At 55.2% G+C, this 57671-nt stretch carries 49 protein-coding genes (2 of these 49 only partly in view); 36 read left to right on the top strand and 13 right to left on the bottom strand.

The features are described 5' to 3' along the window. From glyS to BM395_RS13235, 4 genes are all read left to right on the top strand, one after another. A protein-coding gene (gene glyS, locus BM395_RS13250; RefSeq protein WP_090512537.1) for a glycine--tRNA ligase subunit beta crosses the window boundary here: on the top strand, nucleotides 1–965 show its end. 1090 nt of this gene lie to the left of the window's left edge; 965 of the gene's 2055 nt are visible here — the last part of the coding sequence; the start codon falls outside the window, past its left edge; it ends in the stop codon at nucleotides 963–965. Nucleotides 966–1030: 65 nt separating this feature from the next. After that, the gene (gene gmhB, locus BM395_RS13245; RefSeq protein ID WP_090512535.1) at nucleotides 1031–1564 is read left to right on the top strand and encodes a D-glycero-beta-D-manno-heptose 1,7-bisphosphate 7-phosphatase; all 534 of its coding nucleotides are present in this window, start codon (nucleotides 1031–1033) and stop codon (nucleotides 1562–1564) included. Between the two features lie 32 nt (nucleotides 1565–1596). Beyond that, nucleotides 1597–2373, top strand: coding sequence for a lysophospholipid acyltransferase family protein (locus BM395_RS13240; protein WP_090512532.1), 777 nt, complete (start codon nucleotides 1597–1599; stop codon nucleotides 2371–2373). A 1387-nt stretch (nucleotides 2374–3760) separates the two neighbouring features. Beyond that, on the top strand, nucleotides 3761–5884 hold the full coding sequence (locus tag BM395_RS13235; protein WP_090512531.1) for a TonB-dependent siderophore receptor: 2124 nt from the start codon (nucleotides 3761–3763) through the stop codon (nucleotides 5882–5884). 698 nt (nucleotides 5885–6582) lie between these two features. Here the strand turns inward: BM395_RS13235 and gyrB are convergent. The 4 genes from gyrB to dnaA form a co-directional block, all read right to left on the bottom strand. After that, nucleotides 6583–9000, bottom strand: coding sequence for a DNA topoisomerase (ATP-hydrolyzing) subunit B (gene gyrB / locus BM395_RS13230; RefSeq protein WP_069900054.1), 2418 nt, complete (start codon nucleotides 8998–9000; stop codon nucleotides 6583–6585). Nucleotides 9001–9004: 4 nt separating this feature from the next. Next, nucleotides 9005–10108, bottom strand: a complete 1104-nt coding sequence (gene recF, locus BM395_RS13225) for a DNA replication/repair protein RecF (RefSeq protein ID WP_090512528.1) — start codon at nucleotides 10106–10108, stop codon at nucleotides 9005–9007. 7 nt (nucleotides 10109–10115) lie between these two features. Beyond that, entirely contained in the window at nucleotides 10116–11219 is a 1104-nt protein-coding gene (gene dnaN / locus BM395_RS13220; RefSeq protein ID WP_069900052.1) for a DNA polymerase III subunit beta, read from the bottom strand. Between the two features lie 102 nt (nucleotides 11220–11321). Then, nucleotides 11322–12824 (bottom strand): chromosomal replication initiator protein DnaA, encoded by a 1503-nt coding sequence (gene dnaA, locus BM395_RS13215; protein ID WP_090512526.1) that lies wholly within the window; start codon nucleotides 12822–12824, stop codon nucleotides 11322–11324. 537 nt (nucleotides 12825–13361) lie between these two features. On the opposite strand from dnaA, the gene rpmH reads away from it, so the two are divergent. The 5 genes from rpmH (at nucleotide 13362) to mnmE (ending at nucleotide 17347) form a co-directional block, all read left to right on the top strand. Next, on the top strand, nucleotides 13362–13496 hold the full coding sequence (gene rpmH / locus BM395_RS13210) for a 50S ribosomal protein L34 (protein ID WP_003213577.1): 135 nt from the start codon (nucleotides 13362–13364) through the stop codon (nucleotides 13494–13496). 15 nt (nucleotides 13497–13511) lie between these two features. Then, entirely contained in the window at nucleotides 13512–13913 is a 402-nt protein-coding gene (gene rnpA / locus BM395_RS13205) for a ribonuclease P protein component (protein WP_212633025.1), read from the top strand. Beyond that, complete coding sequence (gene yidD / locus BM395_RS13200) at nucleotides 13906–14151, top strand: membrane protein insertion efficiency factor YidD (RefSeq protein ID WP_069900050.1); 246 nt, start codon at nucleotides 13906–13908, stop codon at nucleotides 14149–14151. Before rnpA ends, yidD begins: the two co-directional genes overlap by 8 nt. Before the next feature lie 2 nt (nucleotides 14152–14153). Further along, nucleotides 14154–15902, top strand: a complete 1749-nt coding sequence (gene yidC / locus BM395_RS13195; protein WP_090512521.1) for a membrane protein insertase YidC — start codon at nucleotides 14154–14156, stop codon at nucleotides 15900–15902. A 77-nt stretch (nucleotides 15903–15979) separates the two neighbouring features. After that, a complete protein-coding gene (gene mnmE / locus BM395_RS13190) occupies nucleotides 15980–17347 on the top strand; it encodes a tRNA uridine-5-carboxymethylaminomethyl(34) synthesis GTPase MnmE (RefSeq protein ID WP_090512518.1) in 1368 nt (455 codons plus the stop codon). A 2-nt stretch (nucleotides 17348–17349) separates the two neighbouring features. Here the strand turns inward: mnmE and BM395_RS13185 are convergent, their stop codons facing one another. Then, nucleotides 17350–18246, bottom strand: a complete 897-nt coding sequence (locus tag BM395_RS13185) for a LysR family transcriptional regulator (protein WP_090512515.1) — start codon at nucleotides 18244–18246, stop codon at nucleotides 17350–17352. Between the two features lie 101 nt (nucleotides 18247–18347). Between BM395_RS13185 and BM395_RS13180 the strand changes: the two genes are divergently transcribed. From BM395_RS13180 to glmS, 17 genes are all read left to right on the top strand, one after another. Further along, nucleotides 18348–19346, top strand: coding sequence for a YeiH family protein (locus BM395_RS13180; protein ID WP_090512513.1), 999 nt, complete (start codon nucleotides 18348–18350; stop codon nucleotides 19344–19346). A gap of 552 nt (nucleotides 19347–19898) precedes the next feature. Further along, nucleotides 19899–21791, top strand: coding sequence for a tRNA uridine-5-carboxymethylaminomethyl(34) synthesis enzyme MnmG (gene mnmG / locus BM395_RS13175; RefSeq protein WP_090512718.1), 1893 nt, complete (start codon nucleotides 19899–19901; stop codon nucleotides 21789–21791). After that, entirely contained in the window at nucleotides 21791–22450 is a 660-nt protein-coding gene (gene rsmG / locus BM395_RS13170; protein WP_090512508.1) for a 16S rRNA (guanine(527)-N(7))-methyltransferase RsmG, read from the top strand. The genes mnmG and rsmG overlap by 1 nt, the downstream gene beginning before the upstream one ends. Nucleotides 22451–22463: 13 nt before the next feature. After that, nucleotides 22464–23255, top strand: a complete 792-nt coding sequence (locus tag BM395_RS13165; RefSeq protein WP_069900044.1) for a ParA family protein — start codon at nucleotides 22464–22466, stop codon at nucleotides 23253–23255. 18 nt (nucleotides 23256–23273) lie between these two features. Continuing rightward, nucleotides 23274–24146, top strand: coding sequence for a ParB/RepB/Spo0J family partition protein (locus BM395_RS13160; RefSeq protein ID WP_090512506.1), 873 nt, complete (start codon nucleotides 23274–23276; stop codon nucleotides 24144–24146). 160 nt (nucleotides 24147–24306) lie between these two features. Next, nucleotides 24307–24714, top strand: a complete 408-nt coding sequence (locus BM395_RS13155; RefSeq protein ID WP_069900042.1) for a F0F1 ATP synthase subunit I — start codon at nucleotides 24307–24309, stop codon at nucleotides 24712–24714. 16 nt (nucleotides 24715–24730) lie between these two features. Continuing rightward, nucleotides 24731–25600 carry a F0F1 ATP synthase subunit A gene (gene atpB, locus BM395_RS13150; protein WP_090512503.1) on the top strand — a complete coding sequence of 290 codons (870 nt, stop codon included), beginning with the start codon at nucleotides 24731–24733 and terminating at the stop codon, nucleotides 25598–25600. A 134-nt stretch (nucleotides 25601–25734) separates the two neighbouring features. After that, a complete protein-coding gene (gene atpE / locus BM395_RS13145) occupies nucleotides 25735–25992 on the top strand; it encodes a F0F1 ATP synthase subunit C (protein WP_003097235.1) in 258 nt (85 codons plus the stop codon). A gap of 58 nt (nucleotides 25993–26050) precedes the next feature. Continuing rightward, nucleotides 26051–26521: a F0F1 ATP synthase subunit B gene (locus BM395_RS13140; RefSeq protein ID WP_090512500.1), complete on the top strand. Its 471-nt coding sequence runs from the start codon at nucleotides 26051–26053 to the stop codon at nucleotides 26519–26521. Nucleotides 26522–26535: 14 nt separating this feature from the next. After that, nucleotides 26536–27072 carry a F0F1 ATP synthase subunit delta gene (locus BM395_RS13135; protein ID WP_069900039.1) on the top strand — a complete coding sequence of 179 codons (537 nt, stop codon included), beginning with the start codon at nucleotides 26536–26538 and terminating at the stop codon, nucleotides 27070–27072. Between the two features lie 21 nt (nucleotides 27073–27093). Continuing rightward, on the top strand, nucleotides 27094–28638 hold the full coding sequence (gene atpA / locus BM395_RS13130; RefSeq protein WP_069900038.1) for a F0F1 ATP synthase subunit alpha: 1545 nt from the start codon (nucleotides 27094–27096) through the stop codon (nucleotides 28636–28638). A gap of 50 nt (nucleotides 28639–28688) precedes the next feature. Continuing rightward, on the top strand, nucleotides 28689–29549 hold the full coding sequence (atpG, locus tag BM395_RS13125) for a F0F1 ATP synthase subunit gamma (RefSeq protein WP_069900037.1): 861 nt from the start codon (nucleotides 28689–28691) through the stop codon (nucleotides 29547–29549). 30 nt (nucleotides 29550–29579) lie between these two features. Next, complete coding sequence (atpD, locus tag BM395_RS13120) at nucleotides 29580–30956, top strand: F0F1 ATP synthase subunit beta (RefSeq protein ID WP_069900036.1); 1377 nt, start codon at nucleotides 29580–29582, stop codon at nucleotides 30954–30956. A gap of 78 nt (nucleotides 30957–31034) precedes the next feature. Beyond that, nucleotides 31035–31460 (top strand): F0F1 ATP synthase subunit epsilon, encoded by a 426-nt coding sequence (locus BM395_RS13115; RefSeq protein ID WP_069900035.1) that lies wholly within the window; start codon nucleotides 31035–31037, stop codon nucleotides 31458–31460. Nucleotides 31461–31594: 134 nt separating this feature from the next. Next, nucleotides 31595–32956 (top strand): bifunctional UDP-N-acetylglucosamine diphosphorylase/glucosamine-1-phosphate N-acetyltransferase GlmU, encoded by a 1362-nt coding sequence (glmU, locus tag BM395_RS13110; RefSeq protein ID WP_090512498.1) that lies wholly within the window; start codon nucleotides 31595–31597, stop codon nucleotides 32954–32956. Nucleotides 32957–33201: 245 nt separating this feature from the next. Next, nucleotides 33202–33972 carry a DeoR/GlpR family DNA-binding transcription regulator gene (locus BM395_RS13105; protein ID WP_090512496.1) on the top strand — a complete coding sequence of 257 codons (771 nt, stop codon included), beginning with the start codon at nucleotides 33202–33204 and terminating at the stop codon, nucleotides 33970–33972. A gap of 11 nt (nucleotides 33973–33983) precedes the next feature. After that, a complete protein-coding gene (gene glmS / locus BM395_RS13100; protein WP_090512494.1) occupies nucleotides 33984–35834 on the top strand; it encodes a glutamine--fructose-6-phosphate transaminase (isomerizing) in 1851 nt (616 codons plus the stop codon). Nucleotides 35835–35994: 160 nt separating this feature from the next. On the opposite strand, the gene BM395_RS13095 is transcribed toward glmS, so the two are convergent. Beyond that, a complete protein-coding gene (locus BM395_RS13095; RefSeq protein WP_069900025.1) occupies nucleotides 35995–36276 on the bottom strand; it encodes a hypothetical protein in 282 nt (93 codons plus the stop codon). Between the two features lie 23 nt (nucleotides 36277–36299). Next, nucleotides 36300–36992 carry a hypothetical protein gene (locus tag BM395_RS13090; protein ID WP_212633024.1) on the bottom strand — a complete coding sequence of 231 codons (693 nt, stop codon included), beginning with the start codon at nucleotides 36990–36992 and terminating at the stop codon, nucleotides 36300–36302. 781 nt (nucleotides 36993–37773) lie between these two features. Here BM395_RS13090 and BM395_RS13085 point away from each other — a divergent pair. Then, nucleotides 37774–40485, top strand: coding sequence for a cation-transporting P-type ATPase (locus BM395_RS13085; RefSeq protein ID WP_090512488.1), 2712 nt, complete (start codon nucleotides 37774–37776; stop codon nucleotides 40483–40485). A 516-nt stretch (nucleotides 40486–41001) separates the two neighbouring features. Further along, on the top strand, nucleotides 41002–42330 hold the full coding sequence (locus BM395_RS13080; RefSeq protein ID WP_090512487.1) for a sigma-54 dependent transcriptional regulator: 1329 nt from the start codon (nucleotides 41002–41004) through the stop codon (nucleotides 42328–42330). Nucleotides 42331–42380: 50 nt separating this feature from the next. On the opposite strand, the gene BM395_RS13075 is transcribed toward BM395_RS13080, so the two are convergent. The 6 genes from BM395_RS13075 to BM395_RS13050 form a co-directional block, all read right to left on the bottom strand. Beyond that, a complete protein-coding gene (locus tag BM395_RS13075) occupies nucleotides 42381–43646 on the bottom strand; it encodes a transporter (RefSeq protein WP_069900020.1) in 1266 nt (421 codons plus the stop codon). Between the two features lie 48 nt (nucleotides 43647–43694). After that, nucleotides 43695–44435 carry a hypothetical protein gene (locus tag BM395_RS13070; protein WP_090512484.1) on the bottom strand — a complete coding sequence of 247 codons (741 nt, stop codon included), beginning with the start codon at nucleotides 44433–44435 and terminating at the stop codon, nucleotides 43695–43697. 31 nt (nucleotides 44436–44466) lie between these two features. Beyond that, complete coding sequence (locus BM395_RS13065; protein WP_069900018.1) at nucleotides 44467–45147, bottom strand: C39 family peptidase; 681 nt, start codon at nucleotides 45145–45147, stop codon at nucleotides 44467–44469. Between the two features lie 115 nt (nucleotides 45148–45262). After that, nucleotides 45263–46252, bottom strand: a complete 990-nt coding sequence (locus BM395_RS13060) for a hypothetical protein (protein WP_090512482.1) — start codon at nucleotides 46250–46252, stop codon at nucleotides 45263–45265. A 54-nt stretch (nucleotides 46253–46306) separates the two neighbouring features. Then, the gene (locus BM395_RS13055; RefSeq protein ID WP_090512479.1) at nucleotides 46307–46879 is read right to left on the bottom strand and encodes an adhesin; all 573 of its coding nucleotides are present in this window, start codon (nucleotides 46877–46879) and stop codon (nucleotides 46307–46309) included. 1 nt (nucleotide 46880) lies between these two features. Beyond that, nucleotides 46881–47360 (bottom strand): hypothetical protein, encoded by a 480-nt coding sequence (locus BM395_RS13050; protein ID WP_090512478.1) that lies wholly within the window; start codon nucleotides 47358–47360, stop codon nucleotides 46881–46883. Nucleotides 47361–47912: 552 nt separating this feature from the next. Here BM395_RS13050 and bufA2 point away from each other — a divergent pair. From bufA2 to BM395_RS13010, 8 genes are all read left to right on the top strand, one after another. After that, nucleotides 47913–48173, top strand: coding sequence for a BufA2 family periplasmic bufferin-type metallophore (gene bufA2 / locus BM395_RS13045; protein WP_069900014.1), 261 nt, complete (start codon nucleotides 47913–47915; stop codon nucleotides 48171–48173). Nucleotides 48174–48302: 129 nt separating this feature from the next. Next, on the top strand, nucleotides 48303–49148 hold the full coding sequence (gene bufB, locus BM395_RS13040; RefSeq protein WP_090512475.1) for an MNIO family bufferin maturase: 846 nt from the start codon (nucleotides 48303–48305) through the stop codon (nucleotides 49146–49148). Further along, nucleotides 49139–49918 (top strand): HvfC/BufC N-terminal domain-containing protein, encoded by a 780-nt coding sequence (locus BM395_RS13035; protein ID WP_090512472.1) that lies wholly within the window; start codon nucleotides 49139–49141, stop codon nucleotides 49916–49918. The genes bufB and BM395_RS13035 overlap by 10 nt, the downstream gene beginning before the upstream one ends. Nucleotides 49919–50005: 87 nt before the next feature. After that, nucleotides 50006–51190 (top strand): C17 cyclopropane fatty acid synthase CfaB, encoded by a 1185-nt coding sequence (gene cfaB / locus BM395_RS13030; protein ID WP_090512469.1) that lies wholly within the window; start codon nucleotides 50006–50008, stop codon nucleotides 51188–51190. A 103-nt stretch (nucleotides 51191–51293) separates the two neighbouring features. After that, nucleotides 51294–53042 carry a sensor histidine kinase gene (locus BM395_RS13025; protein ID WP_090512715.1) on the top strand — a complete coding sequence of 583 codons (1749 nt, stop codon included), beginning with the start codon at nucleotides 51294–51296 and terminating at the stop codon, nucleotides 53040–53042. Between the two features lie 93 nt (nucleotides 53043–53135). Next, complete coding sequence (locus BM395_RS13020; RefSeq protein WP_069900010.1) at nucleotides 53136–54479, top strand: sigma-54-dependent transcriptional regulator; 1344 nt, start codon at nucleotides 53136–53138, stop codon at nucleotides 54477–54479. 269 nt (nucleotides 54480–54748) lie between these two features. Next, complete coding sequence (locus BM395_RS13015) at nucleotides 54749–55702, top strand: TAXI family TRAP transporter solute-binding subunit (RefSeq protein WP_069900009.1); 954 nt, start codon at nucleotides 54749–54751, stop codon at nucleotides 55700–55702. A gap of 235 nt (nucleotides 55703–55937) precedes the next feature. Further along, nucleotides 55938–57671: the 5' portion of a TRAP transporter permease gene (locus BM395_RS13010; protein WP_069900008.1), read on the top strand. 294 nt of this gene lie beyond the right edge of the window; 1734 of the gene's 2028 nt are visible here — the first part of the coding sequence; its start codon is at nucleotides 55938–55940; the stop codon falls past the right edge of the window.

Raw genomic sequence — 57671 nt, 5'->3', positions numbered from 1 at the left:
CGGTTCTGGCTGGCTACATTGCCGAGCGTATCGGCAGTAACGCGGCGTGGGCGGCACGTGCCGGCCTGCTCTCGAAGTGCGATTTGGCCAGCGAGATGGTCGGCGAATTCCCGGAAATGCAGGGCATCGCCGGTTACTACTACGCCAAGCACGACGGCGAGCCGGGCGATGTGGCCGTTGCGCTAAACGAGCAATACATGCCTCGCGGTGCGGGCGCAGAGCTGCCGGCCACCCTCACGGGTGCAGCCGTTGCGCTGGCAGACAAGCTCGACACACTGGTCGGTATCTTCGGTATCGGCATGCTGCCAACCGGCAGCAAAGACCCGTATGCACTGCGTCGTGCGGCGCTTGGCGTGCTGCGTATCCTGATCGAGAAGGACCTGGAGCTGAATCTGGTCGAGGCGATTGCGTTCTCGATCAAGCAGTTCGGCGGCAAGATCAAGGCAGACGGTCTGGCTGCTCAGGCTCAGGACTTCATCTTCGACCGCCTGCGTGCGCGCTACGAAGACGAAGGCGTGGAAGTGGCGGTTTATCAAGCGGTACGTGCGGTCAATCCGGTGTCTCCGCTGGACTTCGACCAACGCGTACAAGCGGTGCAGTCGTTCCGCAAGTTGCCGGAGGCCGAAGCACTGGCTGCCGCCAACAAGCGTGTATCGAACATTTTGAGCAAAGCCGACGGCCAGATTGCCCCAAGCATTGCCGCTCATTACTTCGACACGCCGAGCGAGTTCACCCTCAACGCGGCTATCCAGCAAGCCGAACAGGCAGTTCTGCCACTGGCGAAAAACCGTCAGTACAGCGAAGCACTGGCCAAGCTGGCAAGCCTGCGCGGTCCTGTGGATAACTTCTTCGAGACTGTTCTGGTCAACGCCGAAGATCCAAGCGTACGTGCCAACCGCTATGCATTGCTGGCCAAGTTGCGCGGCTTGTTCCTTGGTGTCGCGGATATCTCCGTCCTGGGCTAAGCCTTAATTGCGTCCGTCATCGCTGTTTCCGGCGATGGCGGACACAATGCAGTGTGAGCACGCGCATGAAACTACTGATTCTCGATCGTGACGGCGTCATCAATCATGACTCCGACGACTATATAAAATGCCTTGAAGAGTGGATCCCAATCGAAAGCTCGATTGAGGCCATTGCTCGTCTATCCAAAGCTGGCTGGACCGTGGCTGTCGCTACCAACCAGTCAGGTATTGCCCGTGGCTATTATGGCCTCGATGCGCTCGAAGCCATGCATGGCCGGCTGAATGAGCTGGTGGCAGAGCAGGGCGGCGAAGTTGGGCTTATTGTTTACTGCCCGCATGGCCCGAACGACGGTTGCGATTGCCGCAAACCCAAGCCGGGCATGCTCCAACAGATTGCAGAACACTACGACACCCGCCTCGAAGGCATCTGGTTTGTAGGGGATAGCAGTGGTGACCTGGAAGCGGCAAAGGCCGTCGACTGTCAGCCAGTGTTGGTAAAAACCGGCAAAGGTCTACGCACGCTGGCAAAAGGATTGCCAGCAGGAACCTTGATCTTCGATGACCTGGCAGCAGTTGCTGCCCAGCTCCTCAACTCATAAAGCAGGCTCTGCCTGCGACGGTAAAAGCTCTTATGTCGATACTGCGGGCCATACAAATATTTCTGTTCTACTTCCTTCTGGCTACCACCTCGTTCATATGGTGCACCATCAGCGTTTTCGTCGCGCCGTTCCTGCCGTTCCGTCAGCGCTATCGTTTCGTTAACCAAGCCTGGTGCACAGTAGCTGTGTGGCTCGCCAAAGTCGTAGTTGGCATCAACTATGAAGTCAAAGGCATGGAAAATATTCCGGACAAGCCCTGCGTAATCCTCTCCCGCCACCAGAGCACATGGGAAACCTTCTTCCTCTCGGCCCTGTTCGAACCCCTCAGCCAGGTACTTAAACGCGAACTGTTGTACGTACCGTTTTTCGGCTGGGCCATGGCCATGCTCAAGCCCATCGCCATCGACCGCAGCAACCCTAAAGCTGCACTCAAGCAACTCGCCAAACAAGGCCACGAGCGCTTGGAGCAGGGCTGCTGGGTTCTGGTTTTCCCTGAAGGCACACGGATTCCATCCGGGCAGATCGGCAAATTCTCACGCGGCGGCGCCTCATTGGCGGTAAACGCCAACCTGCCGGTTCTGCCAATCGCGCATGACGCCGGCAAGTACTGGCCAAAACAAGGCTGGGATAAAAATCCCGGCACCGTACAAGTGGTAATTGGCCCGCTAATGCATGCCGAAGGCACCGGCCCTCGCGCCATCGCCGAGCTCAACGACCGGGCATTCGCCTGGGTGTGTCAGGCGCAAAAAGACATCGGTTGCCTGCCGGCAGACGCCACGGCCACAACAGCAGCCCCAGAAAAAGGCTAAGCGCCGTTCCAATACTCAGCGCAGAGCAACTCTGCGCTGAGCGCAAAACCCCCTCACACTCAAAACGCCAAAGCCTGGGCAGAGCATCGCCAAACCCAGACCAGCAAACACTGCCTGCATACTTCTTATCTGGCTATCAGCGGGCGCCGATACGCCGCGCTTGGGCGTGGAGTCGTGTGGCGCGGCTGTTACCTCGCCATACACCACTATTGTGACCGATCTGTTACCTCGGCCAATTCAGGCGTAACCGATTCGGGTGGGAAGGGAACACTATTGCAAAATATTCGTTCAACCAAACCAGGCCTGATCACGTAAACCCCTGTTTTTAAAGGGATTACAAAAACTGGCACGGCAAATGCTTTGTTAGTGGTACAACAACAATAAGATCAGCAACAAAAAACCTAACGAATCTGACATAAAAACAACAACAGGCCAGATGAGTAGCAAACAGATTTTTTTGGAAAGGGTTAGCTTTTTCCGGGTAACACGGCAATCAGATCGAAAATAATAAAACTACCTGAAGGTAGCTGGACTGATTGGATCAACCCAGATTCTGGAGCGACAAGAGTAATACCAGCATCCAAAAAAATACGTTTTCCTTGGATCCAGATGGATCAACGAACAGTTAGGCAACAGCGATCAAAATAAAAACAATAGATCGAAATAATAAAAACAGCGCTAAAGCATTATTTGAAGGGAGCCTCGGCTCCCTTCATTGCTTTCAGAACCCCGTAATATCCCCTCGCATCATCCAACCAGCGCCGGATTCTGCCTCCGAAAGCCTGATTGTGCGCTCCCAGAGAGCCTTCAGCACGCGTTAAACCAAACTCCACCCTGATGCTGTTTCTCACTCCAGACGCCTTCAGAATCAATCACAAGGGCGCATAGTCACTGTCATTCGCAGCTTGTCATCTTGTGGATAACAGCTGATGTTAATTCCCTCGGTTAGTAAGCGGCGTTACCCAACAGACGTTTCAGGCCCGTTTGAGCGGCTACCTCAGTTCTGGCCTGCAAGGCATGTACATACAACGCAGGCCTGATCGCTCATCGGAGTGGTTTGTAGAGCATCCGCTTAGACCTGGAGCAGATACTGCCAAGGTGCTGGAATAAGTGCTTAAGCAATCGGCCTTTTCACTCAAGTCATCTGGATCTCTGAGCGAGCTAAACACTGTTCTGCGCAGTGCTATCACGCACTTCAAGTCCGCCACTTAGTCCGCTTGTAAGCGGCCGTTCGCAGCAAGATCTGCATTCATCACAGCAAAACCAATGTAAATGCTAATTGTTTGCATTACTAATTAGTTTTAGAGTGTCTCGAGTTATACGACGACTTAAAAACAGAAACGTCTAGGGCTAGCGGCTGAGGCCGCTGAGTGACAAAGGATCTTGCATGACTGATAGCAAAACTCGCTTCATCTTCTCGCGCACATACAGGCAATGCGCAACCGCCGTCCTAATCTGCACTCCATTGGCGGGGCTTTCCCTGAGCGTCAGCGCTCAAGAGACTGACAGCGCAGCAAAAGATGAGCCCTATCGTCTTGCTCCCATCATAGTCAACGCCCAAGCCGATGCCGGTGACGACTCAAGCACTGTTGTTGCCAAAGAGCTTTGGGTTGGCGGCAAGGTTGCCACCAGCATCCTCAACACACCTGCTTCGGTATCGGTGATCACCGAAAAGGAAATGGAGCAGCGAAGTGCCAGCACCACAGAAGAAGTTCTGCAATATACCCCGGGGGTAATTTCCGACTTCTACGGCACGGATGACCGCAACGACTATTTCAAAATCCGCGGCTTTCAAGCCACAACTTACCGCGACGGGCTGACACTAGGCTCAATGCGCGGCGTACGCGAAGACCCTTACGCCTATGAGCGTGTAGAGGTGTTGAGGGGAGCCAACTCCACGCTGTTCGGCCCGGCAGACCCAGGCGGCTCTGTGAACTTCGTGAGTAAAAAACCACGCTTCGAAAAATTCGGTCAGGGTTATGTGACCTACGGCTCCTTCGATCATATCGAGACCGGCATTGATCTGGGCGACTCGCTGGACGAAGAGCAGACACTTGCTTACCGTCTGACCGGAAAATTTCAGGACAGCGACCGTGAGTATGACCACTCACAAGATGACGATACCTTGCTCATGGGTGGTCTGACCTGGGCGCCCAGCGCGTTTACCACCGCCACCTTCCTCATCGATTACCTGAAAACCGAAAGTACCCCTAACAGCGGAGGTTATCCGCTGGATAAGGAGTACGACCGCGATGAGTTCTTTGGCGAACCCGACTTCAACTTCCACGATGTCGAACGTACTAGTTACAGTGCCAGCTTCACCCATGACTTCGATAATGGCTTTATCGTGCGCAGCAACTTGCGCTACAGCGATCTGACTGATGATTTCGGCTACGTTTATCTCTACGACTACGCCGGACGTACAGGCACAACATTGGACCGCTACCAATTCGGTACAGACAGTGAAGCCAATGAAGTAAACGGCAATCTGATGCTGCAATACGACGCCAGTTTCGGCGAAATAGACAGCAGTACAATGGTTGGAGTGGAGTATCGCGACTCTTCAACAGAAGACAGCTCTATCTACGGTCTGGCATCACCAATCGACGTTGCCAATCCGGTATACACCGGCGCTCCGGCTGCAATCGCGCCGTACAGCAGTAACGATCAGGACGACACCACCAAGTCGGTATTCCTGCAGCAGAACCTGTCCTTCTACGATCGCTTTATTGTCACGGCCGGCGTGCGCAACGACAGCCTGGATCTCTCCAGCACCGACATTACCGGGACCAAGGATTCAGACGACTTCTCTGAAACCTCTTACCGCGGTGCATTGACCTTTATCGTCAACGACGAAGTTTCCACTTATGTAAGCATGGTGGAATCCGTGTCGCCCCCAACAATCGGCGTAACCCCGGAGCGCGGTAAGCAGTATGAGATTGGCGTGAAGTATGCGCCTAGCGGCAGCAACTCACTGTTCTCCGCAGCCATCTATGACCTCAGCCAGGATGATGTCACCATCGGTGTCGTTCAGCCTAACGGCACCATCGAACAGGAAACCATCGGTGAGTCACGAGTCAAAGGCCTCGATCTGGAAGCCAAAGCCGAGCTGACTGAATACCTGAGCCTGATCGGCGGCTATTCATACATGGAGTCGGAAGTCGTTCGCGGTACGGTATTCGGTGGCACCTCAATTAAGGGCAACGAGTTTTCCGCAGCGCCGAAACATTCAGCGTCATTGTGGACCTACTACAACGTCCCCAACACAGACGTTAGCGTAGGCTTGGGTGCACGTTACATCGGTGAATACTACTTCGACGCCACCAACAGCGCCGAGAGTGACGCGGCTACCTTGTTTGACGCAGCCTTAAACTACCAAATCGTCAAAGGCACCGACCTTGCCGTCAACGTCAGCAACCTGTTTGATGAGCAGCATGTAGTCGGTTCCGGTACCGCCGACTACTACAACCCAGGCCGCGAAATAACCGCTAAGGTGAGCTACAACTGGTAAGTCGAGCCCGGCCAACTGCTCTGCGGTCAGGCATTCCAACCTGATCAATGCAGCGGTTAGAAAGCTAACAGCAATCCGAGTAAAGCCCCTAGATGAGCCTGATAAAGGCTTGCCTAGGGGCTTTTCTGTAGCGGCTCCGCGCAGATCACAATTCGCCCAATGGCCCATGCCAAACCCCAGAGCCTGGCGAAGGTAGTGATGTTTGAATATCAACATAATCCCGCCTGTTCTGAAGCCTAAGCAGCTTTTCAGCGCAGTATCATCTGGATATGGAAGGGTAGCTGAGCGCGCTCTGCGCAATACTGAAAAGCCTGAAGAATTAACTCAGAAGGGGAGCGCAGAGTTTTTCCAGCACGGGTAAGCTCGGACTTTAAGCACATCGTCGGTGCGGATATTGATTGAGGCCTGCTTACTGCTTTATGTGAGCAGTATCGTCATTGCAAGGATATTCAATCGCTCACTTGGCAACCGCTCAATCGTCACCCCGCTTGAGGTTGAAACATCACTCACTGGCAACTACGCGAGATATCAGCAACTGCGTTATCGGGTTTTATTAATCACAGAACTACAAAATTCTACGTAAGCAGATTTATGAACACCCAAAAGAAAACCCCAGGAGATACAAGATCCGCTGGGGTTTGTCTTTGACCGGTAACTCTTGCCGAGTGGGCAATTAACTTTGCCCACCTACAACATCATCAAACGTCCAGGTTAGACACCGCCAGAGCGTTGGTCTCGATGAAGTCACGGCGTGGTTCTACTTCGTCGCCCATCAGGGTGTTGAAGATCTGATCCGCGGCAATGGCGTCTTCGATGCGCACTTTGAGCATGCGGCGTACGTCTGGGTCCATTGTGGTTTCCCAGAGTTGGTCCGGGTTCATTTCGCCGAGACCTTTGTAGCGCTGAATGCTGTGGCGCTTGGTGCTTTCAGTCATCAACCAGTTCAGGGCTTCCTTGAAGGTGGTTACCGGCTTCTTGCGCTCGCCGCGCTGCACGTAGGCACCTTCTTCGAGCAGGCTGTTGATCTGATCGCCAAGGCTGGTGACAGTCTTGTAATCGTTGCTGGCGAAGAAGTCGCGGTTGAACACGATGTAGCTGGAGTTACCGTGCGAGATCAGTTCGATCTCCGGCAGCCACAGGTGACGCTCAGTGTCTTCATGCAGGCGTGTCTTATAAACCAAGCCCGACTTCTCCATGGTTTTCAGACGAGCTTCAAACTGGCTGAGCCAGATTTCCATCATGCCTTTATCTGCCAGTTGCTCAACGCTAACGCCCGACAGATAGACGAAGTGTTCGGTCAGCTCCATAGGGTACAGGCGCGACAAACGCTTGAGGGTCTTCATCACCAGGCGGTAATCGTTAACCAGACGCTCCAGCGCTTCACCAGCGAGGCCAGGGGCGCCTTCGTTCACGTGCAGGCTGGCGTCTTCAAGAGCCGACTGAGTCATGTATTCTTCCATGGCCTCGTCGTCTTTGATGTACTGCTCCTGCTTACCGCGCTTCACTTTATACAACGGTGGTTGAGCAATGTAGATGTAACCGCGCTCAACCAGCTCCGGCAACTGACGGAAGAAGAATGTCAGGAGCAGGGTACGAATGTGCGAACCGTCGACGTCAGCATCGGTCATGATGATGATGTTGTGATAACGCAGTTTGTCGATGTTGTATTCCTCACGGCCGATACCACAGCCGAGAGCGGTGATCAGCGTGCCGACTTCTTGCGATGAGATCATCTTGTCGAAGCGCGCTTTCTCGACGTTGAGGATCTTACCCTTCAACGGCAGGATCGCTTGAGTCTTGCGGTTACGACCCTGCTTAGCAGAACCGCCCGCGGAGTCCCCTTCCACTATGTAGAGTTCAGAGAGGGCAGGGTCCTTCTCTTGGCAGTCGGCCAGTTTCCCAGGCAAACCTGCGATATCCAGCGCACCTTTGCGGCGGGTCATTTCGCGGGCTTTACGCGCCGCTTCACGGGCACGCGCAGCGTCGATCATCTTGCCGACGACGGCTTTGGCTTCGTTGGGGTTTTCCAACAGGAAGTCCGAGAAGTACTTGCCCATCTCTTGTTCAACTGCAGTTTTAACCTCGGACGATACCAGCTTGTCTTTGGTCTGCGAGCTGAACTTGGGGTCCGGTACTTTTACCGAAATGATCGCGGTCAGGCCTTCACGGGCGTCATCACCAGTGGTGGCGATCTTGTGTTTCTTGGCCAGGCCTTCCTGCTCAATATAAGCATTGAGGTTACGGGTGAGGGCAGAGCGGAAACCCGCGAGGTGCGTACCACCGTCGCGCTGTGGAATGTTGTTGGTGAAGCACAACAGGTTCTCATTGAAGCTGTCGTTCCACTGCAGGGCGACTTCTACGCCCACGCCATCGTCACGCTGAACGGTGAAGTGGAATACCTGGTTGACTGCGGTCTTGTTCTGGTTGAGGTACTCAACGAACGCGCGCAGACCACCTTCATACTTGAACAGCTCTTCCTTACCGCTGCGTTCGTCTTTGAGGACGATACCCACACCCGAGTTAAGGAACGACAGTTCGCGCAGACGCTTAGCCAGAATGTCCCAGCTGAAGTGGATGTTGGCGAAAGTATCTTCAGACGGCTTGAAGTGGATCTGCGTGCCGCTGGTATCGGTGTCGCCTACTGCTGCGATGGGTGCCTGTGGCACGCCATGGAAATAGGTCTGCTCCCAAATTTTGCCGGCACGGCGAATGGTCATCACCAGTTCTTTGGAGAGTGCGTTTACTACCGAAACACCCACACCGTGCAAGCCACCCGACACCTTATAGCTGTTGTCGTCGAACTTACCGCCGGCGTGCAACACGGTCATGATGACCTCAGCTGCAGAGACGCCTTCTTCCTTGTGGATGTCCACCGGAATGCCGCGACCGTTGTCGCGAACAGTGATCGACTCGTCCGGATGGATGGTGATTGTGATCTCGCTGCAATGGCCAGCCAACGCTTCGTCGATCGAGTTATCCACCACCTCGAACACCATGTGGTGCAGACCGCTGCCATCGTCGGTGTCACCGATGTACATACCAGGTCGCTTGCGTACGGCATCCAGGCCTTTTAGGACCTTGATGTTATTGGAGTCGTACGTTTGGTTTTCGCTCATGCCTTCACTCCTGGTGGTCGTGGGTCTGGGTGATGCTGCCATGTTCCACGTGGAACATGGCAACTGGCGTTTCCGTGCGCCAGCCTTCCCGCAACAATTCATGGTCTACACAGGTGATAAACACCTGGCAGTTCAAGTCTTCTAACAAACGGCACAAAGCGCGGCGATGATGCTCATCCAGTTCTGACGGTAAGTCATCCACCAGATAGATACATTGGCCACGCTTGGCCTTTTCAACTAAGTGGCCTTGCGCAATACGCAAAGCACAGACAACTAATTTTTGCTGGCCTCGTGAGAGGATGTCAGCGGCGTTATGTGCGCCTAAACGCAATCTCAAATCGGCGCGCTGAGGACCAGATTGAGTATGTCCCATCTGCTGGTCACGAGGCAGTGAAGTAGCCAGTACTTCCTGTAGCTCGCGATCCTTGTCCCAACCCCGGTAATAACTCAGCGTCAAACCTTCCAGCTCGACCAACTCACTCAGGGTCTTTTCAAACACCGGTTTCAGCGCTTGAATATAGGCGCGCCTATACGTGTCTATCTCGTCGCTGGCGAGGCACAGTTCCCTGTCCCAGGCCGCTTGTGACGCGGCGTCAAGTGTACCATGCCGGAGCCATGAGTTCCGCTGTCTGAGGGCCTTCTGCAAGCGTTGCCATGCAGACATAAATCGAGGTTCCACGTGGAACACTCCCCAATCGAGAAACTGCCGACGAATCTTCGGCGCGCCTTCGAGCAAGCGGAAACTATCCGGATTAATCAGTTGCAGCGGCAACGTCTCAGCAAGCTGAGCGGCGCTGCGTGCATTCTGACCGTCGATGCGAATTTGAAACTCACCCTGGCGCTCGCGTGAAACACCCAGACTGCTTAAACGACCATCGGCCAACTGCACTTGGCCGAACACCGTGCACACAGGTTGTTCGTACTGGATAACCGGGAGCAGGCGAGCGCTGCGAAATGAGCGCGCTAAACCGAGGAGATGAATGGCTTCAAGCAGGCTGGTTTTACCGCTGCCGTTGGCGCCATGAAGGATGTTGATTCGCGGGGAGGGGGAGATTGTCACCGGGTGCAGATTACGCACCGCGGTGACAGTGACGCGGCTTAAGGACATTGAGCGGTTACAGGCGCATCGGCATAACGACGTAAGCAGAGTCGTCGTTGTCTGCTTCTTGCACCAGTGCGCTGCTGTTCGAGTCGGACAGAATCAAACGAACCTGATCGGTTGTCATCACGCCCAGCACATCAAGCAAGTAGCTGACGTTGAAACCGATCTCCAACGAGCTGCCGTTGTAATCAACTGCAATCTCTTCTTCAGCTTCTTCTTGCTCAGGGTTGTTGGCCTGAATTTTCAGTTGGCCTTCTGCAAGCTGCAGGCGAATACCGCGATACTTTTCGTTCGACAAAATAGCGGTACGGCTGAACGCTTCACGCAGACCCTGACGATCTGCAACCACCAGCTTGTCGCCACCGCGCGGCAATACGCGCTCGTAATCCGGGAATTTGCCGTCTACCAGCTTGGAAGTGAAGGTGAACTCACCGGTGGTAGCACGGATGTGATGCTGACCCAGAACGATGCTGACCATGCCATCTTGCTCGGTGAGCAAACGCGCGAGTTCGAGGATACCTTTGCGCGGCACAATCACTTGGTGACGATCAGCCTGACCAATCTCAGCCTGCATCGAGCACATCGCCAGACGGTGGCCGTCAGTTGCTACAGCGCGCAGCACGCCGCTTTGTACTTCAAGCAGCATGCCGTTGAGGTAGTAGCGAACATCCTGCTGAGCCATTGCGAAGCTGGTGCGTTCAATCAGGCGGCGCAATTTGCTTTGCACCAGATTGAACGTCAGTGAGCCTGGGCCTTCCTCTACAGTCGGGAAGTCGTTGGCAGGCAAGGTCGACAGACTGAAACGGCTGCGCCCGGCTTTAACCAGCAGCTTTTGATCTTCCACGCGGATATCGATCAGGGCATCGCTCGGCAAGCTCTTGCAGATATCCATCAGTTTGCGCGCAGGCACGGTGATTTCACCTGGCTCTGCAGCATCTTCGAGCGCTACGCGGCCTACCAGCTCGACCTCAAGGTCAGTACCGGTCAGCGACAGCTGCTGGTCTTCAACAACCAGCAGTACGTTAGAGAGAACCGGCAAGGTCTGACGGCGTTCAACTACGCCGGCGACTAGTTGCAGGGGTTTCAACAGGGCTTCGCGTTGAATTGTAAAATGCATGGTCTAGTCCCTTGCCTCGTGAAATTGCGATACGAATTCTAAGAGTCTGCTGTAGGCCTACTGCGTTACTTGCGCCAGTAACGGGCCAGGCAACAGCCTTGGTTAAGTAGTCAGTGTTCGCAGTAGATTCTTGTAGTCTTCGCGGATGTCCGCGTCGGATTCCCTAAGTTCAGCAATCTTGCGGCAAGCATGCAACACCGTTGTGTGGTCACGACCGCCAAACGCATCACCAATCTCCGGCAAACTGTGGTTCGTGAGTTCTTTCGACAGCGCCATCGCCACCTGACGAGGCCGTGCAATCGAACGTGAACGCCGCTTGGACAGCAAGTCGGAGATCTTGATCTTGTAATACTCAGCAGCCGTACGCTGAATATTATCAATGCTAACCAGCTTATCTTGAAGTGCCAGAAGGTCCTTTAGCGACTCACGAATCAGCTCAATCGTAATATCACGGCCCATGAAGTGGGAGTGCGCAATAACACGTTTGAGTGCGCCTTCAAGTTCACGCACGTTGGAGCGGATGCGTTGTGCAATAAAGAAGGCAGCATCGTGCGGCAAATCGACTTTTGCCTGATCAGCTTTCTTCATCAAAATCGCAACACGGGTTTCAAGTTCAGGCGGTTCGACCGCAACGGTCAGGCCCCAACCGAAACGCGATTTCAGACGCTCTTCCAGTCCTTCAATTTCTTTCGGGTAACGGTCACTGGTAAGAATGACCTGCTGACCGCCTTCAAGCAGTGCGTTGAACGTGTGGAAAAACTCTTCCTGTGAACGCTCTTTCTTGGCAAAGAATTGAATATCGTCGATCAGCAACGCGTCCACCGAGCGGTAGAAGCGCTTGAATTCGTTGATAGCGTTGAGCTGCAACGCCTTGACCATGTCCGCAACAAAACGCTCCGAGTGCAGGTATACAACCTTGGCGTTCGGATTCTTCTGCAGCAAATGGTTACCCACAGCGTGCATAAGGTGGGTTTTACCCAAGCCGACGCCGCCGTAAAGGAAAAGCGGGTTGTAGCCGTGCTTTGGATTATCGGCAACCTGCCAGGCTGCAGCTCGGGCCAATTGGTTGGATTTGCCCTCAACGAAGTTGTCGAAGGTAAAGGTGCGATTGAGGTAGCTGGTGTGCTTGAGCGCACCCTCAACCTGTACTGAGCGTTCGTGGCGCTGCGGCTGCTGAGCCGGAGGCTGAGTCCCACCGCCCTGTGCCATGGTGTCGAACCGCGAACGTGACGGGTCCGACTCTTGCGGCTCGTTATACACAGGCTCCTGGCGTTCGGGCTGAACCGGCTCGGGTGCTTTTGGCTGCGGAGCAGGTGGTTGCTGCACGGGCGCCTGAGGAGCCAGACGCGGAGCAGGGCTGCGGCGGCTGCCTATTAATAAGGAAAGAGCAGGCGCATGACCGTCCGAGCGCTCGTTCAACAACTCGAGTAAGCGGCCTACATACTTTTCATTGACCCAGTCGAGCACAAAACGGTTCGGTGCATAGACACGAAGCTCGTCGCCTTGGGCTTCAACTTGTAATGGACGTATCCAGGTGTTGAATTGCTGAGCAGGCAGTTCATCGCGCAGAAGCTCTACGCACTGCTGCCAAAGTTCCACAGACACTGATATCCCCTAAATCGTATGGCATCTAGCCAAAATCAGCCGCCATTGTATCGTCCGCCAGCAAAGTTATCCACATGAAAACGTGCTTTATGGCTATGCAAAATCAAAGTGTTAATGAAACACAAAAGTTATTCATTGGATAAAGTTGCTCTGTGGATAACACCATGTGAGGGCTTTGCATAACCTGGACCAAAACCCTGTGAAAAACCTGCCTGTGGATAAAAACGCCTTTCATCCTCAGCTTGTGCGCCTGAACTGAACAACGGCAGCACGGCTTTCTGACAGACTTGCCAAACGCTGTAATAACCGAAGATACTAGCCTCCAGGTACTTATCCACAGATAATGGCCTATGTAAGTATTACAAGCATTACAAGAAAGCTTTAAATAATCTCTTCCTTATATTTCTATTGACCGGCGAATTACCTGCTAATCGGTATTGGTTGGAAATTGACCTATGGCTCGGCTTTCTCTACAATCGCCGGTCTCTTAAAACGGGGGCCATTCCGGCCCGTTGTCGATCAATCAGGTAACACACCATGAAACGCACTTTCCAACCTAGCACCATCAAACGCGCTCGCACCCATGGTTTCCGTGCACGCATGGCTACTAAGAACGGCCGTGCTGTCCTGTCGCGTCGCCGCGCCAAGGGCCGTGCTCGTCTCGCCGTTTAATATTTCTGTCTTGTGGTGAGTCGAGGCTTCGGTCGGGATAAGCGCCTGCTTACTCCGCACCAATTCAAGGCAGTCTTCGACTCCCCCAGCGGTAAAGCTCCGGGCAGAAATGTCCTGCTGCTAGCGCGTGACAACGACTTAGATCACCCCCGCTTGGGTTTGGTGATTGGTAAAAAGAGCGTCAAGCTCTCGGTCGAACGCAACCGACTGAAACGCCAGATCCGCGAATCGTTCCGCCTCAACCAGGAAAATCTGGTGGGCTGGGACATCGTGGTTGTGGCGCGTAAAGGTTTTGGCGATCTGGATAATGCTGAAGTGGCACACCAATTCAGCAAACTCTGGAAACGTCTTGCTCGTAGTAAACCCAGTCCCGGTGTTAACGCGCCGACTGGGATAAGTGACGGTACCCATGCGTAAACTGGCTTTGATCCCAATCCAGTTCTACCGCTACGCCATCAGCCCTCTGATGGCGAGTCACTGTCGCTTTTATCCAAGCTGCTCCTGCTATGCGTATGAAGCCATTGATCAACATGGTTTCATGCGCGGTAGCTGGCTGACCGTACGTCGGCTGGGCCGCTGTCATCCGTGGAATCCCGGCGGCTACGATCCGGTTCCTCCTGTGCATAAATCCCGTACCTCTTCGATGGCCGAATAATCATGGATATCAAACGCTCGATCCTGATCGTCGCCCTGGCAGTCGTGTCCTATATGATGGTTCTTCAATGGAACCAGGATTACGGCCAAGCAGACCTGCCGACTCAGAATGTGACAGTCAACAGCACACCAAATAGTGCTGATTTGCCGGATACCCCGGTAGCTACCACTGGTAACCATGACGACATTCCGAGCACCAACAGCGAACAGCTGAAGCCGGATACCTCGGCAATCGCCAAAAGCAATGAACTGATTCGGGTTAAGACCGACGTTCTTGATCTGGCCATCGATCCACGTGGCGGTGATGTTGTTCAGCTAACCCTGCCGCAGTATCCACGTCGTCAGGATCGCCCGGATGTTCCATTTCAGTTGTTCGACAACGGCGGCGAGCGCATTTATCTGGCGCAAAGCGGCCTGATCGGCAGCAATGCACCGGACAAATCCAGCGGTCGTGCGCTGTGGAACAGTGCCCAGAAGAACTACCAACTGGCTGAAGGTCAGAATGAGCTGGTGGTTGATCTGACACTGAACGAAGGCGGCATCAATTACATCAAGCGTTTCAGCTTCAAGCGTGGTCTGAACCCAGAGTGTTCAGCCAAAGAGCAGATGCTGAAAAAGCCTGGCTGTATTGATCCGTCCTCGTATCAGGTTGATGTGAAATACCTGATCGACAACCAGAGCAGTGAAGCCTGGAGCGGCAGCATGTTTGCCCAGCTCAAGCGCGACAACAGCGATGACCCGTCGAAAACAACCGCAACCAGCACCGCGACTTACCTCGGCGCTGCGATGGCAACTCCTGAGTCGAACTACCAAAAAGTTTCGATGAAGGACATCGACAAACAGCCGGTTAAAGAAACTGTAAACGGTGGTTGGGTTGCCTGGTTGCAGCATTATTTTGTGACGGCCTGGATACCGGATCAAAATAACAGCAACGTGATCCAAACCCGTAAAGACAGCCAAGGTAACTACATCGTCGGTTACACCAGCCCATCCGTCAGCATTGCTGCCGGTAGCAAAGGTGAAATTGGCGCGACCTTGTATGCCGGTCCAAAAATCCAGAAACACCTGGGTTCATTGGCGCCAGGCCTGGAACTGACAGTCGATTACGGTATTTTGTGGTTCATTGCCCAGCCGATTTTCTGGCTGCTCGAACATATCCACAGCCTGTTGGGTAACTGGGGTTGGTCGATCATCGTCCTGACCTGCATCATCAAGCTGATTTTCTTCCCGCTGTCTGCAGCGAGCTACAAGTCGATGGCACGTATGCGTGCTGTTGCGCCGAAGATGGCAGCCCTGAAAGAACAGTTTGGCGATGACCGCCAGAAAATGTCTCAGGGAATGATGGAGCTCTACAAGAAAGAGAAGATCAATCCGCTGGGTGGCTGCTTGCCGATTCTGGTTCAGATGCCGGTATTCCTTGCGCTGTACTGGGTACTGCTGGAAAGCGTCGAGATGCGTCAGGCACCTTGGATGTTCTGGATCACTGACCTGTCGATCAAGGATCCGTTCTTCATTCTGCCGATCATCATGGGTGCATCCATGTTTATCCAGCAGCAGTTGAACCCGACGCCGCCGGACCCAATGCAGGCCAAGGTCATGAAAATGATGCCAATCATCTTCACCTTCTTCTTCCTGTGGTTCCCTGCTGGTCTGGTTATGTACTGGGTTGTGAACAACTGCTTGTCGATCGCACAGCAGTGGTACATTACTCGCAAGATCGAAGCTGCAACCAAGGCCGCTAATCCCGCCTAAATGCTGCGCAGCTTCTAAGATAAAGCTAACGCCCCTGTAACAAGGGGCGTTTTGCTATTCAGCGTTTGGAGAAAGTTATGCACAATGCCCGCGATACCATTACCGCTGTTGCCACCGCCCAGGGTCGAGGCGGTGTGGGCATTGTGCGAATCTCCGGACCGTTGGCGGCAAAAATGGCTGTTGCCATTTGCCAGCGCGAGTTATCCCCACGTTATGCCCACTACGGTGATTTTTTTACCGAAGACGATACTGTCATTGACCAGGGCCTGGCGCTGTATTTCCCAGGCCCCAACTCATTCACCGGCGAAGACGTACTCGAATTGCAGGGCCATGGCGGCCCCGTGGTGCTCGATATGTTGCTGCGCCGCTGTGTACAACTCGGCGCACGGCTGGCCAGACCCGGCGAGTTTAGCGAGCGGGCGTTTCTCAATGACAAACTCGACCTGGCCCAGGCAGAGGCGATTGCCGACTTGATCGAGGCCAGTTCCGAACAGGCGGCGCGCAATGCTGTGCGCTCCCTGCAAGGTGAGTTTTCAAGACGTGTGCATAACTTGACCGAGCGCCTGATCAATCTGCGTATCTACGTTGAGGCGGCGATTGATTTCCCAGAAGAGGAAATCGATTTTCTCGCGGATGGCCATGTGCTCAGCATGCTCCAGGCTGTGCGCGAAGACTTGCTAGATGTGCTGCGTGAAGCCGGGCAGGGCGCACTGCTGCGCGACGGTATGAACGTAGTGATTGCGGGACGGCCGAACGCCGGTAAATCCAGCCTGCTCAATGCACTTGCCGGCCGAGAAGCGGCAATCGTCACCGAGATAGCTGGCACCACCCGCGACGTTCTGCGCGAACATATCCACATTGATGGCATGCCCCTGCATGTGGTCGATACCGCTGGGCTGCGCGATACCGAAGACCATGTGGAAAAGATCGGGGTCGAGCGCGCCCTCAAGGCCATTAGCGAGGCCGATCGGATTTTGCTGGTTGTGGACTCAACAGCACCGGAAGCCAGTGACCCGTTTAGCCTGTGGCCCGAGTTTCTCGATATTCGACCCGATCCGGCCAAGGTGACGCTGATTCGCAACAAAGCAGACCTGAGTAACGAGAACATTGCGCTGGAGGTGAGCAGCGATGCTCATGTCACCATCAGCCTCTCGGCGAAATCTACAGATGGTCTGGACTTGCTGCGCGAACATCTGAAAAGCTGCATGGGTTATCAACAGACTGCCGAGAGCAGCTTTAGTGCGCGCAGACGTCACCTCGACGCGCTCAATCAAGCGCAAGCGCATCTTGAGCATGGTTATGCACAACTGACACTGGCAGGCGCTGGTGAGCTGTTGGCGGAAGACCTGCGTCACGCCCAGCAAGCCTTGGGCGAAATTACCGGGGCATTCAGCTCTGACGATTTACTCGGACGGATTTTTTCCAGCTTCTGTATCGGTAAGTAAGCTTACTTATCCACAGTTTCAGCCTTGGCATGCTGTTGTAAATGCTCGATAAAGGCCCTGACCAAGGCATTACTCTGCTCAACGGGGGGGGAAACCAGCGAAAACCGCCGGCGTAATTCCAATGGTGTATGCAAAACCACCAGCTCACCGGCGTCTACCTGTTCTGCAATCGACAAGGCAGACAAACAACCGATTCCCAATCCAGCCTTCACCGATTGCTTGATAGCTTCCTGACGATTCAACTCCAACGCCAATTTAACTTGTCCACAGACTTGCTGAACGGCAGCGTCAAATACGGCACGCGTGCCTGAGCCATGCTCGCGCAAGACCCAACGCTGCTGCGCTATTTGCGTGGCAGTTAACTTACCCACAGCGGCGAGTGGATGGTCGGGTCGGCAGAAGACTGCCAGCTGGTCTTCGCTCCACGGCGTAATCAGCAAATGATTATGGGTGGCGGGACCTTCTATCAAGCCAATATGGACCTGGCCCTTTTCCACAGCACTGATGACTTCTCCGGTATTACTGATGCGAACATCGGGATCAACCTGAGGATGGTTGTGGATAAATCGGCTCAACAGACCAGGCAGCAAGTAACTGCCAATGGTCACACTGGCTGCAACGCGTAGCACACCACTGATTTCATCAGCCTCGCTGTGCATAAGGCTGTCCAGAGCTTGCAGGATCTGTCCCACCTTCGGCAGCGCATTGCGCCCAGCATCGGTAATGACCAGTTCACGACCGATGCGCATGAACAGTGGATAACCTAATTCCGATTCCAGCTCTTTCAACGCCTGACTTGCAGCCGACTGGCTGATGGCTTGGTCATCCGCTGCGGCAGTCAGCCGTCCCAGGCGTGCGGTGGCTTCGAAAATCTTCAGTTGCCTGATCGATACGCTCATAGTTCAGCTCAGCTTATGTAATGCATTAAAACAATCCATTTTTATTAACAGTATCACCGGCGCACTATTAGACCTAACATTTTTCAGCCTTGTGAATAACTATGCGTACTCTGATAGCACTGCCACTGATCGCAATCGCTTCGCTGCTTCTCGCGCAAATCCCAGCGGTTGCCCATTTGGGGCTCAGCGCCCTGCCACTGGCCATTCTGCTCGGCGTTATCTATGGCCACTTCAATCAACAAACGCCAACTGCACGGGAACAGGCATTCACCCGGTTCTGCCAGCAACGTCTGTTGCGCACCGGGATTATCCTGTTTGGCTTCAGTCTCAGCTTTCAACAGATCGTACAAGTCGGTTGGCAAGCTGTTGTCCTGGACATCATGGTCACCACCAGCATCTTGCTGATAGGAACCTGGCTGGGGATAAAACTGTTCAAGTTGCCCCGCGAGCTGTCCATCCTGATATCTGCGGGCAGCGCAATTTGCGGCGCGGCTGCAGTTCTTGCCAGTGAACCTGTGGTTAAAGCCAAACAACAACACGTGACTGTAGCTGTCGCCACTGTTGTGCTGTTTGGCACGCTGGCCATGTTCAGTTATCCACTGATCTTTCAGTTTAGCGGCATGACTGATCATAACTTCGGGATTTACATCGGCAGCACCATCCATGAGGTCGCTCAGGCAGTTGCTGCGGGTGACTCAGTGAGCGGCGAAGCCTTGCAGTCTGCAGTTGTGGTCAAGCTGATCAGAGTGATGCTGCTGGCTCCATTCATCCTGATTCTCAGCAGCGTGATGATGCGCAAGAGCAAAGGCCAGGAAACAGCAGGCAGCGCCACACGCAAAATCAACATTCCTTGGTTTGTTCTCGGATTTATTGCTGCAGCCGGTATCAACAGCTGGGTCGCCTTACCTCCAATGGTTATCCACAGCTTGCAGATGATCAGCCAACTGACTTTGGCCATGGCCATGGCAGCACTGGGTAGCCAGACACAATGGCGTGTACTCAAGCAGGCTGGGGCTAAACCGATGCTGATGGGCGCCATACTCTTCACTTTGCTGCTGTGCGGTGGCTTCTTCCTGAATACCTTGGTCATCCCGCAGTAAGACCTTAGGGCCTCTTTATCCACGGCTTTTATGGGTGTGCATAAACCCTGTGGAAAAGCGGCCCTAAGCCCGGTCCATAAGCAGGTGACAAAGTTGAGGATAAACTGCCCTGTGCATAAGTAGCTCTTTCATCCACAGCTTAGTGACGGCTATCTGACAGTTAGATGGCAGGCTTAACACAGTTCCATACATCGCTGTACAGTACGTGTTTATTGGCTTGTAGCAATGTATCCACAGAAAAGTGCTTGCTACTTTATAAACATATAAACAAAGCTTTATAAAAATTCTTTCTTTTTTATTCTTATTAGCTGACTCGTCTGCATTGCCAAATCAGGACCGTTTGGGCGCTAAGGGCTGATTGGCTATTTTTTGTGCAAAAGGCTTCTTTAAGGTCGCTTAACTGCCTATACTTACCGGCTATTCAGCTTTTCAGTGGCATTTGAGCGTTATTACGCAATGGCACGCCTTGAGAAATGCCGGACTACCCAGCGAAGTAGGCCCGCGAGTTCTCTGATAAAAGCCTCATTTTTCAGTACAGGCACGAGGTGCGTGGTGGATTTCCCTTCCCGTTTTCAAGTGATCGTTATCGGCGGTGGTCACGCCGGCACCGAAGCTGCGTTGGCAGCTGCACGCATGGGTGTAAAAACCCTACTGCTTACTCATAACGTGGAAACGCTGGGGCAGATGAGCTGCAACCCGGCAATTGGCGGGATTGGTAAGAGCCATCTGGTCAAGGAAATCGACGCACTCGGCGGCGCAATGGCTGAAGCGACCGACAAAGGTGGCATTCAGTTTCGTGTGCTCAACAGCCGCAAAGGTCCTGCAGTCCGCGCTACACGGGCTCAGGCAGATCGCGTGTTGTACAAGGCCGCTATTCGCGAAACCCTGGAGAACCAGGAAAATCTGTGGATCTTCCAGCAAGCTGCAGACGACCTGATCGTCGAGAACGATGAAGTCAAAGGCGTAGTTACCCAGATGGGACTGCGTTTTATGGCGGATTCGGTAGTTCTGACTACCGGGACATTCCTCGGCGGACTTATCCACATTGGTATGCAGAATTACTCTGGTGGCCGTGCGGGTGATCCTCCGTCGATTGCACTGGCGCACCGTTTGCGTGAATTGCCGCTGCGTGTTGGACGTCTGAAAACCGGCACACCACCGCGTATCGATGGTCGTTCTGTGGATTTCTCGGTGATGGCCGAGCAACCGGGCGATACACCGATTCCAGTGATGTCGTTTTTGGGCAGCAAAGAGCAGCATCCGCAGCAAGTCAGTTGCTGGATTACTCACACCAATGCGCGCACTCACGAAATCATCGCCGCCAACCTTGATCGCTCACCGATGTATTCCGGTGTGATCGAAGGCGTAGGCCCGCGTTATTGCCCGTCTATCGAAGACAAAATTCATCGTTTTGCCGACAAGCAGAGCCATCAGGTATTCATCGAGCCGGAAGGCCTGAATACCCATGAGTTGTATCCGAACGGTATTTCGACTTCATTGCCGTTCGATGTGCAGATACAGATCGTGCGTTCGATTGTCGGCATGGAAAACGCTCACATCGTGCGTCCCGGCTATGCGATTGAATATGACTATTTCGATCCGCGTGATCTGAAATACAGCCTCGAAACCAAAGTTATCGGCGGTTTGTTCTTTGCAGGCCAGATCAACGGCACCACCGGTTACGAAGAAGCTGGTGCGCAAGGTCTGTTGGCCGGTGCCAACGCTGCACTTCGCGCCCAGGGCAAAGATGCCTGGTGTCCGCGTCGCGATGAGGCGTACATCGGCGTGCTGGTCGACGACCTGATCACCCTGGGTACGCAAGAGCCGTATCGGATGTTTACCTCACGGGCTGAATATCGCCTGATTCTGCGTGAAGACAACGCCGACTTGCGCCTCACTGAAAAGGGCCGCGAACTGGGCTTGGTCAACGATCAGCGCTGGGCAGCATTTGAAACCAAGCGCGAGGCCATTGCGCTTGAAGAACAACGCCTGAAAAATACATGGGTGCGCCCGAATACGCCGCAAGGCACGGCCATTGCCGAGCGTTTCGGCACACCGCTGACTCACGAGTACAATTTGCTCAACCTGCTGACGCGTCCGGAAATTGATTATCAAGGGCTGGTTGAAGTCACCGGTGGCGGCGCGCTTGATCCGCAGGTTGCCGAACAGGTCGAGATCAAAACCAAATACGCGGGATACATTGACCGCCAGCAAGAAGAAATCGCCCGCTTGCGCGCCAGTGAAGACACCAAGCTGCCAGCCGATATCGACTATTCAACGATTTCCGGCCTGTCCAACGAGATTCAGGCCAAGCTGAGCGCTACTCGCCCGGAAACACTGGGCCAGGCTTCACGTATTCCGGGTGTTACCCCGGCGGCGATTTCGCTGTTGCTGATTCACCTTAAAAAACGCGGTGCCGGTCGCCAGTTGGAGCAGAGCGCTTGATGAGCGGTGTAAAAACTTTCGTAACAAGCCAGCATGCAGAAGAACTCGCTCGTGGTGCTCGTGAACTCGGTGTTGAGGTTTCTGCCGAACAGCAGCAATTGCTGCTTGGCTATCTCGAACTTCTGATCAAGTGGAACAAGGCGTATAACCTGACCGCGGTGCGTAACCCCGATGAGATGGTTTCGCGGCACCTGCTCGATAGCTTAAGTGTGGTCAAGTTTGTCGCCGAGGCTGGGGATAACTGGCTCGACGTGGGCAGCGGCGGCGGAATGCCAGGTATTCCATTGGCCATCCTGTTCCCGCAGAAGCAATTCACCCTGCTGGACTCCAACGGTAAGAAAACCCGTTTTCTGACTCAGGTAAAACTTGAGCTGAAACTGGCCAACCTTGAAGTTATCCACAGCCGGGTAGAAGCATTCACGCCGGCGCAGCCATTCAGTGGTATTTGCTCCCGGGCTTTTAGTTCGCTGCAGGACTTTTCTGACTGGACGCGTCATTTGGGCGATGGCAATACCCAATGGTTGGCAATGAAAGGCGTGCATCCGGATGATGAACTGCAAGCGCTGCCAGAAGATTTTAGTCTGACCGCAACGCATGTTCTCAAGGTTCCCGGTTGCCAAGGTCAGCGCCATCTGTTGATACTGCGACGCTTGGTCTAAGGGGAAAAGCAGTATGGCAAAGGTATTCGCAATAGCTAACCAGAAAGGCGGCGTGGGCAAGACCACCACCTGCGTCAATCTGGCTGCCTCTCTGGTCGCCACCAAACGCCGCGTGCTGTTGATCGACCTCGATCCGCAAGGCAACGCCACCATGGGCAGTGGTGTGGATAAGCATGCGCTGGAAAATTCGATTTATGACGTGCTCACCGGTGAATGCAATCTGGTCGAGGCAATGCAGTTCTCCGAGCATGGCGGTTACCAGCTACTGCCGGCTAACCGTGACCTCACGGCTGCAGAAGTTGATTTGCTTGAAGTGAAAATGAAGGAGAGCCGCCTGCGTAATGCGTTGGCGCCGATCCGCGAAAACTACGATTACATCCTCATCGATTGTCCGCCGGCTTTATCCATGCTCACCGTTAACGCATTGGTGGCATCTGACGGCGTGATCATCCCGATGCAGTGTGAGTACTATGCGTTGGAAGGTTTGAGTGATCTGGTCAACAGCATTCAACGCATCGCCAAGTTGCTCAACCCTGAACTGAGAATTGAAGGTTTGTTGCGCACCATGTATGACCCTCGCATGAGCCTGACCAATGATGTGTCGGCTCAGTTGAAGGAACATTTTGGCGACAAGCTTTATCAAACGGTCATCCCGCGTAACGTACGACTGGCTGAAGCCCCGAGTTTTGGTATGCCGGCGCTGAGCTACGATAAGCAATCGCGGGGGGCCATCGCCTATTTGGCATTGGCTGGCGAATTGGTTCGCCGTCAGCGTGCAAACGCTCGCAAAGCGCCCGCACTGTAATCGAATAAGGAATTGCGCATGGCCGCCAAAAAACGCGGGCTTGGACGTGGCTTGGACGCTCTTTTGGGCGGTTCCACCGTCGATAAGCTGCAAGAAGAAGCCACACAGGTTGATCCTAACGAACTGCAATATCTGCCACTGGACCTGATCCAGCGCGGCAAGTATCAGCCGCGTCGGGATATGGACGTGACTGCGCTGGAAGAACTCGCGCACTCGATCAAGACCCACGGTGTGATGCAGCCCATCGTCGTACGCCCGATCGCCAAGGGGCGTTTCGAGATCGTTGCCGGTGAACGTCGCTGGCGCGCATCGCAGCAAGCCGGGCTGGAAAAGATTCCGGCAATGGTTCGCGAGTTGGCTGATGAAGCCGCCGTGGCCATGGCGCTGATCGAGAACATTCAGCGCGAAGACCTCAATCCGATCGAAGAAGCGATGGCGTTGCAGCGTCTGCAGCAGGAATTTCAACTCACTCAACAGCAAGTTGCTGATGCCGTGGGTAAGTCACGTGTGACCATCACCAACTTGTTGCGCTTGATTAGCTTGCCGGAAGAGATTAAAACATTGCTCTCGCATGGCGACCTCGAAATGGGTCATGCCCGTGCATTGCTCGGCCTACCCCTCGAACAGCAGGTTGAAGGTGCGCGACATGTTGTCGCACGCGGTCTCACTGTGCGCCAAACTGAAGCGCTGGTTCGTCAGTGGTTGAACAGCAAAGAGAAGCCCGCTGCTGTAGCTAAAGCAGACCCGGACATCACCCGGCTGGAACAGCGTCTGGCTGAGCGCTTGGGCTCTCCCGTGCAGATCAAGCATGGACAGAAGGGCAAGGGCCAGTTGGTCATCCGTTATAGCTCGCTGGATGAACTGCAAGGAGTGCTCGCGCACATCCACTGAAACATTTAGCCATGTAGCACTAGTCGGAAATCACTACCTGACAGTTGAATGGGGCGGCCTGCGCCCCTATACTCTGCGCGCATTTCGACGGCATAAACTATGCCAACTGTGTTGGGATACCCGGTCGTCGAAGCCAGAGGTCTGATTTCAGGAAACAGTGATGGATACCCGCACGCCAAATCGCCTGCCTTTCCATCGTTGGCCGGTCTTCCCGGTTCTTGTCGTACAGTTGATTGTTGCGCTGCTTTTGGCTGCTGTCTTTTGGCAGTGGCGCGGCCCGATCGCAGGATACTCCGGTCTTTGTGGTGGCCTGATTGCATGGCTGCCTAATGTGTATTTTGCCCACAAGGCTTTTCGCTTTAGCGGAGCCCGGGCAGCTCAAGCCATCGTGCGGTCTTTTTATGCCGGCGAGGCGGGCAAATTAATTCTGACGGCAGCGTTGTTTACGCTGACGTTTGCAGGGGTGAAACCTTTGGATGCGCTGGCAGTATTTGGCGTTTTCCTGCTGACCCAACTGGTCAACTGGTTCGCACCGCTGCTGATGAAAACAAGATTTTTGAAACCTTAGGGCGTTTGAGGCAAACATGGCAGAACAAACCGCTTCGGGCTATATCCAGCACCACTTGCAGAACCTGACTTTCGGGAAGCTGCCTTCGGGTGACTGGGGTTTCGCTCACACAGCAGAACAAGCTAAAGAAATGGGCTTCTGGGCATTCCATGTGGATACCCTGGGTTGGTCTGTGGTTCTTGGTCTGGTTTTCATTCTCATTTTCCGCATGGCAGCCAAGCGCGCTACCAGCGGCCAGCCTGGCGGCTTGCAGAACTTCGTTGAAGTGATGATCGAGTTCGTCGATGGCAGTGTCAAAGACACGTTCCACGGCCGTAACAAGCTGATTGCTCCGCTCGCCTTGACCATCTTCGTCTGGATCTTCCTGATGAACCTGATGGACTTGATTCCGGTCGACTTCCTGCCGGTTCTGGCGCAGAAAATCACCGGCAACGAGCACGTCTTCTTCCGCGTAGTTCCGACGACCGATCCAAACGCGACCCTGGGCATGGCCCTGTCGGTGTTTGCTCTGATCATTTTCTACAGCATCAAGGTCAAGGGCATCGGCGGCTTCGTCGGCGAGCTGACCCTGCACCCGTTCGGCAGCAAGAACATTGTGGTTCAGGCGCTGCTGATTCCGGTGAACTTCCTGCTTGAGTTCGTAACACTGGTCGCTAAGCCTATCTCTCTGGCGCTGCGTCTGTTCGGTAACATGTATGCCGGCGAACTGATCTTCATTCTGATTGCCGTGATGTTCGGCAGTGGCATGTTCCTGCTCAGCGCGCTGGGTATTGCCCTGAACTGGGCGTGGGCTGTGTTCCACATCCTGATCATCACGCTGCAAGCGTTCATCTTCATGATGTTGACCATCGTCTATCTGTCGATGGCACACGAAGACAACCACTAATAGCGCACCGCGTACCTGCAAAGGTGCGCAGCGATATCGGTGGACGCCCGCAAGGGCTTGCTGGAAAACGATTTAGCTTTAACGCTTAACCTTAGTAACACTTAACCAATACGACATAAAAGTCGGGAGGAAAAATGGAAACTGTAGTTGGTCTGACTGCGATCGCTGTTGCTCTGCTAATCGGCCTGGGCGCCCTTGGTACTGCCATTGGTTTCGGCCTGCTGGGCGGCAAATTCCTGGAAGGCGCTGCGCGTCAACCGGAAATGGTTCCTATGCTGCAAGTGAAAATGTTCATCGTCGCCGGTCTTCTCGACGCCGTGACCATGATCGGTGTTGGTATTGCACTGTTCTTCACCTTCGCGAACCCCTTCGTTGGTCAAATCGCAGGCTAATCACTCGGTTATTACGAGTGAGATGGTTTGTTGAACAACGAACGAGCGAGGTGTTGGCGTGAACATTAATGCAACCCTGATTGGCCAGGCCGTTGCCTTCTTCATCTTCGTGATGTTCTGCATGAAGTTTGTATGGCCTCCGGTCATTACAGCTCTGCAAGAGCGTCAAAAGAAGATCGCAGAGGGTCTGGACGCTGCCAGCCGTGCAGCTCGTGATTTGGAGTTGGCCCAAGAGAAAGCGGGTCAGCAACTGCGCGAAGCTAAAGCACAGGCAGCTGAAATCATTGAGCAAGCCAAGAAGCGTGGCACTCAGATTGTCGACGAGGCCCGTGAACAGGCCCGCGTTGAAGCTGACCGCGTGAAGGCTCAGGCTCAGGCCGAGATCGAACAGGAAATCAACAGCGTTAAAGACGCCCTGCGTGCCCAAGTTGGCGCACTGGCTGTCGGCGGTGCTGAGAAGATCCTGGGCGTTTCGATCGACCAAAACGCGCATGCGGAGCTGGTTTCCAAACTGGCAGCCGAAATTTAAGCGAGGGCGCGATCATGGCAGAATTGACCACGTTGGCCCGACCTTACGCTAAGGCTGCCTTCGAGTACGCCCAGGCCCACCAGCAGCTGGCCAATTGGTCAGCCATGCTCGGCCTGGCTGCAGAGGTGTCGCAAGACGACACCATGCAGCGCGTGCTCAAGGCCCCGCGTTTGACGAGTAAAGACAAGGCCACCACCTTTGTTGAGGTGTGTGGTGACAAGTTTGATGGATCGGTTAGCAATTTCATCCACATCCTGGCTGAAAACGACCGTCTGGCATTGCTGCCACACGTGTCTGAACTGTTCGAGCTGTTAAAAGCCGAGCAGGAAAAGTCGATTGATGTGGACGTTACTAGCGCCTTTGCGTTGAACGATGAACAGCAAGACAAACTCGCCAAGGTTCTCAGTGCACGGCTCGGCCGAGAAGTGCGTCTGCACGCCGCGGAGGATGCTGCCCTTATCGGTGGTGTCATCATTCGCGCCGGCGACCTGGTTATCGATGGCTCAGTTCGCGGCAAAATCGCGAAGCTGGCCGAAGCATTGAAATCTTGAGTTTGAAGGGGCAGCAGAGCTATGCAGCAACTCAATCCTTCCGAAATAAGTGAAATCATCAAGGGACGTATCGAGAATCTCGACGTCTCTTCCCAAGCCCGAAACGAAGGCACTATCGTCAGCGTATCTGACGGTATCGTGCGTATTCACGGTCTCGCCGATGCTATGTACGGCGAAATGATCGAGTTCCCGGGTAGCGTCTACGGTATGGCACTGAACCTGGAGCAAGACTCCGTAGGTGCGGTGGTACTGGGTGCGTACACGTCGCTCGCTGAAGGCATGAGCGCCAAGTGCACCGGCCGCATCCTGGAAGTTCCGGTTGGTCCGGAACTGCTGGGCCGCGTTGTTGACGCATTGGGTAACCCAATCGACGGTAAAGGCCCGCTGAACAACGTTGCTACCGACGCTGTTGAAAAGGTTGCACCGGGCGTGATCTGGCGTAAGTCGGTTGATCAGCCGGTACAGACTGGCTACAAGTCAGTCGATGCCATGATCCCGGTAGGCCGTGGCCAGCGTGAGCTGATCATTGGTGACCGTCAGATCGGTAAGACTGCTCTGGCAGTCGACGCCATCATCAATCAGAAAGACAGCGGCATTAAGTGCGTCTACGTAGCAATCGGTCAGAAGCAATCGACCATCGCTAACGTTGTGCGCAAGCTGGAAGAAAACGGCGCTCTGGCAAACACCATCGTGGTGGCTGCTTCGGCTTCCGAATCGCCAGCTCTGCAGTACATTTCTGCCTACTCCGGTTGCACCATGGGTGAATACTTCCGTGACCGTGGTGAAGACGCGCTGATCGTTTATGACGATCTGTCCAAGCAAGCAGTGGCTTATCGTCAGATTTCCCTGTTGCTGCGCCGTCCGCCGGGCCGTGAAGCTTACCCAGGCGACGTGTTCTATCTCCACAGCCGTCTGTTGGAGCGTGCATCGCGCGTATCCGAAGAGTACGTTGAGAAGTTCACCAATGGCGCCGTGACTGGCAAGACCGGTTCTTTGACCGCTCTGCCAATCATTGAGACCCAGGCTGGCGACGTTTCTGCGTTCGTACCGACCAACGTGATCTCGATCACCGACGGTCAGATCTTCCTTGAGACCTCGATGTTCAACTCGGGTATCCGTCCGGCGGTCAACGCTGGTATTTCGGTATCTCGTGTTGGTGGCGCGGCTCAGACCAAGATCATCAAGAAGCTTTCCGGTGGTATCCGTACCGCTCTGGCTCAGTACCGTGAATTGGCGGCATTCGCCCAGTTCGCATCTGACCTGGACGAAGCCACTCGTAAGCAGCTTGAGCACGGCGAACGTGTAACTGAGCTGATGAAGCAGAAGCAGTATGCGCCTATGTCCATCGCAGATATGTCACTGTCGCTGTACGCAGCAGAACGTGGCTTCCTGCGTGATATCGAAGTTGCCAAAGTTGGCGCTTTCGAACAGGCTCTGATTGCTTACTTCAACCGTGATCACGCCGATTTGATGGCGAAGATCAACGTGAAGGGTGACTTCAACGACGAAATCGACGCAGGCCTCAAAGCCGGTGTCGAGAAGTTCAAAGCCACCCAAACCTGGTAAGCCGCAGCGAGGGCTTAGCGGCCCTCGCTTGCTAACCTGATAGGTGTCAAATGGCAGGCGCAAAAGAGATTCGCAGCAAGATTGCGAGCATCAAAAGCACGCAGAAGATCACCAGCGCCATGGAGAAAGTGGCGGTCAGCAAAATGCGCAGAGCACAAATGCGCATGGCGTCTAGCCGTCCTTACGCGGAGCGTATCCGCCAGGTTATTGGTCATCTGGCCAACGCTAACCCGGAATACCGTCATCCGTTCATGATCGAGCGCGAAGTAAAGCGTGTAGGTTATGTGGTGGTGAGCAGTGACCGTGGTCTGTGTGGTGGTCTGAATACCAACCTGTTCAAGGCTCTGGTCAAAGACATGGCGAGCAATCGCGAGCAAGGCGTAGAGATTGATCTCTGCGTAATTGGCAGCAAGGGCGCGGGCTTCTTCCGCAACTTTGGTGGCAATGTAGTTGCTGCGATCAGCCACCTGGGCGAAGAACCATCGATCAATGATCTGATTGGTAGCGTCAAGGTAATGCTCGATGCGTACCTCGAAGGTCGTATCGATCGTTTGTCCGTGGTCTCGAACAAGTTCGTCAACACCATGACGCAAAAGCCGACAGTGGAACAATTGATTCCATTGGTGGCGACTCCGGATGAAGGTCTCAAGCATCACTGGGACTACCTGTACGAACCCGACGCCAAAGAGCTGCTCGACGGCTTGATGGTACGTTACGTGGAGTCGCAGGTTTACCAGGCAGTGGTTGAGAACAACGCAGCTGAACAAGCTGCGCGGATGATTGCAATGAAGAACGCCACCGACAACGCCGGTGATCTGATCAGTGATCTACAACTGGTCTATAACAAGGCGCGTCAGGCAGCAATTACCCAAGAGATTTCGGAAATCGTCGGCGGCGCTGCCGCGGTTTAAGAACGGTTCAAATATTCAGAGGAACCAAAGATGAGTAGCGGACGTATCGTTCAAATCATCGGCGCCGTTATCGACGTGGAATTCCCGCGTGATCATGTGCCGAGTGTTTATGAAGCGTTGAAAGTAGTCGGCGCTGAAACCACCCTCGAAGTTCAGCAGCAGCTGGGCGACGGCGTGGTTCGTACAATTGCAATGGGTTCGACCGAAGGCCTGAAACGTGGCCTCGACGTAACCAGTACTGGCACTAACATCCAGGTACCGGTCGGGGTTAAGACCCTGGGCCGTATCATGGACGTGCTGGGCAACCCGATCGACGAAGCTGGCCCGATCGGCGAAGAAGAGCGTTGGGGCATTCACCGTCCTGCGCCAACTTACGCTGAGCAAGCTGGCAGCAACGAACTGCTGGAAACAGGCATCAAGGTTATCGACTTGATCTGCCCGTTCGCCAAAGGCGGTAAAGTTGGTCTGTTCGGTGGTGCCGGTGTTGGTAAAACCGTAAACATGATGGAACTGATCCGTAACATCGCCATCGAGCACAGCGGTTATTCTGTGTTCGCCGGTGTGGGTGAGCGTACTCGTGAGGGTAACGACTTCTACCACGAGATGAAGGATTCCAACGTTCTCGACAAAGTAGCCCTGGTCTACGGTCAGATGAACGAGCCACCAGGCAACCGTCTGCGCGTAGCGTTGACCGGTCTGACTATGGCTGAGAAGTTCCGTGATGAAGGCCGCGACGTACTGTTCTTCGTGGACAACATCTACCGTTACACCCTGGCCGGTACTGAAGTATCCGCACTGCTCGGCCGTATGCCGTCGGCAGTAGGTTATCAGCCGACTCTGGCCGAAGAGATGGGCGTTCTGCAAGAGCGTATCACTTCGACCAAGACCGGTTCGATTACTTCGATCCAGGCCGTATACGTACCTGCGGATGACTTGACTGACCCGTCCCCGGCGACCACCTTCGCCCACTTGGACGCAACCGTCGTATTGTCTCGTGACATCGCCTCTCTGGGTATCTACCCAGCTGTGGACCCGTTGGACTCCACCTCTCGCCAGCTCGATCCGCTGGTAATTGGTCAGGAGCACTACGACACCGCACGTGGCGTTCAGTACGTACTGCAGCGTTACAAAGAGCTGAAGGACATCATTGCGATTCTGGGTATGGACGAACTGTCCGAATCCGATAAGCAGTTGGTATCCCGTGCTCGTAAGATTCAGCGCTTCCTGTCTCAGCCATTCTTCGTGGCCGAAGTCTTCACCGGTTCTCCAGGCAAATACGTTTCCCTGAAAGACACCATCGCAGGCTTCAGCGGCATCCTCAAAGGCGACTACGATCACTTGCCAGAGCAAGCGTTCTACATGGTCGGCAGCATTGAAGAAGCCGTAGAGAAAGCGAAGAAACTGTAATCACCGTTTGCGCCTGGCAACAGGCGCATCGGCTTGTGTGTAAAATGTTATCCACAAGCTGTTATGTGAGGCAAGGTTATGGCTATGACAGTCCATTGCGATATCGTCAGCGCAGAAGCGGAGATGTTTTCCGGCCTGGTCGAGATGGTGATTGCGCACGGTAACCTGGGTGATATCGGTATCGCTCCAGGCCACGCGCCGCTGATCACTGATCTCAAGCCGGGTCCGATCCGCTTGATCAAGCAAGGCGGTGAAGCAGAGGTGTTCTACATCTCAGGTGGTTTCCTCGAAGTGCAGCCAAACATGGTCAAGGTTCTCGCCGACACCGTGCAGCGCGCTGCAGATCTCGATGAAGTTGCCGCTCAGGAAGCCCTCAAGGCTGCTGAGAAAGCACTGCATGAGCAAGGCGCCGAGTTCGATTACGGCTCTGCCGCTGCACGCTTGGCTGAAGCTACGGCTCAACTGCGTACAGTTCAGCAGCTGCGCAAGAAATTTGGCGGCTAATCAGCGCTTTGATTTCTCTGTGTATAAATAAAGGGGTAGCTTAGGCTACCCTTTTGTTTTTCTACTGATTGATCAAGGAAACAGTCGATCAGTGCTCCTCGAAATTCACCTTCAATCACCGGTAAATCTTCGTTATGTCCCTTGATATCGTGATTCTCGCAGCAGGCCAAGGCACGCGGATGCGTTCAGCTTTGCCCAAGGTTCTTCACCCGGTTGCCGGCAAATCCATGCTTGGCCACGTCATCGACACCGCGCGTGAGCTTCAGCCGCAGGGCATTCATGTGGTCATCGGCCACGGTGCGGACACCGTGCGTGAACGCCTGGCCGGCGATGACCTCAACTTTGTCATGCAAACCGAGCAGTTGGGCACAGGCCACGCGGTTGCGCAGGCTCTGCCGGCATTAACAGCTGAGCGTGTACTGATCCTGTACGGCGATGTACCGCTGATTGAAAAAAGTACCCTTGAGCGTCTGCTGCTGCAGGTCTCCGACCAGCAACTGGGCTTGCTCACCGTGACCCTGCCAGACCCGACCGGCTATGGCCGCATCGTGCGTAACGCCGCAGGCCAGGTTGAGGCTATCGTCGAACACAAGGACGCCAGCGAAGCGCAGCGCCTGATTACCGAAGGCAATACCGGCATTCTTGCCGTTCCGGCTAGCAAGCTTGGCGAGTGGCTCGGCCGGTTGTCCAACAGCAACGCTCAAGGCGAGTATTACCTGACTGACGTGATTGCGATGGCCGTCAACGATGGTCTGGTCGTTGCCACTGAACAGCCATTGGATGCGATGGAAGTGCAGGGCGCCAATGACCGGATCCAGCTCGCCGAGCTTGAGCGTCATTACCAGCAGCGCGCCGCACGTGCACTGATGACACAGGGCGTGACCCTGCGTGATCCAGCGCGTTTTGACCTGCGCGGTGAGGTGACTGTCGGTCGCGACGTGATGATCGACATCAACGTGATTCTCGAAGGCAAAGTGGTGATCGAGGATGGCGTGCAAATCGGCGCCAACTGCTTCATCAAGGACTCGATCCTGCGCAAAGGCGTTGTGGTCAAAGCCAACAGCCACCTCGAAGGCGCTGAGATGGGCGAAGGCAGTGATTGCGGTCCATTCGCACGTCTGCGGCCTGGCGCTGTGCTGGGCAAAAAAGCCCATGTGGGTAACTTTGTCGAGTTGAAGAACGCGGTGCTGGGCGAAGGCGCCAAAGCGGGCCACCTGAGCTATCTGGGTGACGCTGAAATCGGTGCGCGCAGCAACATCGGCGCAGGCACCATCACCTGTAACTATGACGGCGCCAATAAGCACCGCACCGTGATGGGTGAAGACGTGTTTATCGGCTCGAACAGCTCATTGGTTGCCCCGGTGAGTCTGGGTGATCGCGCGGTGACAGGCGCGGGTTCGGTTATTACCAGCGAAGTACCGGTGGATAACCTGGCTGTTGGCCGGGCCCGGCAGCGCAATATTGCTGGCTGGAAGCGGCCAATCAAAAACAAGTAAGAGGCTTGTGGGTAAGCGCTGAGGCTTATCCACAGCCGACTGGTTAGGCTGAGAAGTTATCCAAGCGCGATTTTTTCAATCGTTGTGGATAAAAGCACCTTGTGCATAAAGCCTAGCTAAGTTTCGTTTGCTCTGTTGATAAGTAAAAAAGGCTGCCATTTGGCGGCCTTTTTTGTGGTTTTACTTGACCAAAAAGCCTCATTAGGTTTTGATTCACGCAATTATCTTTCGAATCGAAACTTAGCATGTCAAAACGCAACACCCCGCAACGTCGTCACTCCATCCTTGCTTTGCTCAATGAGCAGGGTGAGGTGAGTGTGGATGAGCTGGCAAAAGCCTTTTCGACTTCTGAAGTGACCATTCGCAAAGACCTCGCTGCACTTGAGACCAACGGTTTATTACTGCGGCGCTATGGCGGCGCGGTGCTGATGCCGCAGGAATTTATTGCCGATGCGGGTCAGAAGGTTTCGCCTTATAAGCTGGCCATTGCCAAAGCTGGCGTGGCGCGGATTCGCGAGCATGCGCGCATTATCATCGACAGCGGCACCACCACCGCGGCCATGATTCCCGAGCTCGGCCACAAGCCGGGGCTGGTGGTCATGACCAATTCGCTGAATGTCGCCAACGCCCTGCGTGATATCGAGCATGAGCCCGTTCTGCTGATGACTGGCGGCACTTGGGACCCGCATTCCGAGTCGTTTCAGGGCCAGGTCGCTGAGCAAGTGCTGCGTTCCTACGATTTTGATCAACTGTTCATTGGCGCAGACGGTATCGATCTGCATCGTGGCACCACGACGTTCAATGAACTGCTGGGCCTGAGCCGTGTCATGGCTGAAGTCGCCCGGGAAGTGGTGGTAATGGTTGAGAGTGACAAGATTGGCCGCAAGATCCCCAATCTGGAATTGCCCTGGGGCAATGTGAATACCCTAATTACTGATGAGCGCCTGTCGGCAGACGCTCGTGAACAATTGAGCGCACGCGGGATCAATCTGATCTGCGTAAGTGTCGAGGCTTAAGGAGAGCAACTATGTGTGGAATCGTCGGTGCGGTAGCTGAGCGTAATATCACGGCGGTGTTGGTCGAGGGGCTCAAGCGCCTCGAATATCGCGGTTACGACAGCGCGGGTGTTGCCCTGATCAATGACGCTGGGGTACTTGATCGCCGCCGCCGTGTCGGTAAGGTCAGCGAACTCGATGCTGCGCTCGCGGCTGATCCGTTGCCGGGTCGCGTCGGTATCGCGCACACACGTTGGGCCACCCACGGTGCACCGAGCGAGCGCAATGCGCACCCGCATTTCTCCGGTAATCAGCTGGCCGTTGTGCACAACGGCATCATCGAAAACCATGAAGCTCTGCGCGAAGAGCTCAAGGGCTTCGGTTACACCTTCAGCTCGGATACCGACACCGAAGTGATCGTGCACCTGCTCGACCACACCCTGAAAACTCAGCCGGACCTGGCGGCTGCGCTTAAAATCGCCGTTAAGCAACTGCACGGTGCATACGGTCTGGCGGTTATCAGTGCCAAACAACCGGATCGTATTCTGGCGGCGCGCAGTGGCAGCCCGCTGGTGATTGGTTTGGGTCTGGGCGAAAACTTCCTGGCCTCCGATCAACTGGCGCTGCGTCAGGTTACCGATCGCTTCATGTACCTCGAAGAGGGCGACATCGCTGAGATCACCCGTGACAGCGTACAGATCTGGGATGTCAGCGGTGCGCCGGTCACCCGCGAACAAGTGCAGTATCACGAAGGCGCTGAGGCGGCGGATAAAGGCGAGTTCCGCCACTTCATGCTCAAAGAGATTCACGAGCAACCCAGCGTTGTGCAGCGCACGCTGGAAGGCCGTCTGGGTGAAGATCATGTTCTGGTTCAGGCGTTCGGCCCGCAAGCGGCCGAGATTTTTGCCAAAGCCAAGAACATCCAGATTGTGGCCTGCGGCACCAGCTATCACGCCGGTATGGTCGCGCGTTACTGGCTCGAAGAGTTAGCCGGCATTCCATGCCAGATCGAAGTAGCCAGCGAGTTCCGTTACCGCAAGGTCGTGGTACAGCCAGACACGCTGTTCGTAAGCATTTCGCAGTCCGGTGAAACCGCCGACACCTTGGCCGCCTTGCGCAATGCCAAAGACTTATCCCCAGGCAATGGCGGCTATCTTGCCAGCCTGGCGATTTGCAATGTGGGCATCAGCTCGCTGGTACGTGAATCCGACCTGACTCTGCTCACGCTGGCAGGCCCGGAAATTGGCGTGGCATCGACCAAAGCCTTCACCACACAGTTGGTAGCCCTGATGCTGCTGACCCTGGCGTTGGGCCGGGTGCGTGGCACGCTAGAGGCGAAAGTCGAGGCCGAACTGGTTGCCGAACTGCGCCGCCTGCCGACGCGTTTGGGCGAAGCGCTGGCGATGGATCATGTGGTTGAGAAGGTGTCTGAGCACTTCGCCGAGAAGCATCACACTCTGTTCCTCGGTCGTGGCGCGCAGTATCCCGTAGCAATGGAGGGCGCACTCAAGCTCAAGGAAATCTCCTATATCCACGCCGAGGCGTATCCGGCCGGTGAGCTGAAGCACGGCCCGTTGGCGCTGGTTGATGCCGATATGCCGGTGGTCACCGTTGCGCCGAACAACGAACTGCTGGAAAAGCTCAAATCCAACCTTCAGGAAGTACGCGCCCGTGGCGGCGAGCTGATCGTGTTCGCCGATGAGCAAGCGGCCATGAGCAATGGCGAAGGCACACACGTGGTGAACATGCCGCACATCCACGATGCGCTGGCGCCGATTCTGTACACCATTCCGCTGCAGTTGCTCTCGTACTACGTTGCCGTACTCAAAGGCACCGACGTCGATCAGCCACGCAACCTGGCCAAGTCGGTTACTGTTGAGTAAGCAGTTAGGACAGATTTTTAGCCATTAAGTCTGCCGCGCAGCAACCCTGCAAACTCTGATCATGCTGGACGGTGCACCCTTGCACCGTCCACGCGTGTCTCCTTCAAGCGCATGAACCTTTGCAAGACTGGTGTCACCCAGACGTAGAGCTGAAAGCCAATTATCGAAAGCAGCGAAATACCACCCACAACAGGGAAGCTGTCAGCACAGGCCAGATCAGCAGCAAGTCGACGCGGATATTTGCTTCGGGCGTATATAGCAAAATCAGCCATTCCCAGGCCGCATAAACAGCCCACAAAATCGCCGCCAGCAATAAGGCGCCGCTGAGTCTTGGCGGGCGTTTTGCTCTGTTTCGCACGGCAAGGAATCCCACGAATAACAGAACAGATACGATAAGTATGTTCAGGGGTTTACCGATCAAAACTTGCGCGATGTATTCCATGAGCGCCTCTGTGCGTTTTGGTTTCAGCCCCCAAATACAACCGCATCGGGAATTTCGTAGCGCTCGTCACCGATGCGGATGATGCTCAGATCGGCCTCTTTGCTGGCAGAAAACTTACCGGTGTCAGCCTGACTCTGATCGTAGCCGGTTGCGTTGCCATTCTCGAAAAAGATGACGCGCTTGCCACCGTCGCCTTTGCTGATCGTCACCGTGCCGCCGCCATTACCGCTGCGCACCACGCCAAATTCACAGGTGCCAGCCGGCTGACCTCGGGTCATCGAGCAGGGGATCGAGCCGGTGGCATGGAATTCTGTTCCCGGCACCAGAACATCGTTGCTGGGTGCCTCAGAAGTTGAAGTTACAGCGTTGATGTTCATTTCAAGTCGGTACGGCGCTACCTCGTTGCGGCGCGCTGCAGATCGCATCATGTAAACGCGAATCTTGTAGTCGCCACTTTTCGGCAAAATGCCTTCGTACTGGTTTTCGTCCATGGAGCCGTTGAACATGGCTTGTTCAGTCTCGCCGGGCGCCAGAATGTTGAAATAGGTAGCTGTATTTTTTGTCGCCAGACTGGCCTGCATCTGCTGGCCTTCGCGGGCATTCAATACATAGTCGACAACTTGGTAACCCTTGATGGTGCCCTCGACCACCGCGCCGCTCGTGCCTTTCTTGAAATGTACCCGCTCAGTACGTATATCCTCGGCGGCGTGGCTCATCGAGCCGGCCATCAACATAAATGCGGCCAGCAAGTAGCTTGAACAGGTTACGAGAGACGATTTAATTTTCTGCTCCTTGGCCAGCGTATTACGCCGGTCAATGTGTGGCTGTCACAGTCCACACCTGCGGACAGTCTGTAGCTGACAGAACTCCACAATCAGCTGGGAGCTAACGCCACTGTCAGTAACATTACTGGCGAATTGACCGGTGTAGGCAAGACCTAACTTCACGCTGGAGCTGATCGCCATCAAGCACAGCCGTGTCATCAGCAACGGGCAAGCCATCAACCTGAAAAGGGCTGCTGGAAACTTTGCTTCGCACCACTCACGTGACGTTACATACCTATCGAGTCTAGTTTCGGAGCGACTTGATATCGACTCCTATTCGTTGTTTGGCAAGGTTCTTCGGTTTTGCCTCATCAAACGCGAGCCTTTGCCTCTCCACGAAAGACCGGGCTAAGGCTCGATGCACTGGCTTTCTGGCAATTCAGGTCTCAGTCAGATCAAACAGGCAACCCATTAGCCTCCAGAACGTAGTGCCATTCTTAAATGGCTGGCATCGCAACCAACGCGTACTGCAGTGTCCACAGCTGTCCAGAGTTGTGCCAGGCCGGTGAAGAAAGACCCCTGACCTGCATCAAATCCGCCTCCGGGCAAGGGAGGATAATTACTGTCTAGACTCCTGCATTCAGGAGTGAGGGCGAACACCCCAGCATGTGCTCGTCCGTGCTGATTAGTCCCGCGCCCGCTTCCTATTCAGGGCGTCAATTGGGAGGACTTTATGGATTCGATGCAACCCAACACGCAAGATCACCCGAGCCAGTGGTACCGCAAGAGTGCGGAGCAGGCGATGGCCGATCTGCAAACCAGCACCAGCGGGCTGGCTCCGGAAGAGGCTGCCGCGCGGCTGCTTCGCGTGGGCGCCAATGCCTTGCCAGCCAAGGCCGTTGATCCGGTCTGGCTACGTTTCGCCCGGCATTTCAACGATGTGCTGATTTATATTTTGCTGGCGGCCGCAGCCGCTACCGCGCTGATGGGGCACTGGACCGACACGGTGGTGATCCTCAGTGTGGCAGTGATCAACGCCGCCATTGGCTTCTTTCAGGAGAACAAGGCGGAGAAATCCCTGGCGGCGTTGCGCGGCATGCTCAGCAGTCATGCTCAGGTGGTGCGCAACGGCAACAAGATGAAGATTGACGCCCGCGAGCTGGTGCCGGGTGACATAGTCATCCTGCGTCCCGGCGATAAGATTCCGGCGGATGTGCGGCTGTATGAGGCGCATCACTTACAGGTCGAGGAGTCGATGCTCACGGGCGAGTCCATGACTGTGGACAAGCAGGTCGAGGTCATCGACCAAGAGGTGCTGCTGGCTGATCGGCTCAATCTGGCGTTTTCCGGTACCAGTGTCAGCGCGGGAAACGCCAAGGGCGTGGTAGTCGAGACCGGTGTGTCTACCGAGCTGGGCAAGATCAACCGTATGATCGCCACGGTGGATGAGAGCCGGACTCCGCTGCTGCGGCAGATCGACCAGATGGGCAAGCGTATCTTCCAGCTCATCGTCGGCATGATGCTGGTGCTTTTTGTCATCGGCTTCTTCTTGCATGACTACCCGTTCGGCGAGCTGTTGCTGTCGCTGATCAGCCTGGCCGTGGCGGCGGTGCCCGAGGGGCTGCCAGCGATTGTCTCGATGATCTTGTCCATCGGTGTGCAGCGCATGGCGACCAACAAGGCGATTATTCGCAAGCTGCCGACGGTCGAGACGCTTGGTGCGATGAGCGTTATTTGTTCGGACAAGACCGGCACCCTGACCATGAACGAAATGACGGTCAGGAGCGTGCTGACTGCCGATACCAGCTTTAACGTCGAAGGGCAGAGCTACGAGCCCAAGGGCCGTATCACGCTGGCGGGTGGTACTGCGCCGATTAACTGGGCCGATCACCCGAACCTCGAGGCCTTTATCCGCGCAGTTGATACCTGTAACGACAGCAGCGTGCAGCGCGATGACAGCGGGCGCTGGGGTGTGGTCGGTGGCCCTACCGAAGGCGCGCTCAAGGTGCTGGCGCGTAAGGCTGAGCTGCCTGCGCAGGAAGTAAGGCGGCTGGGCAAGATTCCTTTCGACTCATCGTACAAGTACATGGCCCGACGCTGCGATGTTGGCGATGAAAACCTGATCTACCTGAAAGGCGCACCCGATGTGTTGTTGGGTATGTGCGAGCAGCAATTGGGTAAAGATGGTATCCAACCGCTGGATCGCGATTACTGGGAGCGTGAGATGGGCCATATCGCCAGCCAGGGCTTGCGCATGCTGGCGGCTGCTTACCGGCCAGTGCCTGGCGCTGATAGCGAGATTGATCATCCGGATGTGCAGCAGGGTATGGTCTTTCTCGGCATTGCCGGGTTGATGGACCCGCCGCGCCCCGAGGCGATCGAAGCTATCGCCATGTGCCGGCAGGCGGGTATTCAGGTCAAGATGATTACCGGCGACCACCCGGATACTGCCGTGGCCATCGCCGGCATGCTTGGCATGGGCACCGACTTGCGCGCCATGACTGGCCATGAACTGGAGGCCATCGACGACAGCGAGTTGAAGTCGCGTGCCATGCAGTATTCAGTGTTCGCGCGGACCAGCCCCGAACACAAACTGCGGCTGGTGCGTGCTCTGCAAGCGAATGATCAGGTTGTAGGCATGACCGGCGATGGCGTCAATGACGCGCCGGCGCTGAAGCAGGCAGACGTTGGCATCGCCATGGGTATCAAGGGCACCGAGGTGACCAAAGAGGCCGCCGACATGGTGCTAACCGACGATAACTTCTCGACAATTGCCGGAGCCGTGCGTGAGGGCCGGCGGGTCTATGACAACCTGAAGAAGACGGTGCTGTTCGTCTTGCCAACCAGTATGGCGCAAGGGTTAATCATCGTTATCGCCATTCTCGCAGGGATGGTGGTTCCGCTTTCGCCGCTGCAAGTTCTGTGGATGAACATGGCGACTGCTACCACCTTGTCTTTCGGTTTGGCTTTCGAACCCGGCGAATCGGGGATGATGCGGCGCAAGCCGCGCGACGTTCATGAGTCGATTCTTGGTGGCTTTACTCTGTGGCGGGTGATTTTCGTCGGCATCCTGCTAACGGCTGCGGCGTTCTCGGTAGATACGTGGATGCTGGCCAACAATGCCGACACCAACCACATCCGGACCATGGTTCTGCACACGCTGGTTATTTCGCAGTGGGCTTACTTGTTCAACTGTCGCCTGCAGGAGGAGTTCTCCCTGAACGCCGCCATGCTTCGCAACGGCGCCTTACTCGCCGTAACGCTGGCGCTGATTCTCCTGCAATGCCTGGTGCTGTATGTACCCTTCATGCAGTCAGCCTTCGATACCCAGCCTTTGCCATTCAGTAACTGGTTGGTTGCCATTGGCATCGGCGCTTTGGTTTTCCTCGCAGTGGAACTGGAGAAGTGGGTGATTCGCAAATGGAAGGCCCGCCGTGGGCGTTGACGTTTGAGTGGTTTGATCAAACTCTGGCATTGATCAGCAACCGCGAAGACGCAGTCAGAACGCGGTGATCCACAAAGTGGAGGGCACAATAGTTGAGGCGCAGACTCCGAAAAGTCTGCGCCTCAATCGTTTCAGGTGTGCACCAAGCGTCCGTGCTTTCAGGTTATTGATCCGGGCTTTTCGCAGGCTGTGGATAAGTCACTTGTCGGCTGGAGGTGTTTGCATAACTGATAAGCCAGTGCACCGGGGTGTTATTGAAACTATAGTTAGTTGAAATGATTGAAAAAATTATGTTGTAAAGTTTGTTTTATATAGCCAATAAGAATTACATGTTTTATCTACAGGGCTATATTTTCATGCTTTGTTGCTGTCAGTGATTGTTTATTTATATCTGTAGTTATTGAAATCGCTGTTCTTATTATAATTAGTTACAATTCGTAGTTGAGATTCTGGTCAGTGTTTTCTGCCTGGCGAGGACTATTCGAAATGACAACTACATGATTCTAGGGAATCACTATGCGCGATGCTGATCCATCCTGCCGTCGTCTTCTGGTGATTGATCCGTGCGAGGCGTGCAGGAGCCTGATGCCTGGCTTGCGCTCGGCAGGTTGGCAAGTTGAGTGCGCCGTACTCGATCAAGCTGAAAGCCGTGACTGCGATGTGGGCCTCATCCCCATCGGGCCAGATACCCTGCGCGACCGTGAACATTTAAAGCAATTGCTCGGAAGCAGTTCGGCCGAATGGATAGCCGTACTCAGCCCTGAAGTGGTTTCTATGCCGGAAGTTGCCGACTTTGTTGGCGAGTGGTGCTTCGATTACCACACGCTGCCATTCGATGTGTCGAGGTTTCATGTCACCTTGGGCCGTGCATATGGAATGGTACGTTTGCGCGCCCGTAAAAGCTGCAAGCTGCAGGATGACAACGATGAGTTGCTAGGTGAAAGCTCAAGTGTCGATGACCTGCGCAAGCTGATCAGCAAGCTGGCGCCCACGCAGTCTCCGGTGTTGATCCGTGGCGAAAGTGGCACCGGCAAGGAGTTGGTAGCGCGTACGCTGCACCGGCAATCCAGCCGTGCCGATAAACCGTTTATAGCGATTAACTGCGGGGCCATTCCCGAGCACCTGATTCAGTCCGAGTTGTTTGGTCACGAGAAGGGCGCGTTCACCGGGGCGCACCAGCGCAAGATCGGGCGCATAGAGGCGGCTGATAACGGCACGCTGTTCCTCGATGAAATTGGCGATCTGCCGTTGGAGATGCAAGCCAACTTGCTGCGGTTTCTGCAAGAAATGCAGATCGAGCGTGTGGGCAGCACCCATCCGATCAAGGTTGATGTACGGGTGCTTGCGGCTACTCACATTGACCTGGAGCTGGCGGTGCGCGGAGGAAGCTTCCGCGAAGACCTGTATTACCGCCTGAACGTCTTGCAGGTGCATACCGCGCCGTTACGAGATCGGTTGTCTGACGTGCAGTTTCTTGCCAGCCACTTCGTCAATCTCTACAGCCAGGAAATCGGACGTAAGCCCAAGCGCTTTAGTGAAGATGCCCTACGTGCAATGGTTGCCCATGCATGGCCAGGCAATGTGCGCGAGTTGGCCAATCGGGTCAGGCGCGGTTTGGTGCTCGCCGAAGGCCGGCAAATAGAACGTGTCGACCTGGGGCTGGATAAGGTTGAGTTGATCGACGTAAACCTAAATACGCTGGAGCATTACAAGATGCAGGCCGAGTGCCGTGCCTTGCAGCACGCCATGGCGGTATACCCGGAGAACATGACACTCGCTGCACGCGGCTTGGGCATCTCACGCCCGACGTTTTATCGGCTGTTGCACAAACATCAGATCCGCTGAGTTGTGGATAAAAAAACGCCCGGCATGCCGGGCGTTTTTGCAGGGGACGTTCAAAAGTAGTAAGGAAATTTCACGCTGAAGGTGAAATCGGGTGAGTCGGGCGTCAGGCCGACAGACAGGTTCGGCACAATGCTCAGGTTCTGATCGACTGCAAAGGTCATCCCAATGTTGTAATAAGCGGCGTTGGCATCGCTGCTCGGCACTGTGTTCCAGCTCTGGCCGTCCTGTTTGATCTTGCTTTTCTGCGAGATAAGTTGCGAGTAAGACATCGCTAGGCTCATGCGCTCGTTAAGGGCAAAAGCAATGCCCAGGCCGTATTGAAACCAGTTACCTAACTGAACTTTGCCGGGAATGGTTACGCCTTGCTGAGCGCTGATATCGTCGAACGATTCCTCAAAGTTATAGGTGTATGAGAGGTTGCCGAACAGCACGGCCGGGTCGACTGTCTTGACCAGGGAAATCCCCGGGCTGACCGACCAGACTCCGTTACCACTGGGTAATTCTTCTGGCACGGTGAGGTTGTCATTGCCCGGTACTGGCCGCAACTTGATGCCGTAAGGCTCGTTACCGGTCGGCGCTTTAACCCGCAAGCTGGCAACAGCGTCGGGCAGGGTGTCGGTTTCGGTGATGAACTTGTAGGCAACCCCGAAACTCACATCGCCCAAGTCCGGGTCACGCGTAACCGTTTCTTCGGTAATTGCATTCGAAGCGCCACCCGCGCCGGCGGACTCAAACGTCGAGTCGCGGTAAACCACCGGAACGTTGACATCGAACTGCCAGCGGTCACGCCAGTTATAGCGCCCGGTTACATCGAGGGTGAAGGTGTCGGCATTGATCTGGTCGACGCCAATGTTGCCAAGAAAGATGGTGTCCAGCGCCAGGAAGCCATTCAAGAACAGTTGTCGGGTGTCGTAATGGCTGTAGGTCAGGCCTGTTTCCACGCTGAACGAGCCGTTACCAAAGAAGCCGCTGGCTTCGTTGTAAAGGTTCTCGACGCTGCGCGCAGGCGCGCCGTCATCCTGTAGGTCTGCGCCGTATCCGGCACCTTCTTGTTTGGCAACTGTTGTCGTACCACTTGGTGGCGTCACCGGCGCCACAATTGGGCGTCTGTTGGGTGTTACGGGTTGTCCTTCAACTTGCTTCAAACGCTGCTCAAGCACCATAAGTGCATTTTGTTGGGCTGCATAGTTTTGTCGTAATTGTTCTAATTCTTGTTTGAGTGCATTAACTTCGGCATCAGTTGCAGCCATCACAACCGATGCCGGGAAAACAGTCGCAGCACATAAGACCAAGCGCAACGAAAAGTGCTTTTGCATTGTTACGGCTTCCCTTTCGTTATTAGGTAAAACCAGCCTAGTTCATAATCAGAGACCTGTCGGACGTAAGGCGTTTAGTTGGTTCCAATTACAATCCAAGCCACCGGCCGCAGCCGAGTTTTCGCGCAACATGACACTTAAAGCCGCGATATTTTCCACGCGATTACCGGAACTTGAGATGTCTGTTCTTTGCATCACACCCCCGGCGCCCAGTTGCTGCAGGCTCACACCGTGGTCTTTGGCATTGATGGCGAGCTGCAGGCCGCCATTGGTTGGCGAAACGCTGACCATGCCGGCTTCGCTGCTGGTTGATGAGGCGTTGAGGAGGGGTTGGCCATTCACCGCGGGTGCAGTGTTGCCATGCGCAACCTCAATGTCTACGCCGTTATAGCTGCTGTTGTAGTCGCCTGCAGAGCGGGTGCTTTGCACAACTCCCTGCACCGCATTCAGCCCATTACCTCCAGCTATCTGGCCGTTGCCTGAGTTGCTGGCCAGGGTATTTTCACTGCTGTTGCCGGACTGGCTGTAGGTTTGCACGTTGAAAACTGGCTTGGGCATGTTCTGTTGAATCTGCATGCTCACATTGGCGCCCAATACTTGGCCGCTGGCGTTTTGCCAGGAGCTGCTCATGGTGATGCCAAAGTTGATTATTCTGCCCGGTAATACGTAACGACCACGCAGTTGTGAAAGCTCCTGGTCGCTGAGCTCAACTGGGACAAACGGGTTGGCCGCATAAATGGGTAAGCTGGCAGCTAAGCAGGCTGCTGCCAGGCAGATTTGAAATTTCATATTGTGCTCCTTGGCATTGCCTTACATGCCATTAGAAGAAGTCACTCTGAATGAATCCGAATTCCATCAACTCGGCGTCATTAACTGGTTTGAAACGATCCAGTTGATGCTTGGCGGTGAGTGGAACCGGCGGGTCCAGCAAAGCGTTGGTCTTGTCATATCCGGCGCCGATTACGGCAAAGACGATGCCATTCCAGCCGCTCTCGAAATCTTCAAGCGTATAACGCTTGTGGCCTAAAACCGGGTCGCCGATATAGACCCAGTTGCCCTCGGTTTTCTGCAGAACAACAAAGTGCTTGTAGCCGCGTACATCGAGGAGAACGACTACCGGGACTTTGATCTTTTCCAATTCCTTGGCCGGGATCCGGTAGCCGCGTGCGCGCATACCGATACCTTCCACATAGCGCTTCATGTCCAGCATCGAGAAGCCCTGGCTTTGCACCAGATCGTGGTCAGCATTGACCAGCATTCCCTGGATCACCATGTCCTCGTCTATATCGAAACGGTAGGCCTGATACAGCACTGTGGCGAGTGAGGCGGCGCCACAACTGAAGTCGGTTTTCTGCTCGATCAGATTGCTGAACTTGCGCTCGCGGATACTTTCAACGGACTTGTACACAAGGCCGCCACCCTGCATGGCAGGTATGCCTACTTGGGCTGAAAAGGCCGCAGGACAGGTAAGTAGCAGAACGCTGAGCAGTAAACCGCGCATGAGTCAGTCCTTTGATTGGGAGAAGGGCTCCAGCCGAAGCCGGAGCCCTGTTTCACCGGGTGCTAAAAGGAGAGTCTTTCACCTCCTCCATTACCTCTCGGTATTGAAGGAGCTGTTACTCCCCCCCGGTTGGGCACGAGGTGCAGCCCGCTGCTATAGCCAGCGAGTTGCTCTGCTGGTTACCGGAGCCTGCAGCAATGTTCACACCGACGTTACCGGATACACGGTTGAGCGAGCCGGACAGATCAGCAGTATTGACCACCGGAGCTTTGAACCCTGCAACAACCGGGATCGAGCCGGTTACAGAGCCACCAAGGGTGATGTCGCCAGCCTCGTCGAAGAGGAACGCGCCTTCACCATTAGGGCCTGCCTGAGCACCCTGAGCGTCGCTGTCGACGTCAACGTGGCCAGTGTTGTTGCCACCGGTATGGGTCTGGCCTGACCAGGTATCCAGATACACATCGCCAACCTGATCGGAAATACCAGTGTAGGAACCTTCGCCTTCAAGGGTCAGGTTAACTTTGGCCTTGCCGTAATCGAGCGTGGCGTAGTTGTTGGTGGTATTGCCTTTGATGCTTTGAGTCGCACTGCTGCTAGCAGTAGAGAAAGCACCGGCAGACACAGCGGCAGCCATGTCGTTCTTCTGTTGGTTGTAAGTACCCGCCGCTACGTTGGCACCGACATTACCACTCGCACCGTTAAGCGAACCTGTGAGTGAGGCAGCGCTTGGGTTTGAGTAGTTTTTGACGCTGTTGTTTTTGAGGTTCTGGGTCACGTTGGTAGACGCTTCAGCGGTACCAAAGATGAATTGTGCATCCGCACTGGCCAGAGCCGCAGCGTTGGCTTGCTGGTTATTGGTACCGGCAACGACGTTGACTCCAACGTTACCTGATGCCGATTGGCCTACATCGTCAACAGTGGCGGTGTTTTCAGTGCCTTCGTTGTTTACCTTGTTGTTTTGGATCAGTTGGCTGTCTTCCACGGTTGCCGAGGCACCTGTTTCAGGAAACCAGGATTTTTTATTTTCGGCATAAGCGGACGTGGCGGCCATGGCGGTTGCCAATGCAATAGCGATCGGCGTCATTACTACCATTTTGGTTTTCATGGTGTATCTCCTTGCCTTGCTGTGTTGGACTTACTGTTGGGTGTTACTGCAGGGTCATTCCACAACCCTGATGCTGAGGGAGTTGGCCATTCGGTTACCTACCCCGGCACTCTGGTTCAGCTGCACCACGCCACGACTGCCTCCAAATGCGCTGTCGTCAGTAACGACGCGCCTCTCCCCTGTGGCTGATTCACCTGCTCCTGAGATTCCTGAAACAGCGATGCTTTGGGCCAGAACCGAGTCGTCGATGCTCTCGACGCCAGTGCCCACACTGATACTCATCGCGTTGACTTGTTGAGTTGCCGCGCCAGCAGACTGGTTGACCCCAAGGGCACCATTACCGTTGCTGAAGGCAGAGCCTTGAATAGCGGCGCTGGTGTTCATGACTGAATCCAGGCCGTCTATTTGAATATCTTGTTTTTGCACAATGGCGGCATTGGCGCCTGAACCGACAGCCAGTGCCCGGGCATTGCTCTGCTGCTGCATATCCCCGGCGGCCTGATTGACCGACAGCGCGCCGCTGTAGGAGCTGCCGCTGTTGGCAATGGTTGAGTTATGGGTCGGTGCTGTGTCTGCCAATGCCAACGCAGGCACGCAAAGCAGCACGATGAGCGGCCAATGTTTCATTTTATTGGCCTCCACCCAGCATATTCAGCGGCGCAAGCCCGCGTTGAATCGTACCGTTGATGGTATTGCTCAAACCCGCACCGGCACCGCCCGCATGGCCGACATCATTGCCGCCAGTATTTTGCGTGCTAGTGGGCGTGGTGCCGAATGTGCTGAGGCCCGTCAGGTTGCCGCCGGGCATGATGGTCGACTTGATGCTGGAGCCACTGGTAACACCGGCAAAGTCGCTGTCACTCAGCTCAGCGCTGACCCGATTGCCGCTGGCAGATCCATTGAGCAGGTTGTTGACGTCACGCGAGATGTTGGTGTTGACCACAGTAGGATTCGGGTCAGGCATGTCGGTAGGATGAGTGGCAACGCGAGGCTGTACTTCCCGGTTGAGTACGATGATGCCATCTGCAGCAATAGCTGGCGTTGCGATGCAAATCGCCGCCGCCACACTGATAAGCCCTAGCAAGCTCGTTCTTCTAATAATTTCCATGACATGCGTTCCTTGTTCTTCCCTACAAAACCGCACAAATCGCAAAAAGGATGTCACTGCTCTCTGGTGTTAATGCGCGGTGGTACTCGCAGAACTCATGCCGGAAATGGTTTTATGCGGTTAATCAGGTACTTATAAAATTTCTCCTAAGTTCAAAACTTTTTACTGTTGCGCTGGTGATACACATTCAGCGCATTCATTGTGTTGACCCCCCGTTTTCATTGACCGAACGGACAACACAGACGGCTGTATCAACTATGAAACACCGGCCTGAGTATCTTCCTCAGCTAGCGTATATGCGGGGTATAGAGCGCTGGCTTGTTTCATTTTTGAAACAGCGTCGAGAAATCTCGATTCACCAATAGCGCTTTGCCATTATTGTGAAGTCTGTTGCGAAGCCTCTAGCACAGCGGTTTTAGCGATTCTGGTAAAACTTCTGGCAAATAATTTGATTGGTGCTGTAACGCAGCGAATAGCGCAGGCTCTAATTTCCTGCCAGAGTCATGAGCAGTTCTGCTCGACTGGTTTTAAAAACAATTTGAGGATGAACTTATGTCGACTAAAACAAACGTTGCTGCTACTGGTGCTGCTATCGCTTTCGCTGCTGCCACAATGTTTGCCACCATGGCGAGCACGGTTGTAGTGGCTGAAGAATCTCCAGTCCATTGCTTCGGCGTAAACTCCTGCAAAGGCCAGAACGACTGCAAAACAGCTAACAACGCTTGCAAAGGCCAAGGCATTTGCAAGGGTCAGGGCTTCAAAGCGATGTCACTGGCTGAGTGCAATGCCGCTAAAGGTACTGTTGGCGAGTAATGCACAAACGCAGCGGTTCTTCACAAGAGCCGCTGCGGCTTTTATCTGATTGTTTCAGGCGCCTCTGAAAAGGCAGTCAAACCAAAGCGCTGGCTCGACGTTTTTTCAGAGGTTCCTTGAGGAGTGCCAATGACGGCTGCATCTCAATTTCTGGGCTTCGGCCTGGGTTTGCGTACCAACTACTATCAGGAAATTCTTGAACAGCGCCCTGCGGTCGACTGGTTCGAGATCATTTCCGAAAACTACATGGTCGAGGGCGGTAAGCCACTCTATTACCTCGATGCCATCGGCGAGCACTATCCGCTGGTGATGCATGGCGTTTCGCTGTCTATCGGCGGCCCGCATGATCTCGACAACGATTACCTGAAACGCCTGAAAACGCTTGCCGAGCGGGTCAAACCGCAATGGATCAGCGATCACTTGTGCTGGAGTCGTGGCAGCGCTCATCACCTGCACGACCTGCTCCCGCTGCCCTTCACCGAAGAAAGCCTGAGCCATGTGGCGAGTCGCGTGCGCCAGGTACAGGATGTTATCGAGCGGCCGCTGGTGCTGGAAAACGCCTCGACTTATATCCGCAGTGCGGGCGACAAATTCACCGAGTGGGAATTTCTCTCAGCGCTGAGCGCCGAGAGCGGCTGTGAGTTGCTGCTGGACGTCAATAACGTCTATGTCAGCGCGCGCAACCATGGCTTTGATCCGTGGGAATTCATCAGCAGTTTACCGGCCGACAAGATCCGCCAAATGCATTTGGCCGGGCATACCGATTACGGCACATACCTGATCGATACTCACGATCACCCTGTGTGTGATCCGGTGTGGGAGCTTTATGAGCGCACGGCCCGTCACTTTGGCCCCGTTGCAACGATGATCGAACGCGACGATCACTTTCCGCCGTTTGCGGAGTTGATGGACGAGCTGGAAAAAGCCCGCAGCATTGCCGCCCGCGCCTTTGCCAAGGAGCCTGCATGCGTCTGATCGAATGGCAGAATGAAATCGAGAACTACCTGCTCAACGCCGACTCGGTGCCCAATGCCGCGCTGCGCGACACGCTGATTGGCGGCCCGACACTGGATGTCGATCTGGGGCTGGCGATTTATCACAACGCCTATCGCGCGCGCTTGCAGGAAGTGCTGCGCGGTGATTTTGAGGCTGTGCATCAATGGTTGGGCGACGAAGAGTTTGCGGCCCTGGCTCAGGCGTATATCGATACCCATCCGCCCAAGCACTTCAGCTTGCGTTGGCTTGGCGCTGATTTTGCCGACTTTATCGATACACACCTGATACCTGAACAAGCGCAACCCTTGAGCGAGTTGGCGCGGCTTGAGTGGGCGTTCACTCTGGCGTTTGATGCGCCGGATGCGCAGGCCTTGCTGTTCGAGCAGGTCGCGGCATTGCCGGCAGAAGACTGGCCGAACTTGCAGGTGCGTTTGTTGCCCAGCGTGCAGTGGCAAACATTTACCTTTAACACGCTGGACATCTGGCGAGCGCTGAAGAATCAGGGTGAATTTCCAGGCAGTGTAAAACTTGAGCAGCCCAGCGTATGTCTGGTTTGGCGGCAGGAACTGGTCACCCGCTATCGCAGTTTAGGCGAGGCCGAGACTGGGGCGTTGCAGGCCATGGCTGTGCAAGGCACGAACTTCTCGGGTTTATGCGCAGCGTTGACTGAGCTGGGTGATAACGCGCCGGTTCAAGCCGTTACCTGGTTGCGCCAGTGGCTCAGCGACGGCATTTTGCAGGCGCATTAAGTCTGGCTATCGCGCTCATTAGCTGAATATTTTCGTGAGTGGGCTATCCTTTTTTCAGGTGTTGTTGACTGAGAATTGGAGGCCCTAATGCTCGCGCATCTTCCGCAATCATTCGATAATCTCAACCTGCCGCTACGCCTGCGTTTGTGGGATGGCAAACAGTACGATCTTGGCCCCAGCCCCCGTGTGACGTTGGTGGTGAAAGACCCGACGCTGATTGCCCAGCTCTCACATCCGGGCCTTGATACGTTAGGCGGTGCCTATGTTGAGGGGCGCATCGACCTCGAAGGCTCAATGCGCGATGTGATTGAGGTGGGAGACGCCCTGAGTCAGGCGGTTTTGGGCGATGACGTGTCAGCCGAGCCTGAGCATCAAGCTCATGACAAGGAAGTGGACGCGGCGGCCATCAGTTATCACTACGACCTTTCCAACGACTTCTATGCCCTTTGGCTCGACCCGGACATGGTCTATTCCTGCGCCTATTTTCCTCAGGGTGATGAGACGCTGGCGCAGGCTCAACAAGCCAAGCTTCGCCATATCTGCCGCAAATTGCGCCTGCAACCAGGCGATAAATTACTGGATGTAGGCTGCGGCTGGGGCGGGCTTTCGCGGTTTACGGCGCGTGAATTCGGCGCGCAGGTGCTTGGCATCACGTTGAGCAAAGAGCAGCTGCAACTGGCGCGGCAACGGGTTAAGGAAGAAGGTCTTGAAGGGCAGGTAAACCTCGAATTCATGGATTACCGCGACCTGCCGCAGCAGGGCCAGTTCGACAAGATTGTCAGCGTCGGCATGTTCGAGCATGTCGGCTTGGCCAATCTGCCGCTGTATTGCAGTTGCCTGTACGGCGCATTGAAGCCGGGCGGATTGATGCTCAACCACGGTATTACCTCCAAATACACCGACAGCCGCCCGGTTGGCCGGGGCGCTGGCGACTTTATTGGCCAGTACGTTTTTCCGCACGGTGAATTGCCGCATGTCGCAACCATGACCAGCCTGCTCAGCGAAACCGGATTGGAAGTGGTCGATATCGAGAGTCTGCGCCTGCATTACGCCCGCACGCTGGCCATGTGGAGCGAGCGTCTGGAGCGCCAACTCGACCGTGCCAGCAAGCTGGTGCCGGATCAGGCGCTGCGAATCTGGCGGCTTTATCTGGCAGGCTGCTCGTATGGTTTTGCGCATAACTGGGTCAACATTCACCAGATTCTAGCTACCCGACCGTATCCCGATGGCGGGCATGATTTGCCCTGGAGCCGGGCCGATATTTACCGCTGATCGCAAGGGAGCGAATGACCTAACTGAGTAAGGGCAGGCGATCACCCTGCACAATTCAGCGCATTGCCTTACCATGCCTGAATTGCCGAGTGATGAGTTGCACATGCCTGCCTTGTTTGTCCGTTATCGGGTGTTCTGGATTGTTCTGCTGATCGTCATCGGCTTGCTGTTGAGCATGCTGGTGGCCGGGCGTTATGCGCAGAATCAGGCCTGGAAGGACCGCAGCGTTGAAGCGCGGGATCAACTGCAGTTGTATGCCCAGTCGGTACACGCGCTGGTTGAACGGTTCCGTTCGGTGCCAGAGGTATTGGCGCTCGACAGCGACATTAAAACCTTGCTGCGTGCGCCCAAAGATCGCCTGCTCCGCGAAAAACTCAATCAGCGTCTCGAACGGCTCAACCTGGCCGCCGGTTCCAACGTCTTGTATCTGCTGGATATGCGCGGGCAAGCGCTGGTGGCGAGTAACTGGCGGGACTGGAGCAGTTTTGTCGGCAACAATTACGCCTTCAGGCCGTATTTTCAGGATGCGCTCAAGCAGTCTGCCGGGCGTTTTTTTGCCGTTGGCGTGACCACCGGAATTCCCGGCTATTTCCTTTCGCATGCGGTGCACGATGACGATGGCAGCGTAATCGGCGTGCTGGTGGTCAAGCTTGAGTTCGAGCAATTGCAGCGTGAGTGGGCAGGGCAGAGCGGCGTGTTGTTGGTGGCTGACGGCTATTCAGTGGTGATTCTGAGTAACCGCCCGGCCTGGCGTTTCCGTTCGCTGCAGCCGCTGAGTGACAGCGTTCGCAACGAGCTGGTGGAGGTGCGCAAGTATGCCGAACAGGCACTCAAGCCCTTGCCCAGCACCTTGCGCCAGCAGATTGATAACGACGCCCAGCGGCGCACAGTAGATGGCCCGGATGGTCAGCGTGACTACCTGTGGCAGAGCTTGTTGATGCCCGAAGAAGGCTGGACGCTGCACTATCTGGTCGAGCCTTCGAGTTTTGACGAGAGCATTCGCAGCTATCGGCTTGCCGCCGCCGGCGTGTGGATGACCCTGGTATTTTTGCTGCTGTATCTGTTTCAGCGGCGCAAGAATCAGCGTTTGCAGATCGGCATTCGCGAACGCCTGGAGCGCGAAGTGGAGCTGCGCACCGCCGAGCTGCATGAAGCGCAGGAAGGTCTGGTACATGCCGCCAAAATGGCCGCGCTGGGGCAGATGTCGGCGGCAATGGCCCACGAAATCAACCAGCCTCTCACAGCCATGCAGATGCAATTGGGCAGCCTGCGCCTGTTGCTCGATAGCGGTCGCCAGGCAGATGTACATGAAGGGCTGCAACGTATTGATGGGCTGTTGCAGCGTATGGCCGGGCTTACCGGACACCTGAAAACTTTTGCGCGCAAGAGTCCGTCCGGGCTTAAAGAGCGCCTGCGCCTGGATGATGTGCTGGAGCAGGCCCTGCAATTACTCGCCCCACGCATGCGCAGTGAAAATGTGCAGCTCAGACGCGAGACAGACGACAACGTAATGGTCATGGGCGATGCCATTCGTCTTGAACAGGTGTTGCTCAATCTGCTGCATAACGCCCTCGATGCGCTTACGGATCAAGCGCATCCGCAGCTGTGGATAACTATTGCGCAGGAGGGCGAACACGCTGTTTTGCGGGTTGAGGACAACGCCGGCGGGATTAGCAGCGATCAACTCGCGCAGGTTTTCGAGCCCTTCTTCACCACCAAGCCAGTGGGCCAGGGGCTGGGTCTCGGTCTGGCGGTTTCCTACGGAATCGTGCGTGAAATGGGCGGTACGCTGGAGGCGGCAAATGGCGCGGCGGGCGCTGTGTTCACCCTCAAACTGGCAGCCGTCTCCTGAGTTGACTGTGACTGATTGCGCCGGGCAGATGATTTTCGCACTAGAGAATTTTGCGGTTGGCGATACACTGCGGCCGGTCAGTCAGGAGGTGATATGAGCGGTCAGGTTTTGGTAGTCGATGATGAAGCGGCAATCCGTGATGCGGTTCAGCAGTGGCTGGAGCTGTCCGGCTTCGAGGTCACTGCCTGCGCCAGCGCGGCCCAAGCCCTGAATCTGGTCGATCGCGAATTTAGCGGCGTGGTCATCACCGATGTACGCATGCCGGGCACCGATGGTTTGCAGTTGCTGGATAAACTGCTCGCCCAGGATGCTGACCAGCCGGTGATCATGGTCACCGGCCATGGTGATGTGCCGATGGCGGTTGAGGCCATGCGCAACGGCGCTTACGACTTCATCGAAAAACCTTTCACCCCGGAACGCCTGCTCGACAGCGTGCGCCGGGCTGTGGATAAACGTCGGTTGGTGTGTGAAAACCGCGAATTGCGCCAGCAGTCGGCGTTCAAAAACCGCATAGAAAGCCAGTTGCTGGGCGTTTCCAAACCGATGGTCAACTTGCGTCGGCAAATCCTCGAGCTGGCCGGAACCTCGGTCAATATTCTCATTCGCGGCGACACCGGTAGCGGCAAGGAACGCGTTGCGCGTTGCCTGCATGACTTCAGTCCACGCGCCGACAAGCCGTTTGTTGCGCTCAACTGTGCGGCGATTCCAGAGCACTTGTTCGAGAGCGAATTATTCGGCCACGAGAGTGGCGCTTTCACGGGCGCCCAAGGCAAGCGCATTGGCCGCATCGAGCATGCGCACGGCGGAACCCTGTTTCTCGACGAGATCGAGAGCCTGCCGCTGGCCCAGCAGGTCAAGCTGTTACGCGTGTTGCAGGAGAAAAGCCTTGAGCGCTTGGGCTCCAACCGCAGTATTCAGGTTGATCTGCGGGTCATCAGTGCGGTCAAACCCGACTTGCTTGACGAGGTCAAAGCCGGACGTTTCCGCGAAGACTTGTACTATCGCCTGAATGTCGCGGACTTGCAGTTGCCGCCGCTGCGCGAGCGGCGGGAAGACATTCCGCTGCTGTTCGAGCACTTCGTTCAGGCGGCGGCCGTGCGCCATGAACGCGCGGCACCGGCGCTGGCCTCCAGCGAACTGGCGCGGTTGCTGGGGCATGACTGGCCCGGCAATGTGCGCGAGTTGATCAACGCGGCAGAGCGTCATGCGCTGGGGTTGAGTGCGCCGGCCGAGCACGTCGAGAGCAGCTCGCTGGCCGAGCAGATGGAAGCATTCGAGGCGCAGTGCCTGCACAACGCATTGCTCAGTTGTCAGGGCAACATCAATCAGGTGATGGACATGCTGCGTCTGCCGCGGCGCACCCTGAATGAGAAGATGCAACGTCATGGGTTGCAGCGCAGCACCTATCGCCCGGCTGGCAGCGTGGATGACGAATAGGCGGATTTTTGCCTATGGGATTTTTCGTATAAGCGGTTTTCCGCCTGACATGGCTGGTTTTTCAATCGAGATGGCTCTAGCACGGGTGTTTAGCCGCTTGGCACGGCATCTGCTATAGCTTTACTCAGGCCGGTGCATCTGCGGCCACGAACAATAACGATCACAGGCCTGTATTCAATGCACAGGTAGTCGCCTGTCCGGTGACGTGCTGACTGATCGTCTACATTGAAAACTCTGCATAAAGCCATAACAACGACGGAGCTTCTTCCATGCGAATGACCAAACGTTTAAGCCTATTTGCTGCTGCCGCAACGCTGACTGCCAGCACTGCCGTACTCGCGGCGCCGACATTCATCAACATCCTCACGGGCGGCACCAGCGGTGTTTATTACCCGATTGGCGTTGCGCTGTCGCAGCTCTACAGCAATGGCATCGAAGGTTCGAAAACCTCCGTACAGGCCACCAAGGCATCGGTTGAAAACCTCAACCTGTTGCAAGCCGGTCGCGGCGAGCTGGCCCTGGCTTTGGGTGACTCGGTTGCGGATGCCTGGGCAGGCGTGGAAGACGCGGGCTTCAAGGCGCCGCTGAAAAAGCTGCGTGCAATCGCCGGTACTTACCCGAACTACATCCAGATTGTTGCCAGCAAAGAGTCCGGCATCACCACGCTGGCTGACCTCAAAGGCAAGAGCATTTCGGTGGGCGCACCCAAGTCCGGTACCGAACTCAACGCCCGTGCAATCTTCAAGGCCGCTGGCCTGAGCTATGAAGACATGGGCAAGGTTGAATTCCTGCCTTATGCCGAGTCGGTTGAACTGATCAAGAACCGTCAGCTGGATGCCACCCTGCAATCTTCGGGTCTGGGCATGGCGGCGATTCGTGACTTGTCTGCAACTCTGCCAATCAACTTCGTTTCGGTGCCAGCCGACGTTGTCAGCAAAATCGGTAACGACGCCTATCAGGCTGCTGTGATCCCGGCCGGTACTTACGACAACCAGACAGCTGATGTGCCGACTGTGGCCATCACCAACATTCTGGTCAGCCACGAAGGCGTGTCGGAAGAGACTGCGTATCAGATGACCAAGCTGATGTTTGAAAACCTCGACCGTCTGGGCAACGCCCACGCTGCGGCCAAGGACATCAAGCTGGAAACTGCTGCCAAGAACCTGCCGATCCCTCTGCATCCAGGTGCTGAGCGCTACTACAAAGAAGTTGGCGCGCTGTAAGCATCGTTTGCCGAAAGTGACCGGGTGGCTGTTGCCGCCCGGTCCAAAGCAGCCTTGGCGCGGCCACTCCGCACTTGGGCTAATCGCAACAACCGATGCAGCCGAACATGCTTAACGTGTGATTGGTATCGGCTGCAGACGTTTTGCAGAGGGAGCCTAATAAAGCCAGTGCCGCCTGGGCAGTCGGTTTTGTTAGCACCTCTATCGCAGTAGCAATATTGAGAGTGTTTGCGCCATGAGCGAGCAAAACCAGGGCCTGTCCGCCAACCCCGGCGAGTGGCCAAAAGCGCTGTTTATCGTAGCGCTGCTGTTCTCTGTTTTTCAGATCATCACTGCCGCTTTTCACCCGGTTTCAAGCCAGGTGTTGCGCGCCGTTCACGTTGGCTTCTTGTTGCTGACGGTGTTCATCAGTTTCTCTGCCACTGGCAAGGGTCGCCCTTGGCAACCGCTGGCCTGGCTGCTGGGTTTGGCCGGTATGGCGACGGCGGCGTATCAATGGATTTTCGAAGCCGACCTGATTCAGCGATCCGGCGACCTCACCAGCATGGACATGTTTGTCGGCCTGGTGCTGGTGTTCTTGGTGTTCGAAGCCGCGCGCCGGGTTATGGGCATCGCCTTGCCGATTATTTGCGCGCTGTTTCTGGCTTACGGCCTGCTTGGCCAATACTTGCCAGGTGATTTGCAGCACCGTGGCTATGAGATCGACCAGTTGGTCAATCAGTTGGCCTACGGTACTGAAGGCCTGTACGGCACGCCGACCTATGTGTCTGCGACCTATATTTTCCTGTTCATCCTGTTCGGTGCGTTCCTCGAACAAGCCGGCATGATTAAGCTGTTCACTGATTTTGCCTTGGGCTTTTTCGGCCACAAGCTCGGTGGCCCGGCCAAGGTGTCGGTGGTGTCATCTGCATTGATGGGCACCATCACCGGTTCCGGAGTTGCCAACGTGGTAACCACCGGCCAGTTCACCATTCCGCTGATGAAACGCTTCGGTTATCGCCCGGCTTTTGCCGGTGGCGTCGAGGCGACTTCCAGTATGGGCAGCCAGATCATGCCGCCGGTGATGGGTGCGGTTGCGTTCATCATGGCTGAAACCATTAACGTGCCGTTCTACGAAGTTGCCAAGGCGGCCTTGCTGCCGGCCATTCTGTATTTCGGCTCGGTATTCTGGATGGTGCATCTGGAAGCCAAGCGGGCCAACTTGCTGGGACTGCCGAAAGATCAGTGCCCGGATCCGTGGGCCGCGGTAAAAGCCCGCTGGTATCTGCTGATCCCGCTGTTCATTCTGGTTTACCTGCTGTTCTCGGGCCGTACGCCGTTGTTCAGCGGTATGGTCGGCTTGTCGCTGACAGCGATTGTGATTCTTGGCTCGGCGATCATCATGCGCGTCTCGTCACTGGGCCTGCGGATTGCCTTCTGGATTGCCTTGGGTCTGCTCTGCGCCGGCTTCTTCTCGATGGGCATTGGTGTGGTGTTTGGCGTCGTGGCGTTGCTGGTGGCCATCTGCTGGTTCATCAAGGGCGGCCGTGAAACGCTTACCGTCTGCCTGCATGCGCTGGTTGAAGGGGCTCGTCACGCAGTGCCGGTGGGGATTGCTTGCGCACTGGTCGGGGTGATTATCGGGGTGGTTTCCCTGACGGGCGTGGCGTCGACCTTTGCCGGTTACATTCTGGCCATCGGTCAGGACAACCTGTTCCTGTCGCTGGTGCTGACCATGCTTACCTGTCTGGTGCTGGGCATGGGTATTCCGACCATCCCCAACTACATCATCACCAGCTCGATTGCCGCCCCCGCGCTGCTGGATCTGGGCGTGCCGTTGGTGGTGTCGCACATGTTCGTGTTCTATTTCGGCATCATGGCTGACCTTACGCCGCCGGTAGCGCTGGCTTGTTTTGCGGCGGCGCCGATTGCCAAAGAGACTGGTTTGAAGATCAGCCTGTGGGCGATTCGTATCGCGATTGCCGGCTTC

It is taken from the genome of Pseudomonas marincola (assembly GCF_900116605.1).
Lineage (GTDB): Bacteria > Pseudomonadota > Gammaproteobacteria > Pseudomonadales > Pseudomonadaceae > Aquipseudomonas > Aquipseudomonas marincola.
Note: the sequence above shows the minus strand (reverse complement) of the source record. Positions and strands in the feature narration are given on the sequence as shown.

What these genes read in the sequence shown, in the direction of transcription:
- bufB (WP_090512475.1), top strand. Translation starts at nt 48,303, where the DNA reads ATGACGGCTGCATCTCAATTTCTGGGCTTCGGCCTGGGTTTGCGTACC.
- gyrB (WP_069900054.1), bottom strand. Translation starts at nt 9,000, where the DNA reads ATGAGCGAAAACCAAACGTACGACTCCAATAACATCAAGGTCCTAAAA.
- atpA (WP_069900038.1), top strand. Translation starts at nt 27,094, where the DNA reads ATGCAGCAACTCAATCCTTCCGAAATAAGTGAAATCATCAAGGGACGT.
- BM395_RS13090 (WP_212633024.1), bottom strand. Translation starts at nt 36,992, where the DNA reads ATGAGCCACGCCGCCGAGGATATACGTACTGAGCGGGTACATTTCAAG.
- rsmG (WP_090512508.1), top strand. Translation starts at nt 21,791, where the DNA reads ATGAGCGGTGTAAAAACTTTCGTAACAAGCCAGCATGCAGAAGAACTC.
- dnaN (WP_069900052.1), bottom strand. Translation starts at nt 11,219, where the DNA reads ATGCATTTTACAATTCAACGCGAAGCCCTGTTGAAACCCCTGCAACTA.
- BM395_RS13015 (WP_069900009.1), top strand. Translation starts at nt 54,749, where the DNA reads ATGCGAATGACCAAACGTTTAAGCCTATTTGCTGCTGCCGCAACGCTG.
- yidD (WP_069900050.1), top strand. Translation starts at nt 13,906, where the DNA reads ATGCGTAAACTGGCTTTGATCCCAATCCAGTTCTACCGCTACGCCATC.
- BM395_RS13070 (WP_090512484.1), bottom strand. Translation starts at nt 44,435, where the DNA reads ATGAAATTTCAAATCTGCCTGGCAGCAGCCTGCTTAGCTGCCAGCTTA.
- BM395_RS13135 (WP_069900039.1), top strand. Translation starts at nt 26,536, where the DNA reads ATGGCAGAATTGACCACGTTGGCCCGACCTTACGCTAAGGCTGCCTTC.
- rpmH (WP_003213577.1), top strand. Translation starts at nt 13,362, where the DNA reads ATGAAACGCACTTTCCAACCTAGCACCATCAAACGCGCTCGCACCCAT.
- BM395_RS13155 (WP_069900042.1), top strand. Translation starts at nt 24,307, where the DNA reads ATGGATACCCGCACGCCAAATCGCCTGCCTTTCCATCGTTGGCCGGTC.
- BM395_RS13055 (WP_090512479.1), bottom strand. Translation starts at nt 46,879, where the DNA reads ATGAAACATTGGCCGCTCATCGTGCTGCTTTGCGTGCCTGCGTTGGCA.
- BM395_RS13025 (WP_090512715.1), top strand. Translation starts at nt 51,294, where the DNA reads ATGCCTGCCTTGTTTGTCCGTTATCGGGTGTTCTGGATTGTTCTGCTG.
- recF (WP_090512528.1), bottom strand. Translation starts at nt 10,108, where the DNA reads ATGTCCTTAAGCCGCGTCACTGTCACCGCGGTGCGTAATCTGCACCCG.
- BM395_RS13035 (WP_090512472.1), top strand. Translation starts at nt 49,139, where the DNA reads ATGCGTCTGATCGAATGGCAGAATGAAATCGAGAACTACCTGCTCAAC.
- BM395_RS13160 (WP_090512506.1), top strand. Translation starts at nt 23,274, where the DNA reads ATGGCCGCCAAAAAACGCGGGCTTGGACGTGGCTTGGACGCTCTTTTG.
- BM395_RS13060 (WP_090512482.1), bottom strand. Translation starts at nt 46,252, where the DNA reads ATGAAAACCAAAATGGTAGTAATGACGCCGATCGCTATTGCATTGGCA.
- BM395_RS13240 (WP_090512532.1), top strand. Translation starts at nt 1,597, where the DNA reads ATGTCGATACTGCGGGCCATACAAATATTTCTGTTCTACTTCCTTCTG.
- glmS (WP_090512494.1), top strand. Translation starts at nt 33,984, where the DNA reads ATGTGTGGAATCGTCGGTGCGGTAGCTGAGCGTAATATCACGGCGGTG.
- yidC (WP_090512521.1), top strand. Translation starts at nt 14,154, where the DNA reads ATGGATATCAAACGCTCGATCCTGATCGTCGCCCTGGCAGTCGTGTCC.
- BM395_RS13105 (WP_090512496.1), top strand. Translation starts at nt 33,202, where the DNA reads ATGTCAAAACGCAACACCCCGCAACGTCGTCACTCCATCCTTGCTTTG.
- mnmE (WP_090512518.1), top strand. Translation starts at nt 15,980, where the DNA reads ATGCACAATGCCCGCGATACCATTACCGCTGTTGCCACCGCCCAGGGT.
- BM395_RS13185 (WP_090512515.1), bottom strand. Translation starts at nt 18,246, where the DNA reads ATGAGCGTATCGATCAGGCAACTGAAGATTTTCGAAGCCACCGCACGC.
- atpE (WP_003097235.1), top strand. Translation starts at nt 25,735, where the DNA reads ATGGAAACTGTAGTTGGTCTGACTGCGATCGCTGTTGCTCTGCTAATC.
- cfaB (WP_090512469.1), top strand. Translation starts at nt 50,006, where the DNA reads ATGCTCGCGCATCTTCCGCAATCATTCGATAATCTCAACCTGCCGCTA.
- BM395_RS13065 (WP_069900018.1), bottom strand. Translation starts at nt 45,147, where the DNA reads ATGCGCGGTTTACTGCTCAGCGTTCTGCTACTTACCTGTCCTGCGGCC.
- BM395_RS13085 (WP_090512488.1), top strand. Translation starts at nt 37,774, where the DNA reads ATGGATTCGATGCAACCCAACACGCAAGATCACCCGAGCCAGTGGTAC.
- BM395_RS13095 (WP_069900025.1), bottom strand. Translation starts at nt 36,276, where the DNA reads ATGGAATACATCGCGCAAGTTTTGATCGGTAAACCCCTGAACATACTT.
- BM395_RS13075 (WP_069900020.1), bottom strand. Translation starts at nt 43,646, where the DNA reads ATGCAAAAGCACTTTTCGTTGCGCTTGGTCTTATGTGCTGCGACTGTT.
- BM395_RS13050 (WP_090512478.1), bottom strand. Translation starts at nt 47,360, where the DNA reads ATGGAAATTATTAGAAGAACGAGCTTGCTAGGGCTTATCAGTGTGGCG.
- BM395_RS13235 (WP_090512531.1), top strand. Translation starts at nt 3,761, where the DNA reads ATGACTGATAGCAAAACTCGCTTCATCTTCTCGCGCACATACAGGCAA.
- bufA2 (WP_069900014.1), top strand. Translation starts at nt 47,913, where the DNA reads ATGTCGACTAAAACAAACGTTGCTGCTACTGGTGCTGCTATCGCTTTC.
- atpD (WP_069900036.1), top strand. Translation starts at nt 29,580, where the DNA reads ATGAGTAGCGGACGTATCGTTCAAATCATCGGCGCCGTTATCGACGTG.
- gmhB (WP_090512535.1), top strand. Translation starts at nt 1,031, where the DNA reads ATGAAACTACTGATTCTCGATCGTGACGGCGTCATCAATCATGACTCC.
- BM395_RS13180 (WP_090512513.1), top strand. Translation starts at nt 18,348, where the DNA reads ATGCGTACTCTGATAGCACTGCCACTGATCGCAATCGCTTCGCTGCTT.
- BM395_RS13165 (WP_069900044.1), top strand. Translation starts at nt 22,464, where the DNA reads ATGGCAAAGGTATTCGCAATAGCTAACCAGAAAGGCGGCGTGGGCAAG.
- glmU (WP_090512498.1), top strand. Translation starts at nt 31,595, where the DNA reads ATGTCCCTTGATATCGTGATTCTCGCAGCAGGCCAAGGCACGCGGATG.
- BM395_RS13080 (WP_090512487.1), top strand. Translation starts at nt 41,002, where the DNA reads ATGCGCGATGCTGATCCATCCTGCCGTCGTCTTCTGGTGATTGATCCG.
- atpB (WP_090512503.1), top strand. Translation starts at nt 24,731, where the DNA reads ATGGCAGAACAAACCGCTTCGGGCTATATCCAGCACCACTTGCAGAAC.
- BM395_RS13115 (WP_069900035.1), top strand. Translation starts at nt 31,035, where the DNA reads ATGGCTATGACAGTCCATTGCGATATCGTCAGCGCAGAAGCGGAGATG.
- atpG (WP_069900037.1), top strand. Translation starts at nt 28,689, where the DNA reads ATGGCAGGCGCAAAAGAGATTCGCAGCAAGATTGCGAGCATCAAAAGC.
- BM395_RS13020 (WP_069900010.1), top strand. Translation starts at nt 53,136, where the DNA reads ATGAGCGGTCAGGTTTTGGTAGTCGATGATGAAGCGGCAATCCGTGAT.